This window comes from Daejeonella sp. (assembly GCF_046590655.1).
Lineage (GTDB): Bacteria > Bacteroidota > Bacteroidia > Sphingobacteriales > Sphingobacteriaceae > Daejeonella.
Genome location: NZ_JBKJUM010000089.1, coordinates 1 through 52,478, shown reverse-complemented (window position 1 = coordinate 52,478; position 52,478 = coordinate 1). Strand labels below are relative to the sequence as shown.

Sequence of the window (52,478 nt, the reverse complement as noted above, 5' to 3'; positions counted from 1 at the left end):
CAATGGTACTGCCGTAACAGGTGGGAGAGTAGGTCGGTGCCCAATTTTATAGAAAGCTCAGTACTTCATTGTACTGGGCTTTTTTTGTTATTGAGATTAGTAAAGGTCGGTGTCCATTCCGATAGCTATCGGGATTAAATAAGCCCCTTTCGAAAAATTAGTTTTTTTTTCTGTAAGAAGGATTTACTAAGGGAGGTGGATCGCAGTTCTCTTCTTAATATAACAATATTGTTATGCCGTATTTCCGCATTATTTATCACATTTGTCACTGAAATATTTTTGACTCTACTCAAAGAACTTTTATCTTTTATAAAGGTTATTAAGGGGTATATTATCAAATTTCGAAGCCAATAATCTTATTTTGGAGGACAATTTCCACCATTTTGCATATATTTGGATAATAAATAATTTATATGAATATCAATATAGGATCCCGTAAGGAAGTATTAAGGCATATCGAGAAGTATATGCTTGAAAAAATGCATGAATACCTTAAACCTATAGATACTAACTGGCAGCCATCTGACTTCTTGCCTGATTCAACACGGGATACATTCTATTCTGAGATCAAGGAACTTAGAGAGAATGCCAAAGATTTATCATATGATCTTGTTGCCGTGCTGATCGGTGATACAATTACTGAAGAAGCACTTCCCACATATGAATCATGGTTAAGCATGGTTGATGAGATTTCAAAAGATGAGCAAGGAGGATGGATGAAATGGGTTCGTCACTGGACCGCTGAAGAGAATCGCCATGGTGATCTGCTTAATAAATACCTTTACCTTTCCGGCCGGGTTGATATGCGCCAGATGGAAATTTCAACTCAGTATCTTATTGCTGACGGATTTGATATCGGTACAGGTCATGATCCTTACAGGAACTTCATTTATACAAGTTTTCAGGAACTTGCAACAAATATTTCTCACCGTCGGGTTGCATCATTTGCAAAGCAAGAGGGCGATACCCTACTTTCAAAAATGTGCGGTGTTATTGCATCCGATGAAGCACGACACGCAAAAGCATATAAGGATTTTATGATGCGCATCTTTGAAGTAGATCCAAGCGAAGCAATGATTGCTTTTGAAGATATGATGCGTAACAAGATTGTAATGCCCGCTCACTTTTTGCGTGAGATGGGATTGAAGGTTGGCCAGACTTTCGGGCACTTTACAGATGCTGCACAAAGATTAGGTGTGTACACGGCAATTGATTACGTAGACATCATGAAGCAGCTTATTGACGAATGGCAGATTGAAAAAATAAGTGGTCTGAATGAAGCTGGCGAAAAGGCAAGGGATTATGTTATGAACCTTCCCGACCGCTTATTACGGGTTGCTGATAGAATGAAAAATCCTACTTTAGAATATAAATTTAGTTGGATAGCTGGCTAAGAATCAGTACGAAGTGCCAAGTATCAAAAATAAAAAAGTCCCCTGAATTTTCGGGGGACTTTTCATTTGCTATAGTTCTTTTATACTGATGTTTTTAAAATAGGCCTTATTCCCGTGATCCTGCAAAGCTATTCGGCCTCTTTTTGCTGAACCATAATCGGGATAATCTTTCCATTTGCCAGTGTTCTTTTCATATTCCCATTTGGCATCCCAGGCAGTGAATTCTACGATCATATCTCCATTTAACCAGTGTTCTACATGGCCCTGGTCAAAAATAATTTTACTCGAGTTCCAATCACCAACAGCGTTTAGTTTTTTCTTTTCGCTGGGCGGGTTCATTGCGTAATCTCCACCAGTCAGTTGCCAGGGCTCAAGTTTGAATGGGTAACTGATATCATCAATCAATTGATATTCGGGGCCGGTTTCCCACGGTGCCTTATATTTAAGGTCTTCTATAACATGGTACATAACTCCGCTGTTTCCACCCTCATCAATTTTCCATTCCCAGCTGAGTTCGAAATTTTCATACTCCTTATCAGAAACAATATCCCCGCCAGTATCTCCTTCAGCGGCGCCCAGGCAAACCATTGCATCTTCTATAATTGTCCAGTTTCGTATTTCTCCTGGCTTGTTAAATGCGTGCCAGCCCGTCAGGCTCTTGCCGTCAAATAGACTTTCGCTTGTTCCCATTATTGTAGTAGTACTATTTTTTGTGTCAGCATGGCTTGTCCAAATGCGTTTTCGCTGTTAAAACACGATATAAAAGTCCAGACGGCTATAATTAGGCTGGCAGTCTGAGGAAAATTCTTCATTATTTTTTTTTGACAGGTTGCATTTTCTCTGGGTTCCATAGCATGGCGGTATCATTATTATAACTGTCGTTACATAATAAGGCCGGAGCGGCTGCCCGATAGCCGAATACCGCATCTTCAGCTACTTTGCCATTGTTTCGGATTGCGGAAAAGAAATTTTCCATGTGGTCGTATGGGCCGCCTTTGTAGCCTTTTTCGGCTGTAAAAGTAAATTCTTCCGGTGGCAGTATCCGTTTACGGCCATCAACAGGGGTTCCAGCTTTTTTCATTTGTTCGATAAAAAAAGGATCATCAGAAACTACCGGTTTATTTCGCTTAAGTGTAACGCTGTCCCAGCCAATATCCATTGAGCCTTCGCTTCCAACCAGCTTCAGAAAAGTACTCCCACTGGTACCATCGTTAAAATTGCATCTAAGCGAAAGATTAAATGCCGGGTGCGATTGTGCCTGCTCAGGGTAGTCGAAAATACCTAACATTACGTCAGGTACTTCGCGTCCATCTTTCCAGTAACGTAATCCACCTGAAGCGTAAATTTTTTCCGGCCCGTATGAATTTGTTATAAAATGCAGGCTGGAAAAAAGGTGAACAAATAGATCGCCTGCCATACCTGTTCCGTAATCACGGTAATTTCGCCATCTGAAGAATCGTGTAGCGTCAAATGGCCTTTTTGTGGTATTGGATACAAATGTTTCCCAGTCCACGGATTCTGGAGATGCATCCGTAGGTATCGGGTATTGCCAGGCTCCTGTAGGCGAATTCCTCGCCCAAAACCCCTCCGCAAAATTTAGCTGGCCTATCGCCCCATCTTTCAGTAGTTCTTTCGCTTTTCCATTTCCTAACGAGGATACTCCCTGGCTTCCAACCTGAAATATTTTACCTGTTTCTTTCTGGGCTTTGATAACGGCAGGACCTTCTTTGATATCATGAACCATCGGTTTTTCACAGTAAACGTGTTTTCCTGCACGCATTGCGTCAATGGATATTTGCTGGTGCCAGTGATCGGGTGTTCCTACAATTACAGCGTCAACATCGGCCCGGTTTAAAATTTCTTTGTAAATCCGCGTAGTAAAGATATCCTGACCCCAGCGTTTTTTTGCATTATCCAAACGTCCCTGATACAAATCGCACACAGCAACCAATTTTACGCCCGGAACTTGTAATGCAACAATGGTGTCTTGTGTGCCCATACCGCCCGCACCGATTAAAGCGATATTTACGTTATCGTTAGGCCCGGAGAATTGTCTTTTATGGATTGTGAATTCAACTGACTTGCCCTCGGATTCGGTTGCAAATACACCTGAACCCGCAGCAACAGTGACCGTGGTGACGCCAAGCGTCTTAAGAAAGCCTCTCCGAGAGGATTCTGAACTATTTTTCATATTTAAATTATTAGGCTATCAATTGGGTAAGAAAAGCATGAATTAGGGAAGCTCATTAATGACAATGTTTTTCCATCTCACTTTAATGCCGCCTCCACTGTGTATTTGTAAAGCAATTGCGCCATTTCCCGAACCGATCTTTGAGTCTTTTAGCGTAACCATTTGTTTGCCGTTTAACCAGGTAGTAACTTCGTCGCCTATCACCTGGATTTTGCCTTTGTTCCAACCATCAGGACTTAGTGCCTTTTCATCTTCCGGAGTGGGTTTTATTAGCCACCCTCTTCCATAAGATTCATAGATACCTCCGGTGCTGCTTCCGGGTGGAGCAACCTCAACTTGCCAACCAGTAATTTTAGTGCCGTCAATAGTTGAACGAATGAACACACCGCTGTTGCCATTTGCTTCCAGTTTGAACTGGTAGCTTAGAATAAAATTCTTGTAAGCTTTTTCGGTTGAAAGATAGCCATACTCTTTATCTGGACCGCTTTCACAAACAAGTGTTCCTTTTTCAACATACCACTTTTCCGTGCCATGGATTTTCCAGCCTGAAAGATCCCGGCCGTTAAATAATTTTTTTGGCTTCAGCGCGACAGCACCTGCTGAAATAAAGAATAAACAAAATACAATTAATACGTTTCTCATCATTTTAGAATTTGGTTTTACTAAAATATAGATTTATATAATTTAAATCCAAAAGATGAGAAGATTTGTTCTGTATACTCATAATAAAAACCTCCTAAATCATTGGAGGCTTTTTAAGATGTCCTTTTTACATATTCCTCCGGTACTGGCCACCTACTTGATACAGTGCATTTGAAATCTCACCCAGGCTGCAATATTTGCATACCTCCATTAAATTTTCGAAAATATTTTCACCCGCAAGGGCTTTCTCCTGTAGATTTTTTAAAAGTTGAACGGAGCGATCTGCATTACGCTTTTGGAAAGCTTCCAGAGCCTCGATTTGAAATTGCTTTTCTTCTTCAGTTGCTCTTATTACTTCTGAAGGGATGATTGTAGGGGAACCATTTTTATTAAGAAAGGTATTAACACCAACTATCGGAAACTCTCCGGAATGTTTGAGCGTCTCGTAGTATAGTGATTCTTCCTGGATCTTACTTCTCTGATACATCGTTTCCATTGCCCCTAAAACTCCTCCACGATCATTAATCCGCTTGAATTCTTCCAAAACAGCTTTTTCGACCAGGTATGTTAGTTCCTCAATAATAAAAGATCCCTGGAGGGGGTTTTCATTTTTAGCTAATCCTAATTCCCTGTTTATAATGAGTTGAATTGCCATTGCCCGGCGAACAGACTCTTCTGTCGGAGTGGTTATTGCCTCGTCATAAGCATTTGTGTGCAGTGAATTACAGTTATCATAGATCGCGTAAAGCGCTTGTAAGGTTGTTCGGATATCATTAAAATCGATTTCCTGCGCATGTAATGATCGACCGGAAGTTTGAATATGATATTTAAGCTTTTGAGATCTGTCATTCCCGTTATATTTATATTTTATCGCTTTTGCCCAAATTAATCTTGCTACGCGCCCGATAACTGAATATTCCGGATCTAATCCGTTCGAGAAAAAGAAAGACAGGTTCGGGGCAAAATCATCAATATGCATCCCCCGACTTAGGTAATATTCAACAAAGGTAAAACCGTTGCTAAGTGTAAAAGCTAATTGCGAAATCGGATTTGCCCCTGCTTCCGCTATATGATAGCCGGAAATGGAAACGGAATAAAAATTTCGGATTCGATTGTCAATAAAATATTTCTGTATGTCGCCCATCATCCGCAGTGCGAACTCCGTAGAAAATATACAGGTATTTTGTGCCTGATCTTCTTTCAGAATATCAGCCTGAACCGTGCCGCGCACGCTTGAAATTGCGTAAGCTTTAATTTTATCGTAAACTTCCTGCGGAAGAACCTGATCACCAGTAACTCCCAGCAACATTAACCCTAATCCATCGTTACCTGGTGGCAGCCCACTCTGATAGACAGGTCTGCTAATTCCTTTTAATTGATAAATCTCGTCGATTTTTGAATGTACTTCTTCCTCCAGTTTGTTTTTCTGAATATATCTCTCACACTGCTGGTCGATAGCTGCGTTCATAAAGAATCCAAGTAGCATTGGAGCCGGGCCGTTGATGGTCATCGACACCGATGTAGAAGCATGACAGAGATCAAATCCTGAGTATAGTTTTTTCGCATCGTCCAGTGTTGCAATGCTTACACCTGAATTACCGATTTTTCCGTAAATGTCAGGCCGTACGTGAGGGTCTTCGCCATAAAGAGTTACCGAATCAAAAGCCGTTGACAAACGATGGGCAGGCTGACCTAATGATACGTAATGAAATCGCTTATTAGTCCTCTCGGGTCCGCCCTCACCTGCAAACATTCTTGTAGGATCTTCACCCTCCCGTTTCAATGGGAATACTCCCGCGGCAAAAGGAAATTCACCTGGAACATTTTCTGTCAGTATCCAGCGCAGAACGTCGCCCCATGCCTCATACCTGGGAAGAGAAATTTTTGGAATTCTTAATTTAGAAAGCGATTCGGAATATAAGGCTTGACGTATCTCTTTATCACGTACCTTAAAGACAAATTCGTCAGCTTTGTAACGTCTAAGTGTTTCAGGCCATTCGTTCAATAATCTTTGACACTCTTTGTCCAGGCCTGTTTCGAGCGCGTTATACATCTCTTTCAGAACTGCACTTGTAGCTTTATCATTACTAAGATCTAGAACCCCTTTGACTTGAAAGAGCTGTTGAGCAATTTTGCATTGCTCGTTAACCCATATAGAGTATTCTTCATTCGCTTCGGCAATTTCGGCGAGATACCTAACACGATCAGGAGAGATTATATACTTTTTTTCTTGCAGACTTTCTAATGAATCGTCACCGACCGAATAATCGACTCCTGTTTTTTTATGAATGACCTTCATTAATTTAGCGAATAGAGTATTCATACCCGGGTCATTGAACTGGGAAGCCATGGTTCCGATGACTGGCAGGTCATTGTCGTCGGCTTCAAACAAATTATGGTTACGTTTAAATTGCTTACGAACATCACGGATCGCGTCTAGCGCCCCCCTTTTGTCAAACTTATTGATTGCCACAAGGTCGGCAAAATCAAGCATGTCGATCTTTTCCAGCTGCGTTGCCGCTCCGAATTCAGGCGTCATTACATATACAGACACATCCGAATGATCAGTTATCTCTGTATCAGACTGACCGATTCCTGATGTTTCGATAATGATAAGATCATAGCCTGCTGCTTTACAGATGTCTATTGATTCCTTAACATATTTGGAAAGTGCCAGATTAGCCTGCCGTGTAGCAAGTGAACGCATGTAAACACGCGCATTATTTATGGAATTCATCCGAATTCTATCGCCAAGTAATGCACCGCCTGTTTTACGTTTAGATGGATCAACGGAAATGATAGCGATGCTCTTGTCAGTTTCATTAAGAAAACGTCGTACCAACTCATCTAGCAAGGATGATTTTCCTGCGCCACCCGTGCCGGTAATGCCAACGACAGGAATATTTTTATCCTTGTTAAGAGCAGAGATCTCTTTTAAAAAGTTTGAAGTTTTTTCTGGATGATTTTCTGCCAATGTTATTGCGGAAGCCACTGCCTTGGAATCCTTTTTCTTTATTCCAGCAAGCTCGCCATTTAATTTATCGTGTGTAAGGAAATCGCATTTTTGAAGCATGTCATTGATCATGCCCTGCAATCCCATCTTTCTGCCATCATCCGGAGAATAGATTTGGGTTATTCCGTAATTTTTTAGCTCTTCGATCTCATAAGGCAATATTACACCTCCGCCACCTGCAAAAATCTTAATATGTTTTGCCCCTTTTTCCTGCAAAAGGTCATACATGTATTTCAGATATTCGACATGGCCACCCTGATATGATGTCATAGCAATTCCCTGTACGTCTTCCTGTATTGCACAATCAACTACCTCTTGCACAGAACGGTTATGACCCAGGTGGATTACCTCTGCTCCTGAAGATTGCAGAATTCGCCGCATAATATTTATAGTGGCGTCATGTCCGTCAAATAAAGCTGCAGCTGTTACAAAACGTAATTTATGTTTGGGTTTGTAAACTTCGGTCATTACCTTTTTTATGAAAAGTAAAGGTAAGAATAATTGGCTTTCAAGCCAGAATTTTGGAGGGTATTAAAAAGAAGAAGGGGAGTAAATCCCCATCTCCTTAAGCCCTGTATTAACCTTTTTTAGGGCCATGTTTTGAAGGAATTTTGGCCGCCCGCTTTTTGCCTTGTACATTCGGGTTTACATTACCCTTGTTTACGGTAGCTTGTTTATTATCAGTCTGATACGACATTTGTCCGCCGCTGTTGGAGATCCCCCTCTTTTTTTGTTCTTCTTTACCAGACTTAAACGCCTGGTTGGATTTGGATGAGCCTTGCTGATCCTCGTTCGATTTATTGTTAGAAGGTGTGTTCATCTTTTCTTTCTTTGGTTAAATTAAAGATCATTCCTAATAATGAAACGTGGTAAACAAGCAATTGTTTGTTTCATAACCAGTCTTTCTTTTTGAAATATAACAGTGTAAGGACGGACGAAAGCACCATTAAAAAGACTGCTAAAAAATAACCTAAGTCCCATTCCAGTTCAGGCATCACCTTGAAATTCATACCGTAAATGCTTGCGATGAGTGTTGGCGGCATGAAGGCTACGGTGGCAACTCCGGAGAAGGCTTATGTCACCTTCTTTTGCCAATCGTTGGTCTTTTTTATAATATATACGGAGCATCAGGATCAGTGGCTAATATTGAATTCGTATCTTTGCACCTGCAAAAATAGAATTTTGGGAACACCTTTAGACTACGGCCATAAGAATTATAATCACTACGGCGCATACCTTAAGAATAAGTATGATGGGCAACGTGTGTATAAGATTATTGCTGATGCCGGTTTTACCTGCCCAAATCGTGATGGAAGCAAAGGTTATGGGGGCTGCACTTATTGCAACGTCGATTCATTCACACCAGAGCTTTCCCGAAAGCTACCTACTATTAAAGAACAGATTGAGCAGGGAATGGAACGTGCTTTTAAGAATTACAAAGCAGAAAAATTTATCATTTATTTCCAACCCAACACGAACACTTACGCACCTGCCCACTATTTGAAAATGCTTTATGATGAAGCCTTGAGCATTAATACTGAGAGCATTGTTGGCCTGTCTGTGGGCACCCGACCAGATTGTATCGATTTTGAAAAGCTGGCATTACTTGAAAGCTACACCGATCGTTTTGATGTTGATCTTGAAATGGGCATGGAATCTATTTATGATGACACACTCTCCAGAATCAACCGCGGCTGTACACATCAGGAATTCATCAATGCATTGCAGCTAGCTGGTAATAGTAAAATTGATATTTGCGTTCATACTATTTTCGGATTTCCATGGGAGACCCACGAAATGATGCTAAAGTACGCTGATGAAATTAACCGGTTCCCTCAAATCAAATTTGTAAAACTCCATCATCTTCATATCGTTAAAGGTTCTATAATGGGCAGCCGTTACGCTAAAGAACCATTTAAGACATTTACGATCGACGAATACACCAATTTTATTGCTGAATTTATCCCTCTTCTACGTCCGGATATTGTATTACAAAGATTATTCGGCCTTGCAGACTTTGATTTGCTGATTGCGCCTAACTGGGGCATGAAAAAGTCTCAGATCCAGAGCTATATTGACAAACGATTGGAACACATGGCTGTGATTCAAGGAGAGAATTATACTCCAGTTCCTGTTATAGCTATTTAACTTTCGAATTGTAACTGTTATCCTGCTACATCTACTGGATGACCACTGAATTCATGTCCATCTATATCGATAGATATTTATCATTTACCGTCCGGTATTTATTAATGCTTGTTTTTAATCTTGATGTGTTATTGCAACCTATCATAAGCTATCCCTCGATGTTATGCCGATAGTTTTTAAAAAATATTCAGAATTATGAGTTAATTATAGTTTTAAATAAGATAATTTCGTTAAATTCTTAAAATAGCGCTAATAAGGCTTGAAAACTTTTAACTATTGATCATTATTAAATGATATTGTAAGTATTATGCTAAAAAATGAATTTTTTACATGAAAAAACTATAATTATTCAAAATAATTTATAGTTTTGTTAATAATATAAGTTGTTTTTCTATTGTTAATACTTAATTTATAAAAAATGAGTAAAATTCAAATAAGACAGGTAGCCCCATTTGTAATTCTATCTGCGGTTGCCATCGCTTCGCTTTTTGCGACATCCTTGCCTAATTTCGATGATGGAGGAAAATATAGTGGAGCGGATATTGCCTGGGTATTGGTAGCCACAGCGCTTGTTTTTTTAATGACACCAGGTTTAGCCTTTTTTTATGGAGGGATGGTGCATCGCAAAAATGTAATCTCCACGATGATCAAAAGTGTGGTTGCCGCCGGAGTTGTGAGTATTTTGTGGGTTACCGTTGGATTTAGTTTAGCTTTTGGAGAAACCCAGGGAGGATTTATTGGAAACCCATTAACCTTCTTATTTTTCAAAGATGTAAATTCTGGTGCCCCATGGAGCCTAGCTCCTACAATTCCCTTAACCTTGTTCGCTTTGTTTCAGCTTATGTTTGCAATTATCACGCCCGGACTGGTTGTAGGTGCTGTTGCTGAGCGTATTCGTTTCACTTCATACATACTTTTTATCTGTCTATTCAGCTTGTTGGTTTACGCTCCACTGGCCCATTGGACCTGGCATCCGGAAGGGTTCCTTTTCAAAATGGGAGTATTTGATTTTGCCGGAGGTACGGTCGTTCATATATCAGCTGGAATGGCGGCATTGGCTGGCGCATTAGTGTTAAAACGTAGACGGGTGCATATGGAACATCAGGAAATCCCTCCAGCAAACATCCCATATGTATTAATAGGTACAGGTTTATTATGGTTTGGCTGGTTTGGATTTAATGCAGGTTCTGCTCTTGGCGCTAATGCATTGGCTGTATCTGCTTTCGCGACTACCAATATTGCTGCTGCCGCCGCAGGTTTGTCCTGGATGTTTTTCGATGTACTAAGAGGTAAAAAGCCTTCAGTATTAGGATTTTGTATAGGTGCTGTCGTGGGATTGGTTGCAATAACTCCAGGTGCAGGTCTGGTGGCAATTCCGCAAAGTATTTTCATTGGAGTTGTAAGTGCTATCATTTCAAACCTAGCAGTTTATTGGAAATCGAAAACCAGTTTGGATGATACCTTAGATGTATTTCCATGTCATGGTGTTGGGGGTATTGTAGGTATGTTGTTAACCGGTCTGTTGGCGACCAAAACAGTCAATGCAGCAGGTGCTGATGGATGGTTCTATGGAGATGCTGCTTTCTTTTTCACTCAGCTAAAAGGAGTGGCCATTGTTGTTGCGTTTAGTTTTACTGTCTCATATGCAATTTTTAAGTTAATTAACCTGATACAACCGATCCGCGTGAGTACTGAAGAAGAAGAAGAAGGTCTTGACGCAAGTCAGCATAATGAGAAGTATAGCCAGGGAACACTAATTGTAAGTGATAATGGTTCAGTATACGAAAGAGATGCAGATAGAGTTAAACAGATAATCTGATTTTCACCCACTAATTTTACGACTTTAAATAATCCTGGCTATTGGCCGGGATTTTTTATTTTAAGTGGAGGTGTTCTCACCAGTTATGTCAGCAATTTCCAAGTCACCGGATATAATTTTTTCTTGTAGATTTTCCGTTTTTAGCCTCCGAGCTCCTCATGTTAATCTTAACATTTCAGTGGAAATGAAATGGTATAATAAGTAATGTTTCTTCTTGTCAGAAATTAAGCTCTTAATTCTATTTAATATTTGAAAATCGAAGGATGTTTAGCTTATTTATTCTTATTTCTTCATAAAATATCCGATTATCTGGCAATCACGATTGATATACTGCTAGATTTTACCCAGATATCTATAAAATATCCCAACTTTTTTATATCATTTCCATATATACCCTAAAATAGTGGATATATTTATAATAAATTAATAAAATTATCTTATTATTGATTAAAAAGGAAGAATATATATTCAAAATTGATAATTAATTGATATATTTAGGAAGTATTGTATATAAAGACTTATAATTTGTATTTATTGATGCTTATTTTACTTTTTAACTTAAAATTTGAATATTACTGCATGTTTATCCTGAAAATTATCAATTTTAAGGACCATTTATTAAAAAAAACCTTAAATAAAAATTATTTTAAGAGAATTTATGTTACAATGCTCTTTCAATTAAAAATTTAACTGATTGAGTTCTCATTTGCCGCATTTATTTCTAATGAATCATAAGAATGTATTTGCGATGAAAATGTATTAATGCGTGAAAGAATAGAATCTTTTTTCCATACATGAAACCGTAACAGTAGTTAGTAAAAGAGGTGTGATCTTGATCATGATAGATCTAAGAAGCTGATAAAAGGCTTGACTATCATCTCGGGATGCTTTTGTAACGGGATTTAGCTATGGATCTTTTTATAAACCTTTAAACCCAAACAAACATGAAAACATTTTACAAATTAATTTTAATCTTTTTAGTAACGCTGACGGTATCATCTGTGTCTTTTGCACAGGATGGGCCACAAAATACTCCTTTACAAATATCCGGATCCGGGGATCTTTACTATAAATACGACTTTTCAAATTTTAAAACTCTAAGCGGAAGCTCAAATATACCAACTAGCTTCGCTACAGACCATAATTCGGTTTCACTAGGAATGTTGAATGTAATTCTTAAGAAATCTGCTGGAAAAACGTCTTTTGTAGGAGATATTTCATTTGGTCCACGCGGTCAGTATCAATCTATACCAACAGGTGATGTTGGGAATACAAGCAATAGCTTTCATATCCAAAATCTTTACGCTACATATAAGTTTAATGATGCATTTTCAATGACCGCAGGTTATATGGGGACTTTCGTGGGCTATGAAGTGATCTCTCCAGTGGCCAATTTTAATTACTCAACATCTTATCTGTTTACGAACGGACCTTTTCAGAATGCAGGTATTAAAGCCAATTTCGCCTTTTCAGACAAAGTTGGGTTGATGGTTGGATTATTTAACGATTGGAATACTTTTCAAGATATCAATGGGGTATCACATGTAGGTGCCCAATTATCTGTAATTCCTGCCGAAGGTTGGACTGCATATTTCAATGTTCTTTCCGGAAGAGGCGGAGGCGGTGCGGCTACCTACGGATCTGGAACTATTCTCGACTTAACCACTACCTACCAGCTAGCTGAGGGTTTCAGGCTGGGATTAAATCTCGCAGATTATTCATTGCCCGAGGATAATGGGGGTTACAGCGGTCTTGCACTTTATCCTCAATTTACTTTATCAAGCAGATTCGGATTAGGTGCTAGAGGGGAATATTTTAAATTTAAAGATGCAGGAGGAGTGGAAGGGAGCGCTATTTCAAGCCTTACGTTAACCGGGAATATTAAGACGGGTTCCCTGACAATTATTCCGGAATTAAGATTTGATAATAATGATTCTTCACCCTTTTTTAATAATAATGTGAATGCGGCCAGGTCAGCATCTCAATTTTTGATAGCTGCCGTTTATGCCTTTTAAATATTGATATTTACTGGGAGTGCTGGTTGAAAAAACAGCGCTCCTTTTTTATTGTACAATTTTATTTGCGCAAGCTGAACTAGCGAAAGCTTCCGGTTTGGCTTTGAAAACGAAACCCATACTTAATATATAACCCATTGCTTCATGCAATGCCTGATTGGATTTGAAATTGGGATTAGTGTTTATATCAGCATGTACTTCGAGGTCTACGTCATACAGATCCAGTAAGTCGCAAAGAGAATATGCACATTCAATTGATTTCTGGACTTCTGAAATCATCCGTTCTTTAATGCTCATCTTTTGGGAAGATCGTTCCTGATGGATGAACATAAAACCGCCTTTTTGTTCACGTAGAAAGACAATAACTGTAGCAAAATCTATAATTGAGCCTTTAACCTGGGAGTCGGTGCCAATGCATACTTTAAGTTTGTTGCCAAGATTGTACTCCCTCTCAATGGCATGTTCAACCTCTTCAAGAATGGGGTTCTGAATTATTTCTCCGTTAAATTTTTTCCAGGTCATAAATTTTGATTATTTTAAAATTTACTAAACAAGTGTAAAACAGGATTTTATCTATGAATAAATATAAATCTTTAAAAGCCAAATGACCTTTTACTAGGATTATTTATTTGTTAACATTTCAACAGGATTGGATAACCAACGACAGTTTTTTTCGTATAATATAATATGAACAAGTTGAAAAGTATAGTGTCCGGGCTGCTATTGCTATTTGTAATTAGCTCCGGATGTAAAAAAGCATCAGAGACGCCCGAAGTTGGTTTAACGTCTAAGGATTTTCAAAATGTTTCGTATGGCACGCATATTCGGAATTCACTGGACATTTATCTTCCTGAACGAAGGGATTCAAAAACTCCTGTTGTTTTGCTTGTACATGGCGGATCATGGTTTGAAGGTGATAAGTCAGCATTTACAGATTTTGCGAAATACTGGAGGAATAAGGGTTATGCAGCTGCCACTATGAATTATCGTTATACTAATACTCCGGAAAAAAATATTCATCCGGCACAGGTCAATGATATTGCAAAAGCTATCGAGTTTATTGCGTCAAAAGCTGGGGAGTGGAAAATCTCCTCTGATAAATTTGCGCTTCAGGGTGCAAGTGCTGGCGGACATTTGTCGCTTTTGTATACTTACAAATACGACACGGGCAATAAGGTAATGGCTGTAATTTCAATGGCCGGCCCGACAGACTTTACACCTACAAGTACTGTGAGTCCACTTCAAGCTCAGGTGGTGCAGTTGTTAATCGGCAGTAGTTATCAGTTTAGCCCTGCTGCATATGCCGAGGCAAGCCCAATTAGTCATGTAAAAGCTAATTCGAAACCAACCCTTTTATTTCACGGCAAACTAGATGTAGTTGTTCCGTACCAGCAAGCTGTTGATTTAAAAAATCGCCTCGCTCAAGTTGGAAGTGTGCATAAACTGGTGTCTTATGAAGACACAGGACACGAGGTTATTAACGTGAATTACATGGCAAGTTTTTTGGCAGAGTGCGACAACTGGTTTAAACTCTACCTTAAATGATCTGATTTTTTTTGAAACTAATCAAATTAAATTTTGTAGTCATTATATACCAATTCAAAATGATCATGGCAAGTAATCTTTCAAATGAACTCTTGCAGTTGCAAAAAAGCCGTTGCGGATATAAGTATGCCGAAATGGTAGACGACTACATGAGAGATATGCCTTCAAAAGTAGGCAAGACTTTAAACCGTCCCATGGATTCGATTAATAAAAACTTCTCTATTGTCAATCGCTATCGTGGAAAAATGCTTTATAACCTTGAGAGAAGATTTTATATTTCCTGGAGAAAGTTGCAAAGGTATACAGGATCTTGAGTTCCTGTATACTTTTATCTGACCAATTTTTTATACCGGATCCTATGTGGTGTAATATCACCGGTGCGTTTTTTCCGGCTCTCTTCGTATTCTGAATAATTACCTTCAAAATAATACACTTCTGAATTTCCTTCAAAAGCCAGAATGTGTGTGCATACTCTATCGAGAAACCAGCGGTCGTGGGAAATGATTACTGCACACCCTCCAAAATTCTCTAGCCCTTCTTCCAATGCCCGTAAAGTATTTACATCAATATCATTCGTAGGCTCATCCAGAAGAAGCACATTAGCGCTTTTTTTCAGGGTAATAGCCAGGTGAACCCGGTTTTTTTCGCCTCCGGAAAGTATTCCAACTTTTTTCTGCTGATCTGCCCCGTTAAAATTAAATTTAGAAACATAAGCCCGTGAATTTAATGGCCTGTTGCCCAAGAGAATAGTTTCATTTCCGTCAGTTATATTTTCCCATACAGATTTGTCTTGATCTAGATCATCATGCATTTGATCAACATACCCGAGGGCAACTGTTGGCCCTACTTTAAATGACCCTGCATCTGCTTTTTCCTGCCCGGTTATTAGCCTAAACAAAGTTGTCTTTCCAGCACCATTCGGGCCAATAATACCCACGATGCCAGCAGGCGGAAGTGAGAAGTTTAAATTTTCAAATAGTATTTTGTCCCCATATGTTTTGCTCACACCCTGAGCTTCGATCACAACATTTCCCAGCCTTGGGCCCGGAGGGATGAAAAGCTCCAGTTTATCTTCGCGCTCTTTTGTATCTTCTGATGCTAATTTTTCATAATTGGAGAGGCGGGCTTTCGACTTTGCATGACGGGCTTTTGGCGCCATGCGCACCCATTCCAACTCACGTTCGAGTGTTTTCTGGCGCTTACTTTCTGTTTTTTCTTCTGATTCGAGTCTTTTTGATTTTTGTTCAAGCCACGACGAGTAATTTCCCTTCCACGGGATACCTTCTCCGCGATCAAGTTCAAGAATCCAGCCCGCGACGTTATCAAGGAAATACCTGTCGTGAGTAACCGCAATGACAGTTCCTTTATACTGTTTGAGATGCTGTTCCAGCCAGTCGATACTTTCAGCATCCAGGTGATTTGTCGGCTCATCTAGTAACAGCACGTCCGGCTCCTGTAGTAAAAGACGGCATAATGCGACACGTCTGCGCTCCCCTCCTGACAAAGTGGCAATTTTTGCTTCAGGTTCCGGACAACGTAATGCATCCATGGCCCGCTCCAGCTTGGTATCGAGTTCCCAGGCATTACTTGCGTCTATCTGATCCTGCAATTCACCTTGTCTCGCCAAGAGTTTATCCATCTCAATCGCATTCTCATAGACCTCAGGCAAACCGAATTTCTCATTAATTTCTTCGTACTCTTTAAGTATGGCAGTTGTCGCCGCAACACCTTCTTCAACTACCTCACGCACAGTCTTTTCATTATCAAGAACAGGCTCTTGTGCAAGGTAGCCAACAGTAAAGCCCGGGGCAAAAACTACTTCTCCCTGATATGATTTATCCAATCCTGCAATGATCTTTAGGACGGATGATTTTCCCGAACCGTTCAAACCGATTACGCCGATCTTAGCTCCGTAAAAGAAAGAAAGGTAAATGTTCTTTAAAACTTGTTTTTGCGGCGGGTAGACCTTATTTACCCCAGCCATTGAAAATATTATTTTCTCGTCTGACATATGTGTTTTACAATGAGCCTCAAATATCGTATTTTAGTCAGAGAGATGTCAACTTTATTATCTCAGAATGACCTAAAACCTTTTCAATGTAAATGGCGTAATTGTTGATAACTTGTTACAATTGCCCGAAGTATATTAAACCAATAATTTAATAGCTTAGGACGTTAAACATACAGAAAGGTATTACAATGGAAGCTAAATTTTCCCCACGTGTCAAAGACGTTATATCATATAGCCGGGAGGAAGCCCTTCGCTTAGGGCATGATTATATCGGAACAGAACATTTATTGCTTGGTCTTATCCGGGAAGGAGATGGCATGGCCATAAAAATTCTTAAGGGCGCCGGCGTTGATACTGCACGGCTCAGAAAGTCCGTTGAAGATTCCGTTAAGGGAACATCCAGCACTACGGTTAACCTAGGTAATATACCTCTTACTAAACAAGCAGAAAAAGTACTAAAGATCACCTACCTGGAGGCAAAAATATTTAAAAGTGACGTTATCGGTACTGAGCACCTATTACTATCAATTTTAAGAGATGAGGATAATATTGCATCTCAAATTCTGCAGCAATACAATGTAAACTATGACATTTTTAAGGCTGAGGTAGAAAATAATAAAGATGGTTTCAAGGATGAAGCAGCAGGAGGTTCTCCTGCCGGGGATGATGATTTCAGAGAAGAGGATAGTTTCAGCCAGCCTAAAAAGGTTTCTGACATAAAATCCAAAACACCAGTCCTTGACAATTTTGGACGTGATTTAACGCGCGCAGCCGAAGATGGCAAGCTAGATCCTATAGTAGGGAGGGAAAAGGAAATTGAACGTGTATCACAGATTTTATCCCGTCGTAAAAAGAACAACCCAATTCTAATCGGTGAACCGGGTGTAGGTAAATCTGCAATTGCGGAAGGCCTTGCATTGAGGATTATCCAACGGAAAGTATCGAGAGTACTATTCAATAAAAGGGTGGTAACTCTGGATCTTGCGTCACTTGTTGCCGGGACAAAATACCGCGGACAGTTCGAGGAACGGATGAAGGCAGTCATGAATGAACTGGAGAAATCTCCGGATGTGATTCTGTTTATCGATGAGATCCATACTATTGTTGGAGCAGGTGGTGCTTCCGGTTCTTTGGATGCATCTAACATGTTTAAGCCCGCATTAGCCCGTGGAGAGATCCAATGTATTGGTGCTACTACGCTGGATGAGTATCGTCAGTTTATCGAAAAAGATGGTGCTTTAGATCGCCGTTTCCAAAAAGTAATGGTTGAGCCGGCTACACCTGTAGAAACTGTTGAAATTCTTAACCGGATTAAGGAGAAATATGAAGAGCATCACGGAGTTACTTATACAGACGAGGCAATTAATGCTTGTGTAAGCTTAACCTCAAGATATATTACTGACCGCTTTCTTCCTGATAAAGCAATCGATGCCCTTGATGAATCAGGATCGAGAGTTCACCTAACCAATATTCATGTTCCGCAAAATATCATCGATGTGGAGCAGAAGATCGAAGAGATTAAAGTTGAAAAAAATAAGGTTGTAAGAAGCCAGAAGTATGAAGAAGCTGCGAAACTGAGGGATACAGAGAAGAACCTTCTGGAAGAACTCGAAAAAGCGAAAAGTGAATGGGAAGCCGAAACGAAAACGAAAAGATATACTGTAACTGAAGATAATGTTGCAGAGGTGGTTTCGATGATGACCGGCATCCCGGTTCAGCGCGTAGGGCAGGCCGACAGTATGAAATTACTGGGAATGTTTGATGCTATTAATACCCGTGTTATCGGTCAGGAAGATGCTGTTAAGAAATTGACTAAAGCTATACAACGTACCCGGGCCGGATTGAAGGATCCAAAAAAACCAATCGGTTCATTTATATTCCTTGGGCCAACAGGTGTAGGTAAAACTGAGCTTGCGAAAGAACTTGCGCGTTTTATGTTCGATACTGAAGATGCATTGATCCAGGTTGACATGAGTGAATACATGGAGAAATTTGCTGTGTCACGCTTAGTTGGAGCGCCTCCGGGATATGTGGGTTATGAAGAGGGGGGGCAATTAACTGAAAAGGTTAGAAGAAAGCCATACGCGGTTGTGTTACTAGATGAGATTGAAAAAGCTCACCCGGACGTGTTTAACATTTTATTGCAGGTTTTAGATGAAGGACAACTTACCGACAGTCTTGGACGAAAAGTTGATTTCAGGAACACAATCATTATCATGACCTCGAATATTGGTGCACGCCAATTGAAAGATTTTGGACAGGGTGTTGGATTCAGCACTGTGGCAAAATCATCACAGGCAGATACATTCTCCAGGGGAGTAATTGAAAATGCCTTGAAACGTGCGTTCGCGCCAGAGTTCCTGAATCGTGTAGATGATGTGGTTGTATTTAATTCACTGACTAAGGAAGATATCTTTAAAATCATCGATATCGAGCTGAAAGCGTTATTCGAAAGAATTCAGAGTCTTGGATACGAGATTAAACTTACGGATGCTGCGAAAGAATTTATCGCTGAGAAAGGTTATGATTCTAATTTTGGAGCCCGTCCTTTGAAACGAGCTATTCAAAAGCATCTTGAAGATCCAATTGCTGAAGAAATCCTTAAAGGAGAACTAGTTGAGGGAGATACAATGGAAGTGGATTATGATAAGGAAAAGGATGAAATAAGGATAATTGGTAAGTCTAAGACTACCAAGCGTAAAAAGGAAGAAAAGAAAGAGGATTAAGCTGAGGTAAGATTTGAATTACAGCGGGTACTGGTACAACCATTACCCGCTTTTTTATGTCTGGAAATTATAGGCGCGTTTCTTAAAACATATACCATTATGAATTATTTCAAATTTTTCCGGCTTTATCATATTACGAATTAATTTGGATGGTCAGGAATGTCCTTATTCTGCGTTATTATCAACTCCTAACCTGTGCATCACGTCATCACTTACACCGGTTGACGAATACCCACCATCATGGAAAAGGTTTTGCATGGTAACCATCCTCGTCAGGTCTGAGAAGAGGGTAATGCAATAATCTGCGCATGATTCTGCATCAGCATTACCGAGCGGCGCAATCGCGTTGGCAAAGTCATAGAAATCGCCGAAACCTTTTATTCCGGTACCGGCGGTAGTTTTTGTCGGAGATTGAGAAACTGTATTAATACGCACTTTTTTCTCAAGTCCGTAGTGATAACCAAAACTGCGCGCAATTGATTCCAGCATGGCTTTGATGTCAGCCATATCAGTGTAGAACGGATAGGTACGCTGTGCGGCCATGTATGTAAGCGCTACAACGCTTCCCCATTCATTTATCGCGTCAAGCTTTTTAGCCACGCTTAACATTTTATGTAAGGACAACGCAGAAACATCGATGCCCTTATTGAAATAGTCATAATTAAGTTCGGTATAGGGAATTTTTTTACGGATGTTCACACTCATACCAATAGAGTGAAGCACAAAATCTACTTTACCACCGAGAATCTCCTGAGATTTAGTAAATAAATTGGTTAGCTCTTCTACGCTTGTTGCGTCTGCGGGTATAATCTGGGATCCGGTTGCCTCTGCGAGTGCATTGATCTCACCCATGCGCATAGCAATTGGAGCATTCGTCAGTACAAATTTTGCGCCTTCAGCGTGCGCCTTTTCTGCTACTTTCCAGGCAATTGAATTCTGATCCAATGCTCCCGAAATGATACCTGTTTTACCTTTCAGTAGGTTATACATATACTTATATTTTGGTTAATTCTAAAATGGGTAAAGTTATTATTAATCTCTAATACTAATCTCAATTTAATTAAGCAGTTCCCTGGCATTAAGAATTGCAGATTCTCCAGGATTATTGCCGCTTAACATTTTTGCCAGCTCCATTACTCTTTCTTCCGACCCGATCTGACGGATATTAGTATGCGTAACATCCGATTGTTCATCCTTATAAACTGTATAATGGGCATTTCCCCTTGCTGCAATCTGGGGAAGATGTGTTATCGCGATGACCTGCATGTTCTCGGAAAGCTTTTCCATGATATTGCCTACTTTCAATGCAACCTCCCCTGAGATACCGGTATCTATCTCATCAAAAATGATCGTCGGCAACGAAGTGTGAACTGCTATGAGCGATTTGATACTCAGCATAAGTCGTGAAAGCTCCCCGCCAGATGCAACCTTGTTTATAGGCAGTGGAACCTGGCCTTTGTTGGCAGTAAAGAGGAATTTAATCTGATCCGTCCCATTAAAATCAAACTTACCTTCCTCCATGCGATCATTTGATATTTGCAGCATAGCGTTGGGCATCCCAACCTCATGAAGCGTAGCTTTTACCGTTTGCTCAACACGCGGAATACTCGCAATACGTGACTGGTGTAATTGTTCCGAGAAATCCAGTAGTTTTGCGCGGATACTATCAAGCTCATATCTGAGTTTTTCAATGTCCTCATCGGCAAACATTATACCAGATAGCTTCTCAGACAGCTGATCTCTCAAATTTAATAACTCCAAACTTGTGCTTACCCGATGTTTTTTCTGCAATGAATATAAAAAATCCAGTCTTTGATTGATCGCTTCCAGTCTTGGTTCATCAACTGAGCTGTGTTGTTCGATGCACTCAATTTCTGTAAGTATGTCTTTCACCTCAATTAAACTGCTGTTCAATCTTTCATGCAGGTCTTTAATCTCGGGATTATATCTTTCGGCATTTCCCAGGCTTACTGCAGCTTCCTTAAGCCTTATGATCACTGCCGACTCTTGTTCTCCCAGGAGACTCATTGCCGACAGCAAGCTTCGTTTGATTTCTTCCGAATGGGTAAGAACATCCTGTTCCTGCTCAAGCTGTACCTGTTCGTCTTCTGAGAGATTTGCCTTTTCCAATTCATCGAATTGAAACTGGAAATAATCAAGATCCGATTTCGACTGCTCACTTTGGCTGATAAGCTCTTTTAATCTCGATTGGGCTTGACGATAACTTTTATATGCTGTTTTATATTCATCGAGAATTACTCGGTTATCGGCAATCGTATCTATGACGAGCAGCTGAAAATCTTCGTCATTAATTTCCAGAGTTGCATGTTGGGAGTGTATATCTATCAGCTTCTCGCCGAGTTTTTTTAGAGTGGTGAGATTAACTGGTGTGTCATTGATAAATGCACGAGATTTGCCATCGGAAGATATTTCTCTTCTCAAAACTGTCTCGAGTTCGTAGTCCAGATCATTATCTTCGAAGAAGTCGTTTAGATGAAAGCCATTAACCAGGAAAGTCCCTTCAATGACACATTTTTTCTGCTGACTGAAGAAATATTTACCTTCTGCCCGCTGGCCGAGAATTAGGGACAGTGCACCGAGGATAATGGATTTTCCCGCCCCTGTTTCACCGGTAAGTATGTTTAGTTCTTTGGAAAATGAAATATCCAAATCATCAATTAATGCATAATTACTAATAGCCAGTCGCTTAAGCATAGTTTGAAAAAATGGTTTTGGCTAAATTAAGTTAATAGGTATAAAAGGAGAATGTTTGTCAATACGTTTTAGCGTGGCCGTTTCAGGATCTCATATTTAAGACTATTTGCAGGATCGACAGCGGAAAGGATGATAAAAGCCTTTAGTTTTTCCTGAGGCTCAGCATCACTTAGTATATTAATGAGTTCATCTGATTTTGCAGTAAAAAATACCTGATTTAAAACGGCGCCTTGCTTTTGTCTGTCTATCTTTTGAAGCTGGGGCAAAGCAGCATAGATAGCTTTTCTTGCTTTAGACTGATTTTCTGCCATTACATCAAGTCCATCCCTGTGATAATCATACATGCTTTCGCGGATAGGGTTGTATGACTTATTAGTAAGATTTTCTACCAGCCAAAAGCGGTTTCTTAGATCTTCGTGAGCTTTCCAACCGCCGTTTGGTGCATTTTGTGCATTATTAAGTACTGTGAGAGCTTTTTGAAAATATGGTGTTCCTCCAAATCTGGAAAACGTATCATAATCCATTCCGGTGATGATGTAGGCATAAAATGCTAAGAGAGAGGTCAGGTTTGTCAGGTAATTCTGTTCAGAAAAGTCCAGTGCCTGGCCTTCAGAATAAGAGAAAGTGAAATCCTTGTCGCTCAGGTTTAGAACAGTACTATTGTAATTACTGTTAAATATTGGCCGGCTTGATTGGATCTGAGCTTCAGCTTTAAAATTGCTGGATGAACCATCCCATTCGGTGATAGTTATTACAAAATTGCAATCAATCCTCTCCTGGGGCTTTAAGGCGTCTGATGTCCATCTTCTGCCGTTCAGGAAGTCTTTGATACTTACTTCCAGAACATCAAGAATCCGTTTGTTGGAGTTTGGGATTTGTGGCGCCAGAATCTGTACGCGCGCATTCAAATCCTGAGAATACAAAGCTGTTGAAACTAGTAAAAAAGAGAAAAGCAGTATATACTTCATGATAGTAAATCTAATACTTTTTTACAGATGTCGAGAGCAACATCCTGCTTAGATTTAAGAGGGAAGGATTGTCGAGAAAGTTTACTGTCGATGATCGTGATTTTATTCTGGTCATTCTTAAAACCGGCCCCTTCATCCCGTAAAGAATTAAGTACTATAAAATCAAGGTTCTTCTTTTGGAGTTTTCCAATAGCGTTTTCTACTTCGTTATTCGTTTCAAGGGCAAACCCGACAAGGACTTGTCCAGGTTTCTTCGCTTTACCCAGAGTCGCTAAAATGTCAACAGTTTTTACAAGGTTAAGAGTCAAATCCGTATCCTCTTTTTTAATTTTCATCTCAAACACTTCTGCCGGTCTGTAGTCAGCAACTGCTGCACTCAAAATGGATATCGAAGAATCCTGAAAATGAGTCAGTGCTGCATTTAGCATTTCCTCCGCGGAGGTAATATCGATCCGTTTTATGTTATTATCAGATAACTTTAAGGAAGTCGGTCCGGTTATCAGTGTAACCCTTGCACCCAGTTCAGCAAGGGCTTCAGCAATGGCAAAACCCATCTTTCCGGAAGAGTGATTTCCTATAAAACGAACGGGATCAATTGCTTCGTAGGTTGGCCCGGCAGTAACGAGAGCATTTTTACCTCTCAAGGGAAGTTTTTTTTTTAGTTCTCTGGATACAAATTCTATTATTTCCTCGGGTTCTGCCATTCTTCCCTCGCCAATAAGTCCGCTGGCAAGTTCTCCATAAGCAGGCTGTATCAGGATGTTCCCAAAAGAAGTAAGAGAATTGACGTTTTTTTCCGTCGCCGGATGTTTCCACATGTCGAGATCCATTGCCGGAGCAAAAAACACCGGACACTTTGCGGAGAGATAAGCAGCAGAAAGCAGGTTGTCACATAATCCGTTGGCAAGTTTTGCTAGTGTATTACCGCTTGCGGGCGCAATGATCATCAGATCTGCCCATAGGCCAAGTTCTACATGGTTATTCCAAACCCCGGATTCACGATCGAAATAGTTTACAAGGACCGGGTTTTTTGATAGGGTAGAAAGAGTTAGCGGGGTAATGAAATTTGTAGCCTCGCTGGTCATTATAATCTTGACGTTTGCACCAGCTTTAACCAGTAGCCTGGTTAAGGTTGCCGACTTGTAGCTCGCTATACTGCCACAAACGCCAAGTAAAATATTCTTATTCGTAAGCATAGGCAAGTTTCTACCAATATGAATTCATGCATTTGGCATAGCTCGAAGGCTATATGCTTAGTGCAATCTTATTGCTCTTTAGAAGGATTTCTGTAATAAATTTTATCGTGTAAGAATTCGTCAACAGCGATCAACGATGGCTTAGGCATACGCTCATAGTGTTTAGAAATTTCGATCTGCTCACGATTTTCAAAAACTTCTTCTAAATTATCATTTGACGAAGCAAATTCAGCCAACTTACCGTGAAGCTCTTCTTTCAAATTGTTAGAGATCTGGTTAGCACGTTTGCTGATGATAACAATCGACTCATAAATATTATCAGTTACTTTATCTAATTCGCGAACATCACGTGTAACTGTACTATTCGGGATAGCTGGTTTAATATTACTCATTTGAATTGGTTTTAATTTCTTGTTCTTTTTTATCTTTTGGAACCTGCGATTCCTTAATTTTTGCTGTTTGGGCTTCCATGAGGGCTGTTTCAGTGGCAATTAACTTTCTCACGTCGAGTATTGATTTTGCACTGCTCTTCTTTATCTGTTCGATTTCCTTTAAATATTTACTCGAAGGGTAATTTACTACAAATTCATCGGCAAGTTTGATACTCTCATTATAACGATCTTCCTGCTTCAATTCCAGGCTAGCTCCCGCATACATAGCTTGTGCTCTAACAGTAAGGAACTGCATTTCTTCAGCATATTTTGTGTCTGGGAAATCTCGCTCAGAATTTCTTAGTGCAATAACTGCAGATTTATAGTCGCCAATATCAAGAAACAATCTAGCATTCTCATAGGATTTCTGCTCAAGCTTTGCCCGTAAGTTGGCAATTAACTTGCTCGATTCTGGAACACGCTCGCTTTTAGGGTACAGGTTTATGAATAATTGTAAAGCATCCATTGCTTTTATAGTGTTGTCCTGATCTAAAGAATAGGTAGGAGATTCGAGGTAGAAGCAATAAGCTGCCATGAACCGGCATTCTTCTGCTTTAGGACTGGAAGCGTAGGTGTCGGCAAAGGTTTTAAAATGATATCTGGCAGTGGTGTAATCTTTTAATTTATAATGTGTGTAAGCGTAATAGTAGGAAAGATCTTCAGCTTCTGCAGTTCCGCGATATTTAGTAACAAGGTCCTCGAACAGAGGTAAAGCTTTATTGTAATCCTTATTATCATAGAACTTTATAGCTTCCCTGTATTTTTTTGCAGTGTCATTGCTCGCACGCAGCTTCTCATATTTGCTTTTACAGCCTGCAAAGCCAATGATAACTAGTAGTAATATGCTTAGGGATATGTTAAGCTTGTTTTTAAACATTCTGCAAAGATAAGTTAAATCAGGTAAAACATCAATTATATCCCATACAATCTCATGATAGGAAATTATTAATTATGATTTGCTGTTACCGGCCAATATTGCTCCAGCTTGTGCCGGAGAAAAGTTACACTACGCTCTAACTGGTCCATGCCGTCAACTCCGTCTTCAATGCTTATCCAATTATCAAACCCCACCCTTTTTAATTCAGAAAAAATTGCGTCATAATCATTTAAACCTTTACCTATTTCACCATGGCTGAGTCTCTTTGCATATCCTGCAGTGCCATTTTCCTCTTTTCTTAAATCTTCAAGCGTACCTTCTTTAAGATATCGATCACTGGCATGCATAGTTAGCACACGATGGGATACACGTTTAAGAAGCTCAAGGGGGTCTTCTCCCGCTAAAAAAGCATTGCTGGGATCATAATTAACTCCAAAACAGGGGTGATCCAAACTTTCAACAAGCTTACAGAATACATCCATTTTTTGGGCAAATTCCGGATACTCCCAGAAATCATCTTTATAATGATTTTCAAGTATGAGGTTAATTTTTCGTTCCTGGGCATATGGCAAACAGGCGGCTATACAATCCGCTGCTAATTTCACTCCTTCATCCATTGAAAGTCCTGGACGCCTCTGACCAGACAATACCCGGCAATACGAACCTCCCAATGCAAAGGTCATATCAATCCACCTCTTTTGCTTTTCTATCTCCCTTTGTCTGAAGACCCGATCGGGATGCGTAAAATCGGGAGAACAACACATCATGGGGATCACTTTTCCGTGATCTTCCACCTGCTGGCGAAATCCTGGCCAGTTTTTTTCATTGGCCATCTCCAGGAAGCCTGCATACCACTCTAAGCCCTCAACGTTCAGTTTTACTGCCAATGATATCCATTCTGCAAGACACATGCTTCCGTCTTTACAAAGGGCATGCATGAATGCTTTGGGGAATACGGCTAGTTGGGGCATAGGAAGATTATTTGGATGCTTTAATAGTTGATGTGTCTTTCGGGGGGTTACGTCCAATAAAAGGATGTTGTTCCAGGTCTACCACCTGGCCACTAATAGGACCGCTTTCATCGGCAAGCCAGTAAACCGCTGCTGCGGCAATTTCTGAGGGACGTAAAATTCTGCCGGCAGGTGCATAAACGGAGGGAATGTCTTCATACCAATTTTCTGCCAGGCCATGCTCTTTTTTTCTTTGCATTTCTGTCTCAGTCAGTACCCAGCCCGGATTTATTTGATTTATCCTCACACCATTTTCCCGGTGTAACGTATCGCCAAGATTTCGTGTCATTGTCATTAACGCCCCTTTAGAAACACTGTAGGCAAAAAGATTTGGTTCGCCACTCCATGCATTTACCGAACCTATATTGAGTACACAACCATGCTGTTGGGTTAAATAGGGCAGCGCAGCTTTAATTAATTCAAATGGTGCTATGGTGTTCACATTTAAAATCCTCTGAATAAAAGCTCTGTCAGTTGTATGAATATTAGAGGAAGAAACCATCGCAGCATTGTTAACAACAGCATCCAGCTTTCCAAACGATTGAATTGCAAGATTAACAAGGCGACCCGGAGCCCCTTCATTGCTGATATCTTCAATGTGAAGCCGGGCATTATCTTTTCCTATTTCATCAACTACTGCTTTGCCCCAGCCTTCTTCCAGGCCATGAATAACCACCCGGGCACCTTCTGCTACACAACGTAATGCTATGGCTTTACCAATACCGGTTGTGCTACCGGTAATAATGATTACTTTATTTTGCAATCGCATAAATTATACTGGCTTGAGTATACTTTTTACAACTTCTCCCTTGTGCATTTTCTCAAATGCTTCGTTCCATTGGGTAATAGGCCAAATCCCACCAATTATTGGTTTAACATCCAGCATACCATTAGCAAGGAGAGCGATTACTTTTTCCCAAATGGGCCAATTGTGACTGAAACTCCCCTGGAGGGTAATATTTTTTTGAACCAAGGGATCAAGGGAAAACCCAAGTGGCTGGGGACCCCAGCCTACCTTGGTAATCTGTCCGTTAGGCCGTACCAGATCCATTGCTATTTTAAGCGTTAAACTGGAACCGGCCGCGTCAATAACAAAATCAGCTCCTAAGCCATCCGTGCGCCTTGACCAGGCTGTTGCATCACCAATAATTACTTCACATCCATATTTCTTTGCGATTTCGAGTCTGTGACGATCTCCTTCCAGTCCAACAACTGCTACTTCAGCTCCGCATAGCTTTGCCATTGCGGCGCAAAGGATGCCTATTGTGCCAGGACCGAGAACGATAACCCGATCTCCGGGTTTGATCCTGGAATTGCCAACCACAGCATTATAAGCAACACTGCAGGGTTCTGTGAGACATGCTTCTTCAAATGGAAGATGGTCAGGAATTCGATGAAGACACCTTGCAGGAACCTTTACAAACCGGGTCATAGCACCATTAACCCCATACCCAAAACCTTTTCTATTTGGATCGAGGTTATACAATCCTGTTCGGGATAAGGCATTATTTGGATCAATAACCGCAGCTGTTTCACTCACCACCCTATCCCCAAGCTTCCATTCCTTCACTCGCTTTCCCAGTTCGACAATATTTCCTCCAAATTCATGGCCCAGAACGACAGGATAATTTACCTGCCAGCTATGATCTGCTGTCCACTGGTGTAAATCACTTCCGCAGACACCCACACTTGCCACTTCCAGCAATACATCTTCCTCTCCTATGTCGGGTTTGGATATTTCCCTGATTTCAACAGAGCCTTTTTCGGATGAATAATTAATAACTGCCGCAGATTTAACGCCTGATGTCATTTGCATTTAAATTATGATCTTATTAAAAATTAAGGTTGCGTTTATAATCGACATCCCCATAGGCATGTATTTTAGCGCAGATCAAACGAAGGGATTCTTCCAGATTACCATCAGCAGTCTTAAATGCATCAGCATCTATCGTTAAAGGTGCTCCCAAAACTACTAATGGCGCTCCGTATTCGGGACACCTGACAGCCTGTTCTAAAGTTAATCCGCCTACCGCCTGGACAGGCACATTTACAGCCCTTACCACTTCACGAAGCTGATCCATAGGACTGGGCATGCGCTTCCCTTGAGCAGCTATGCCTCGTCGTTCATCGTAACCAATATGATGGATAACATAATCGCAGCCTAAGTCTTCAAGCCATTTTGCTGCTTCAACCATATCAGGACAGCCAAGATTATCACCCATTACCTTGATTCCAAAGTCATGACCCGCCTTGACCACACATTTTATAGTTTCCTCATGTGCTCTTGCCATAACCACCACATGAGTGGCACCGGCCTTCGCCATCATTTCTGCTTCGAGATATCCACCATCCATCGTTTTGAGGTCGGCCACGATAGGGGTATTTGGAAAGGCTTTACGCAATTGCTTCACGCCATTCAGACCTTCCGCCAAGATCAGCGGGGTTCCTGCTTCCAGCCAGTCAACACCGGCACGCATGGCCAGTGCGGCAGTTTCGAGCGCCTCGTCAATGTTGGTGAGGTCCAGGGAAATTTGAACTATGGGTAACATGTGATTTTTATAAGTTTATATAGTCTGAACGAAAGAAGTGGATCAATAAAACAACATAATTAAGTTTTTCAAATTCCCAGACTCCAACCTTCACGGTATTCTCTTTTTACAAATTTATTGACTTCATCATAATTGGTTACCCGCATATTCTGATAATCCCATAATAATTTCATATTACTAACGGGATACTCAAACCCTCTTCCGGAAGCTCGAGGTTTAGGAATATCCGCTCCCCGGATAGCCAGGTTTGCCATTAATATAGCTTCAGTCAAGGGACCTGCTAAATCAAATGGAGAACTAAGTTCTTTTTTACCATATCCTGCAATGGCACCTTCAACCCACTGGGCATAATGGCCATCGGCGCCCCCCGGAACTCGGGCAAATGTTTGTTTCACTTTAACTTCCTGATTACGGGAAAGCGGTAAAAGACGAGGGTTGGCAGCATATTCACTTGCCATCATTTTCCCGTTAGTGCCAACGAATAAAATTCCGCTATTACCATCTCCAAACAGCTCATCGGCGCCAAGTTCTTCAGGACGTTCCGGCTTAATTCCTCCATCCATCCAGTGCATTGTCACCTTTCCTTTGGTTTTATTTGTTTTAGGAAAGGTTAAGGTTGCATGACTGGATGCAGGTGGGCTATCGGGGTATACACCGCGTTTGCCAAAATCCTCAAACACACTACTAACACTTGCCTGTACATCTAATGCATACTTTAGATTCAATACGCTGAAAGGCGCTTCCATTAAATGGCAGCCCAAATCTCCCAGGGCTCCGGTGCCATAATCCCACCAACCTCTCCAACTTCCCGGAATTAGCTTCTCTACGTAATCTTTATAAGGTGCAGTACCGAGCCACAGATCCCAATCAAGTCCTTTTGGGATTGCCGGCTTGTCTGTAGGCCATGGAATACCCTGGGGCCAGATAGGCCGGTTAGTCCATATATATACTGAATGGACATCACCTATAACTCCGGCATCATACCATTCGCGTAGCTGCCTTACACCATCTCCTGAGGCGCCCTGATTACCCATTTGAGTCACAACCTTATAGCGCTGAGCAGCCTCAGTTAATTTACGAGCTTCATATATATCATGTGTCATTGGCTTTTGCACATAAACATGCTTACCCATTTGCATTGCTGCCATGGAAACAACGGCGTGGGTATGATCCGGAGTTGATACTGAAACTGCATCGAAGTTTTTCCCTTCTTTTTCAAACATCTCCCTCCAATCCTTATAATATTTGGCTTTCGGAAAATTCTTTACTGTATTTGCAGATCTCCGATCATCGACATCACATAAATATGCAATATCGGCTTTCCCGCTCTTATAGAAATAGTCAATATCCGACTGACCTTTGCCACCAACACCTACACCGGCGATAATAAGTCTGTCGCTGGGGGCTAGAAAGCCTTTCCCTCCCAATACATGACGAGGTACAATCATGAAGGTTGCGGCTGTAATAGCAGAGTTTTTAATGAAACTCCTTCTGGAAGTATCAGACTTTTTCTGGTTTACTGATTTTTTTGTCATATTTTATTAAAACTTCTAAGCATTTTTATTTTCGCCCACCCTCATTCCTGCCGGCTGTATGGCGTAATGACTGGGTAAACAAAGGTAATTTCTTACACCTCCTGCAGATTATATTGAGCCAATACATCAACAGGTACGTCTTCCCCCTTTCCGGGAGCATTGCCCAGATAACCCATATCCTTTATTCCTATTTTGCAGGTATAAATCCGGATGCCGTGAGGTTGCACATACTAGTAAAAAAAACCACGCCTTGCTGCATTCCGGATTTAGCCTTTAACGGATAGGCAATCTCCTGCACTATTTCCAGTTGTTGAACATTAAAGGGATTGGTAGGACTATATCATCAAATATTAACGTTAATTCAGCTATGCTTAAGCTAAAAATAGTAGTTTATTCCAGAAGATACCAGGAATACAAAAAGATTTTTCAGGGATATCCTGAGATGATACAAAGCATAGGTAAGCTGATTCTCTACCGTGCGTTTGGAAATATCCAGTCTTTCTGCTATTTCATCATTAGAAAGCTGATCCATCCGGCTTAAAGTAAAGATCTCTTTGCAGCGTTTTGGCAGATCCTCAAGATGCCTCTCTATTTTTTCTTCCATTTCATGATAACGGATATTCAATTCCCCTTCATTTGCGGTAATAGAATTACCAGGATCCAAATTATCCATATATTCAGCAGAATTCTGTTTAACCTTCTTCATATGACGGTAAACATGGTAACGGGCTGATGCCGTAACATAACCTTTAAAAAATTCTATTTGAATTTTACTCCGTCTTAACCATAAGTTTAAATAGATATCATGTACAATTTCAGAGGCTACTTCCCTATCCCTCGATATAGAAAATACAATAGTATATAGGTTTTGCCAATAACGGTCAAACAGAAGCTTAAAAGCGTTGGGATCCCCATCCTTCAAAGCCTCAACTAATGTTTCGTCAGATGATAATCTGTCAATCATATAACATTTCTCAATTCAGCCTATTATTCTACTTAAAATTACTATTAATATTATTATTAAAGGAAACTGAACTTTTAATTTACAATGGAGATGTTTATACCACCCCTTTTATCCATTTTTTACCTGCTAAAAATTTTATTTAGTTTTTTTTAATATTTCATGTGTGTTGACTAAGAAAAATGACTCTTTAATGCAAAGACTTAGAATGACAAGAGAAGAATATAGTATACTTTACGAAAAGTACGTTTCCGGGAAATGTACTTATGAAGAACAAAAGGTCCTGGAAGACTATCAGGATACTTTTGAGCGGGGCGAACAGGAATGGGATCAAACCGGGATGGGTGACCAGGAAGTAATTAAACAAGCTATTTACAATGAACTAAGTGCCAGTATTAGCAATCACACAAGAAGCAGGACAATCCGGCTCAGAAACTGGTCAGCAGCAGCGGCAATAACCCTTATTCTGATCTCAGCAGGATTATACCTGAATTCGCATAAAGAGAATCAGTTTGCTGTAAATCCAAAGCTTCTTCGTTTTAAAAACGATATTCTTCCCGGTAACCATAAAGCCATTTTAACATTAGAAAATGGCTCACAGATTAACCTCGATGATGCAAAGAATGGGTTTCTGGCCACTGAAAATAATACTGACATAAAAAAAGTGCTTGCGGGTCAATTAGAATATAGTGCTGGTACGAATCAGGCCGTAACTCAGGTAAAATACAATACCCTGACCACTCCCATGGGCGGACAATACCTTCTTATTTTACCCGATGGGAGCCGGGTTTGGCTGAATGCAGGATCTTCACTTCACTTCCCCACAGCTTTCGCTGGTAAAGAACGAAGGGTTGATCTGAAAGGTGAGGCTTATTTCGAAGTTGCCAAAAATAAAGCTATGCCTTTTAAAGTATTCACAAATGACATGGAAGTCAAGGTACTGGGAACGCATTTTAACGTGATGGCCTATGATGACGAGAAAAGTATGAACACTACCCTGCTCGAGGGCTCAGTACAAGTATTAAAAGGATCGGGAAAAGTATATCTGAAACCCGGAGAAGAGGCAGTATTAGATAAAACCAGTGGGAATATGAATGTTTCGACTGCTGATATTGAACAGGCAGTGGCCTGGAAGAACGGTTACTTTATTTTCAGCGATGAAAACATAGAAAGCATCATGCGGAAAGTATCCAGGTGGTATAATGTTGATGTAACTTTTAAAGGTAGCATGAACAATAAAGACTTTGTGGGTACCATCTCACGTAATAAAAATGTATCAGAATTACTTCGGATGCTGGAATTAACCGGCGCTGTTCACTTTAGCATTGAAGGAAGGAGGATAACCGTTATGCCGTAATAATTACCTCCCATTTAATTGCAAAAAAACCAGAAGCGTTCGTGGCGCTCCTGGAGAAATTTGGCAGTAAAAGAAATCGTGTAAACAATTATCTAATTAAACCAAAACTACAAATGTATGAAACTTTACATGCTATTCAAATGCAAAAATCCTTGCATTTCATTAAAAGTCATTAGAGTGATGAAACTTACTGTTATTTTATTGCTTACGTTCCTTTTACAAGTTAATGCCGCAGGTTATGCCCAGCGGATCAGCCTGTCTGTCAGGAACGCTTCGTTGGAAAAAACATTCAGGGAGATCAAAAAGCAGATCGGCTATACTTTTATTTACAATACTCAAATGCTGCACTCAGCTAAGCCTGTGACTATCAACGTAAATAACTCTACACTTGAAGAAGTACTTACATTGTGTTTCACGGATCAGCCCTTAACCTATACCATTACTGAAAATACGGTTATAGTCATGAGAAGACCTGAAAAACCACAAATGGAATTGAAACCCGAGAGTAAGGCGATAACAATTACAGGCAAGGTTACATCCGCTAAAGGAGATCCACTGATAGGTGTGAGTGTAAGACTTAAAGGCACTACAACCGGTACCAGTACTGACCTTAATGGAAATTATTCTATTATCGGTCCTGATGAAGGGGGAACATTGGTCTTTAGCTACATTGGTTACGTTACCTCAGAGATTCCAACTAATGGCCGTACAACTATTGATATAACGCTGGCGGAAGATGCTATGGCATTAGGTGAGGTGGTTGTAACAGCCCTGGGTATCACCAGAGAGAAACGTTCTTTAGGTTACGCTATAGCTAATATAAAGGGCGAAGAACTCACGAACGGTGGCAGTTCAAATCTGGTAAAATCACTTGATGGCAGAATGAGTGGTGTTAATTTTACGCAGGCCAGTACAGACCCGGCAGGGTCTGTTTTTATTACGATCCGGGGCGCAACCAGCTTAAGCCTTCCAAATTCTACTGCGAATAGTCAGCCTCTGTATATAGTTGATGGTATCCAAATGGGAAAAACAGGTATTACCAATAAGAACGGTGTCGATTTTGGCAATTTGCTATCGCAACTGAACCCGGAAGATATTGAAAGTATTTCGGTGCTTAAGGGTGCAAGTGCAGGTGCGTTATATGGTTCACAAGCGGGTAATGGTGTTGTCATGATCACGACTAAATCTGGTAAAGGCGCTAAAAAAGGTATTGGGGTATCTTTTAACACATCACTGGTTATAGATAAGGGATATAAGTTCTTTGAATCCCAAACCGAATATGGTGCTGGTATCAGAAGTACATTTTATACTGAGGGTGTAGGTTATGATTGGGGCCCAAAACTGGATGGATCTTTTAATATTAACAGGTGGAATGCCCTTACACAGGCAAATGAAAATGTTCCTTTTTTGGCCACAAAAGAAAATCGCCTGCAGCAGTTTATGCAGAACGGGGCAACAAATAATTATAATGCTAGTGTGACAGGTAATTCCGACATGGGTTCATTTCGTTTCTCTGTGGGAAAGATGACCAACATCGGTGTAATGCCCAATAACGCAACAGACAGGGTAACCTTAAACCTGAATGCGAACTACAATATAACTAAAAAAATGAAGCTAACAGTTAATAGCAATTATGTTTCTCAATATTCGCCTAACAAATCATCTTCAAACAATGATGTAGTTGAATTGCTGACCATGCAATATTTGGCCCATTTTCAACCTATTAAGGAAATGAAGAATATATGGCTGAAGGGATATGAAGGGGTCAGGCAAAATACAGCTCAGTACCAAGCCAATGGAGATCCTGCTACCAACAATCCTTATATGTACGCTTACGGTGAGATCAATACTTACCGGAAAGATAACTTATTTGGAAGGGCTGAGCTGGAATGGAGTTTGTCAAGCCCTTTGAAATTATTGGTAAGATCCGGCATGGACTATAATGGCGATAATTATGAATACAAATTATCGAAGGGTTTTACAAACGTGAATCAAAGGAACGGCAGGTATTCCATACAAACGGAGAGCACCTATTTTATGAACTCCGATATCATGCTGAACTGGAACAAAGACTTTAAGAAAATTTCTACAACTGCTATCGTCGGATATAATTATATATACAGTAATTCATATAATTCTAATGCCCATGCAGATCAATTGGTACGCGCCAACGATTTTAGTCTGGGCAATGCGGTTGCGGGTACTTTAACAGCAAATAACTCATGGGGTACCGGTAAAAATCAAAGTGGATATGCTTCTACACAGATAGGATACGACCACCAGGTTTATCTTGATCTTGCCGGAAGATACGATCAGGCCGGTATCCTGGAAGAAGATAAGAATAATTACTTTTACCCTTCTGCAGCACTCAGCTGGATTACTTCAGAGACGTTCAAGCTGCCTTCCTTTATTAACCTGTTTAAACTTAGGGGCAGTATAGCCCAGGTAGGTCATGGTATTGGCAGGCCCAGAAGTAACAACACATTCGGATTTAATCCTCTAGACTACGGCAATGTAAAAATATTAAATATAGGAGGGCAACTGGTTGACCCGAGTATCAGATCGGAGGTTACCAATACTTATGAGGGAGGCTTTGATCTGGTACTTGCCAAAAATCGTGTTTCTGCTGATTTTACTATGTTCAATAAAACGCACAAAAACCAGCAGGACTTTATACCAACTTCTCCCGGCACAGGCTATTCAGGTATGTTGTCTAATGTAGGAACTGTACAGGCAAAAGGAGTTGAGATAGGCTTGACAGTGGTACCCGTTAAAACGAAGAATTTGAATTGGGACATATCTGCCTTTTATACCAAAACCGAAGCATTTATCACTAACCTGTCAAAGACCTATATCCCCAATGGATATACTTTTTATGGTAATGGCCCGAACGTGACCATCAGAATGGCTGAAGGCGATCGGATCGGAACCATGTGGGAAAGCAGAGTGTTTGAAAGAATGCCTTCAACCAGTAAGTATGCCGGAATGCTCATGTTAGATAATACCGGAAACTGGAAGTTTTCTACACAGGAGAAAGACAGAAAACCAATCGGTAATTATAACCCGGATTATATTCTGGGATTAAATTCATCTGTCCGCTATAAGGCATTCAGATTGTCTGCGTTGGCCAGCCTGCGTGTAGGCGGACAATACGTTTCAAATGTAACCAGGCGTAACGTGACTAACGGACAATCGTTACTGACGATCGGAGATAAAGTAAATGGCCCAAATGAATATACCGTAGGTGGACGGGATGCAGCTTCCGGGGGGCTGCCATGGCCCGCCTGGCAAAGTATGAAGTATCCGAATATGGCGGCCTTGGTTAGAAATTATGCAAATTATGGGAAATATGCAGAGGATGCCTCCTACGCTAAAGGTGTTTGGTTAAAGCCCGGCGGCGATCCTAAAAACGATAACGATTATATCGTGAATGGTGCTGATCCACTGGCAACATTCTATTACTTGCCAGGACTGGTTTTAGGTGCCCAATACTGGAACTTCGGACAGACACTGATTAGGGATGCCACGAACTTAAAAGTAAAAGAAGTGGTACTTGAATATGTAATTCCTTCGAAGGTTTTGGAACGTTATAAAATTCAAAATCTGACTATGGGTTTGGTAGCAAGAAATATCTTTCAATGGAACAAAAGTGGAGAGAAAGGAGATCCTGAAGCAGCTTTCGAAGGAATTGGAGTGAATCAGGGAGTCATTGGGAAGGCTTTGCCAATGATAGGTTCTTATGGATTCAATTTATCAGTTAACTTTTAATTTTATCTTAATATTTCATAGATATGAAAAAGTTCTTAATCATCTTAATATACCCAATATTCATTCTTTCATCCTGTCAAAAATCAACTTTCAGAGATGATGAATTATTGGCGAGGCGCGATGCGCTGGAATCAGCAGAGCCGAATCTGCTATTATCTTCTGTGATACAAAAAACCGCTTTCCTTTATCAAAATAAAGGGGGACTTGGTGCGAAAAATCTGGCTACTACCGTTCAATACATGCAGGGTAACAGGAGCAGTGATGATAACACATACCTGAATTTCAGATTTCCAAGAACAGAGCTATATGAATATACCGGGGTGATCAGATTGATCAATGTGTCAGTATCTGACGTAAATAAAAAAGGATTGAAAACACACGAAGGCATATTCAGGATATTTCAATCACTGCTTTGGTCAACTGTTACCGATCTGTATGGAGATATTTACTATACAGAGGGCCTTCGCGGGCAAGATGGTATCCTTTTCCCAAAATTCGATGAGCAAAAAGATATTTACCCTGCTTTGATTCAGAATTTGAAAGATGCGGCACAGTTAATCGCGGATGGAAAAGAACCGCTGGACAAAGTTAGTGATGTAATGTATGCCGGTGATAAGACCAGGTGGATCAGACTAGCTAATTCATTGCGTCTGAGGTTATTGTTAAGGGTAAGTAGTAAACTTTCTAACGCAGCGGAAATCCAGGCGGTGGCATCCCTGCCCTTGATAAGCGATGTTCCGGAGAATGCCGCTATTTCATATATTGATGGTGCCAGATCAATGGCTTCGCCAATGGGAAGAGTCAATTTAGACCCAATCGGAGATTTTCTCCTCTTCAGGCCCAGTAAGACTTTAGTGGATACCTTAAAGGCATTGAATGATGGGCGTTTGACAAGATGGGTGGCTCCAATGGAAAGACCATGGGCCAATACCCGTGATTCTGTCAATCTCAATAGCGGTAGAAGAACGGTTATTGTAAAAGGATATTCCTATAATTACCAGTGGGAGTTTCTTGACAGAAATAATCCCAAAATTATACCGGTACTGCCTGCAATCATTGATGCAATGACCATTTATGCTGGGTATCCATCCGGAAGTTCTGTCCAGGTACTTAATTCAAATGGCAGTTATGAGTTCCCTGATACAAAATGGAACTATAAGATATCCCTGTTCTCTAAATTGTTCAATGAAAATGCAAACCCACTGATTAGGGCAACTGTAATGCAGGCCGATGAGGTACAGTTTCTTCTGGCTGAAGCAGCAGTAAAAGGATTGATTACAGGGAATGCTGAAACTTTTTATAAGAAAGGAGTTGAAATGGCATTGAAGCGATGGGGAGAGCCACTCCCTGCTAACTATTTCAACAATCCTTTAGCAGCTTTCCCCGCTGGTAGAAATCAGCAACTGGCGATAATTGGTCTTCAAAAATGGCTGGGATTATTTATGATGGGCGTTGAGTCTTATGCTGATTATAGAAGAACCAGAGTGCCCTATATGGAAAAGAATGGTGTACTTGATCCTTCTGTGAACCTCTTTCCGCTTCGTTACAGGTATCCGGAATCGGAGTTTCAGAACAATTCAGGAAATTACCAATCGGCAATAGGAAAATTGGATAAGGGTGACACTGAGTTCTCCAAAATGTGGCTGCTGAAATAACTTGTTTATTAAACGCAAAAAAATAATAGCAATGAATAGATTTTCATATAGAATTGGTTTCTTTTTTCTATCCTTCGTTTTTCTTTTATCCATCGCGCAGGCGCAAACAGTTATTACCCCTGCAACAGCATTGGATCATTATCTGCACAATGACGATAAGTCATTTCACTGGGAGATCAAAGAATCTTATAATATCGGCGATGTAACGGTATACAGCTTACTGCTCACCTCACAGAAATGGCGGGAGCATACCTGGACACATCAGCTAAGTATATTGGTACCTAAGGAAATTAAATATGATGGCGCACTGTTGTTTATCACCGGTGGGAGTATTAATAAAGAAAGCCTGCCTAATTGGAGTGGAAAAGGAGATGGGTTGACAGAAACCTTCGGTGCAGTAGCACAGCAGAACAATGCTATTGTTGCAGTTTTAAAACAGACACCGAATCAGCCTCTCTATAATGATCTGACAGAGGATGCTTTGATCTCCTTTACGCTGCATAATTTTAAAAAAGACGGAGACTATACATGGCCATTACTTTTTCCAATGGTTAAAAGTGCAAAACGTGCCATGGATGCCGTTCAGGAATTCACGAAGCAAAAACTGAATCAGGCTATCACCCGTTTTGTGGTATCCGGTGCTTCAAAACGTGGCTGGACCACCTGGCTTACCGGGGCCAGCGATAGCCGTGTATCGGCCATAGCCCCAATGGTAATTGATATGCTGAACATGCCTGTAAGCATGAACTACCAGGTGAAGGTGTGGAATGATTATAGTATCCAGATAGAAGATTACGTTAAGCTTGGTATCGTTCAAAACATGGGGACGGAAAGTGGCGCTGCCATCACCACCATGATAGACCCCTATTCCTACAGGAAAAAACTGACGATGCCCAAAATGATCTTTATGGGCACAAACGATGAATACTGGCCCATCGATAATATCAAGAACTACTATGATAGTATTCCCGGTCAGAATCTGTTACATTATATACCCAATGTTGGGCATGGTATGGGCGACAAGAAAGAGGCCATGACAAACCTGAGTGCATTTTTCGGGATGACACTTACAAAAAGTATTTACCCGGTATGTACGTGGAAAACCACAGAGAAGAGAAAAGGCGTGAAACTTTCTGTTAATGCAACTGCAGATAAACTTACGGATGTGATCATCTGGTCGACAGACTCAAAGGACATGGACTTTCGTAATGATAAGTGGGAATCGAAGAGCCTTGGCATAAAAAATAAGTCTAAAGTTATAGCAATACAGGCGTTTCCTGCAACTGGTTACCGTGCTTTTTATCTGAACTTAAAATACAAAAACGATAATGGTGCTGAGTATACAGAGAGTACCAGGGTATTTATGACAGATAATAAAAAAATACTTTAGTCAAACCAAATTGTAATGATATTTTATAAAAAATACATCCTCGTTTTGGGGATTACCTGTTTTGTTTCACAAGTGCAGGCACAGACAGCGGTATCAAAGCCTGAAACTAAAAGTGAAGCTTCGAAAGAAACCCCACTACCCTTGTATCGTCGGCTACTGAATATATCTTATAGCCAGGACGATAAGGAGAATATTCTGGATGCATATATACCCACCAAATATGATAATGCCAGAGTAATTGTTTACCTGCACGGCAGTGGATGGACTGGTGGAGATAAAGATGAATTTCCGGAAATGTTAATTGATGAGCTGGTTGGAAAGCGTAAATACATCGTTGTGTCAGCTAATTACCGGTTGATCAAAGATGGAAAGAACAGGTTCCCTGCCCAGATGGAAGATGTAAGCAAGATATTTTCCTTTTTATCTGCCAATGCAGCTAAATATCGTTTTAACGGAAATGAGTTTGCTTTAATGGGAGGAAGTGCAGGCGGTCATTTGGCAATGTTATATGCCTATGGGTATGATTCCGCTAAACAGGTTAAAACGGTTGTTGATTTTTGGGGGCCAACAGACCTGGCTGATAAAGCGGTACGGGAAGAGAACAAGGATGCGGATGCTAAAGTGATTAATTTATTGGGAGAGTCTGATCCAAAAGCACAGATATGCCTTGATGCAAGCCCTTATTATCGGGTTACAAAAGAAACCGGCGTTCCTACTATTCTATTTCATGGTGGTCAGGATCCGCTAGTAGCTGTTAGCCAGGCCGATAAAATGTATAAGAAGCTGTTATCGCTGAATATACCGGCACAATATGAATACTATCCAAATGAAAAACATGGTATGCGTGGTGCAGCCGGAGTTGATGTGTTTGTTAAAACATTAGCGTGGCTGAATAAATATTTTCCGGCTTTTTATTAATAGAATATATGAAAAAAATTGGAATTGTTTTGGGTATTACCTTGCTGAGCATGTTTCTGATTTTCTTCTTTAGTACTTCTTATGTTGAAAGAATTTCCTTTTATCACGAGGATTATTATCAAAAAACCACAGCACGAATCGATAGCGTTAAATCAGCAATGGTAAGAGAGAACGATTCCTTGCAAGCTGGTTTTGCAAAGGTAAGTATCACACCGGGGCTGCAAAATTTTGAAGATAATCTTTCGGAAGGGAAATTTATTCAGGTTCCACTTGCTGGTTTTGGCGCACGTAAAGGGAAAGCTGCCACAGGTGTTCACGATAGTATTTTTGTTAAAGCAGTTGCCTTAAAGGTAAATAATCAAACGCTGGCCATAGTATGTGCTGATTTGTTAATTATGCCTCCAAATATTATAGATTCAGTTACCGCCATATTATCTAAAGAGGGTATTCAGCGCGGGCAGTTATTTTTTTCTGCAACCCATACTCATTCAAGTCTTGGCGGTTGGGGTAGTGGCTTTATTGGTGAACAGTTTGCAGGAAAAGAAAGTAAAAATATTGAAAAATGGCTTGTAAAACAAATCAAGAAGGCTGTTACCTCAGCAATTGCAGATTTAAGTCCTGCCCGCATTGGATCCGGAAGTTTTGATGCTGCTTCATACACAAGGAATCGGCTTATTGGTGATTTAGGTACAAAAAATGATGAATTCAATTACATTGTAGTTGAACAAATCGGACGAAAAAAAGCAATAATTGGCTCATTTTCAGCTCATGCAACAACAATTGGAGCAGATAATATGGAGTTTAGCGCCGATTATCCGGGTTATTGGGCACGGAAAATTGAGAAAACATCGGCTGATTATGCACTGTTTGCTGCCGGCTCAGTTGGAAGTCAGAGCCCGGTCGGGAAAGGAAACGGATTTGACAAATCAAAATTTATTGGGGAATCCCTGGCGGATAGCGTGAATATGCACCTGGCCCGTGTGGTTTTAGATGACAAAGTAACTTTGTCTGCTATCTCTTTAAAAGTGCAATTACCAGAATACCATATCCGGTTAACAACAAAAATCAACCTTTCAACCTATCTAAGTAAAAAATTGATGCCGCTGCCTGAAAGTGTTTATCTGCAAGCTTTAAGAATCGGGAACCTGGTATGGTTTACTACTCCATGTGATTTTAGTGGCGAATACGCTCTTCAAATAAAAAATGCTCTGGCAGCAAAAGGTTTTAAAGCGAACGTCACCAGTTTCAATGGTAGTTATGTTGGCTATATTATTCCAGGCCGGTATTTTTATCTCGATGAATACGAATCGAAACTAATGGGTTGGTTTGGCCCCAACATGGGTGATTATACCATGGATCTAATCCGAAAGATTTCAGATATCATAACTCAAACTGAAAAAATTCAATAAGCACTTGAAATGGTTAAAAAAATATTAAAATACCTGTTTTTTTCTATTTCAGGATTTATCCTGGTCGCACTTTTAGTATTATTTGCTCCCGCAATTTGGTATCGTTGGGTCACCTATCCCCGTTTTGAAAAGCAGGTGAATGAGTTTCAGAAACTACGAAAGGAGCCAGCCGCCCTGACAAAACTTAATACTTATCGTGGAATCCTTCATGCGCATAGTTATTGGTCACACGACAGTGAAGGAACTTTATATGACATTATTCCGGCAGCAAAATACGCCGGTATTGACTTTATATTCCTGACTGATCATCCACGCGGCAATATCGATACGCTTCCACGCGGATACAAGGGATATTACGAGGGGGTTTTGATCGAACCGGGCAGCGAGAAACAGGGACTTCTCACCTGGCCATTAAATTCTACGATCATTGATTGGAATATTGATAAAGATATTGTTGTAAAAAATATTGTTTCCAGGGGTGGAATAATCTTTTATGCACATTCCGAAGAGCCGCATAATTGGGCTAATCAATATTATCAGGGTATGGAAATATACAATATTCATACGGATACCAAAGACGAATCGCTGTTTCCACATATTATTAACTTTGTGGTTAATGGTAACAAATATCGTCATTGGGCCTTACGTGAAATGTTTGATGAACAAACTTCCATTCTGGCTCTTTGGGATTCATTGAATATTAAAAGAAAAACCGTAGGATTTTCTGCTGTCGATGCACATGAAAACCAGAACATCCGGGCAAGATATTTAAAAGATGGTCGGATTGAATGGCTTGGCACTAATGCCAACGTCATCGATACCATGGAGGTGAAGTTCTGGAACAAGTGGCTTTTTCAAAAACCCGATGAAAACGGCTGGGTTTTCAAATGGATGATCGATAGTTATAGGACTAGTTTCAATCATATCACCAACTATTTACTTGCAGACACTTTATCGACAACATCACTGGCTGATCACCTGAAAAAGGGACACCTATATACTGCATTTAAAAGCCTTGGCGATGCCAGGGGATTCATGTATTATTCTATGAATGATAGAGATAGTATAAGTGGTATTCTCGGCGATTCAATTAAAATAGATCAGGTAAAGACACTTAATGTAGTTTCTCCCCTGCCCGGTCAGTTCAAGTTGATACATGATGGTAAGACTGTCCATGTTTCTTCAGATGAAAATTATCAATACTCTTGGTCAGAACCTATACAAAAGGGGGCCTACCGGATCGAAATGCATATAAAATTGAAAGGAGAATTTATCCCCTGGCTTTATTCAAATCCAATATATGTCTATTAATTTTTATTCAAGAAATCAATCATGTTATGAAGATTAAATTACTCACATTAGTATTCTTTCTTTTAATTCCGGGGTTTAACCTCAACGCACAAACGTTTAAAGCAGGCTCTGCCTTAAGGGTTATTACTCCAGAAAAATTGATACCCATTTCCGGCGGAATAGGAACACCGGAAATGCCGACAGGTAAAAAAGGCGATCTTTTTGTTCGTGCCATTGTGCTGGAAAAAGGTGCGACAAGAGTAGCCATTGTAAGTGTCGATAATCTTGGATGGCCTGCCTATCTTGGCGACCGGTCGCGCAAGTTAATCAAAGGTATTTCTCCCGGGAATGTGCTGATTGGCGCCACACATGCCCATAGCGCCCCCGATGCCTATGGTTTTACGGATGAGAAAGGAAATACAGGGGCCGACCTTAAATACCTCGACTGGTGTGTTACCCAAATAGCTGATGCTGTTAACGAAGCTGTTGCAAAACTGGAACCTGCCTCCCTTAAAACAGCTGTTGGTGAAGCAAAGGGAAAAATTGCCTATAATTATTATGCAGAGAAATTATATGATCCACGTTGCGGTATTATTCAGGCAATCGCAATTTCAGGCAAAAATAGAGGGAAACCAATTGCTACCCTTGTCAATTACGCTATTCATCCTGAAATTCTTGGTACCGCCCGTAAATTAATCAGCCCCGATTTATGCGGTCCGCTTTATGACAGGATTGAATCAAAAGTCGGCGGAATGGCAATTTTCATGAATAGTGCGCAGGGTGGAATGATTACCGCCGACAATAGACGGGAGAATGGTACGCAGGCCAACGACTGGGATGAGTGTATCCGAATTGGTAACCTGCTGGCTGATGAAGCTTTACGGATTGTTGAGCCAGCGCCTGTACAGGAAAATCCCGATATTTATTGTGCTTCAAGAGAGATCAGGTTTCCTATCGATTCAGAACTAATGCGTTATGTATTCAAGCATTCACCTTTGGCAGCTAAAAACGGTAATAATGATGATTTCTATACTGTATCAACACGCCTGAACCTTCTGAATATTGGTAAAGCCCAGGTTATAACAATTCCCGGAGAAGCATTGCCCAATATCGGTTTCTATGTGAAAAGGAACATGAAGAGCGAGCAATCCTTTCTTTTCGGCCTTACAAATGATGCATTTGGTTATATATTGACCAGGGAAGATTTTGGCAGTTTTGAGCGTTATAATTACATCAGCCGTACATCGCTTGGCGAAAAGACCGGCAATATTTATGTGGAAGAGGCTTTAAAGTTTATCAATGAAAGCCCTGCTCCTGTGAAGTAATGTCACATGTAATAAGTTTGTTCCGGGAAGCGGCATAATAAAATTAGTTTTTAAAACTTTCCTGAAAAAAATAAACAGGAAAATCACTTTAACTGTACTTAATATTTCTTTAGGTTATTAAAATAGTCTTATGAGAATAAATATAAGTCTTTTATCATTATCCCTTTTAGTTATACTAACAGGATGTTCCCTTAATGAAAGGGACAACAAGAATCAAGCTTTTGCACAGGTTGATTCATTGACCATCGAAAATATTTTCCCACTCCAATCGCAACATTGCCACGGATCATCTATAGTCGAGCTTCCCAATAAAGATATGCTTGTTGCCTGGTTTCAGGGTAGCGGAGAACGTACTGCCGATGATGTGGTCATCAAGGGATCACGTTACAATCACAAAACACGCCAGTGGGGAGAACCATTCATTCTGGCAGATGTCCCTGATTTTCCTGATATAAACCCAGTTCTTTTTATCGATGGCAAATCAAGACTTTGGCTGGTTTGGTATACGGTTATGGCCTACAAGTGGGAATCTTCTGTCCTGAAATACCGGATAAGTGATAATTATATGCAAGATTCAGGCACCCCGGAATGGAGCTGGCAGGATATGATCCACATTAAACCTGATGGACACTCTCCTGATGGTATTGGAAAAAACGATCAGTATGTTAAAACACTCATAAGAAAATATGACGACTATTACCAACATCTGGTGTCATCCGGCTATTTTAAAAATAAGGATGCCGGAGTAATAACAAAAGAAATGTGGGACAATGCTCGTAACCACTCTCTCGATAATGCCAGGGGAGTTAACCTTATGAGTAATGGTACAGACATTAATGATAAGGGTGAAAAAATAAAAACTCAACTGGGCTATCCACTAATGCGGAGAATAGGCTGGCAAAGCCGTAATAAGCCTCTTATCATCGGAAACCGGATGTTATTACCGCTTTATTCTGACGGGTTTGATTTTTCCATGATTGCGATTTCCGACAATTGGGGGAAAACATGGCAGTTCAGTGAACCAATAATTGGTGCCGGTGCTGTTCAACCTGCCCTTGCTTTGGGCAAAGATAGTTCCATTGTTGCCTTAATGCGCGACAATGGCCCCCCTCCGCAGCGATTAATGAAAAGCATTTCACAAGACCGTGGCAAAACATGGAGTATTGTGGAAGACTCGGATATTCCCAATCCGGGAACCGCCGCTGATGTTATCGTTCTAAAAAGCGGTAACTGGATTATTGTCCATAATGATATTGATGAGGGAAGGCATCGCCTTTCCATCTGGCTTTCAAAAGATGAAGGAAAGACATGGACACACAGGAAAATACTGATTAACGGGCGGCCTGGAAGTGCAATTAGAGGTCACTACCCGGCTATTATACAGGGATCTGACGAGACAATACATATCTCATTTACAAATCAGATTGCTGGTATTGAAGGTCAGCCTGAAGTAAAAAATATTGCTCATGCAAGCTTCTCTGAAAAGTGGCTCATTGAGTAAGCAGATAAAGATTTATTTCCCGGCTTTTTAAATAAAAAAAATATGTGTTTACAAAAAACTATCGTAGCTGCCTTTCTTTCCTGTTTAGCGTTTGTTGCCATGGGGCAGCAAACAACAGCGCCACTTCCAGTATCAAAGAACGGTTTTGTGGTAATTGCTCATCGGGGTAGTCACCTGGTTAAACCAGAAAATACATTGCCAGCAATTGAGGAGGCTATTAAGGCAGGTGCTGATTATGTAGAGATTGACCTGCGGACCACTAAAGGTGGTCACCTTGTCTTGTGTCATGATGAGACAGTAGACCGCACCACAAATGGTAAGGGACGTGTTCAAGATCTAACCTGGGAAGAGGTTTCTAAACTCGCAGTTGCGAGTAAGGACGGGAAAGAATACCGCATTCCCGAATTTAGGGAAGTATTAAAAATTTGTAAGGATCGGATTAATATCTACCTGGATTTTAAAGAAGCAGATGTAGCGGAAACCTACCGGCAGATAAAGGATGAAGGAATGGAAAAACAGGTAGTGGTTTACCTGAACAAAGTAGAGCAATATACTGCCTGGAGAAAAAATGTCCCAGCTATGCCACTCATGGCCAGCCTGCCCGAATCGGTACGGACCAGGGAAGATCTAACGATGTTGCTCGACAAAATGCAGCTGGAGGTACTGGACAATGTGAAGGATACTGCTATGTTAACGGTTGCCCGTGAAAATGGTATCAACGTTTGGCTGGATGTACAGGGCCGAGATGAAAACCCAGCAAAATGGAGCGAGGCCATGCGTAAGGGCATACAAGGCGTACAAACAGATCACCCGGAAGCGTTGGTCAAATATCTTGAACAAAACAACCTGCGTAATGGGGCCACGGTATCAAAAGTTCGCGCTCAGGTTAAGGCCATTCCCACTTATCGTACCCTTTTGGATGTTCCATATAGTTTAGCGAGTTCTGAAAATGTGATGGATGTTTACTTTCCGCAGATATACGATAGTGCTAAAGTTATTTTATATATACATGGAGGAGGCTGGACTTCTGGCGATAAAGGAGAATTCCCTAAAACCCTTATTGAAGAGTTGGTGGGGAAACGAAAATATATACTGGTGTCTATGAATTATCGGCTGATCAAAGACGGTAAGAATAGGTTCCCGGCACAAATGGATGATGTAACAAATGCTATAAAATTTCTGAGCGGGGCAGCTAAAAAATTTCATTTCAATGAAAACGAATTTGCACTGATGGGAGGCAGCGCAGGAGGCCACATGGCCATGTTATATGCGTATGGATATGATGTAAATAAACAGGTAAAAACGGTTATTGATCTTTGGGGACCTACGGATTTAACTGATAAATCTGTCAGAACACCTAACTCAGATGCCGACCGTATTTCAACAAATTTATTAGGAGATGCTAATGCTCAGGCAAAGATCAGTTTTGAAGCAAGCCCTTATTACCGGGTCACTAAAGAGTCAGCTGTACCTACTATTTTCTTTCATGGAGAGGCCGATCCGCTGGTACATGTATCCCAGGCAGAAAAAATGTATAAAAAATTAGTATCTCTTAATGTGCCGGCACAATATGAGGTATATCCCGGAGAAAAACACGGCATTGGAGGAGCGATACGGTTGGATGTATATACTAAAACAATTGCATGGATAGAAAAATATTTTCCCGCAAAATAATCCTGTAACATAGTCTGAACCAATATAGCTGATCATTATTAAAAGCGCATAAAAATGAAAAAATTTTGTTCCATACTATTATTATTGTCATTTCTTGGTTTTGCATATCATAGTTCAGCTGCTGCTGATCCGGATATTCCTTTTAAACAAGCTGTATCGGTGAAATATAAAATTCCCGCGATACTGAAAGGAGCCGAATTAAAAAAGCTGGTTATTGACTATAATGATGTTGTTTATGTACTTAGCGATAAAGGGCTATATAGGGTAAACAACCAGGAACTGGTTAAGGATCTTCGTTATACGCCCTTGTCAGGAAAAAATCCACTCGATGTTGCTGTTCAGGATGGCGCCGGTCATTTATATTATTTGTATGAAGATAAAGTGCTGACCAACGGTTATGCCGGTGTTCCTTATACTATCCTTCCCAAAGGCAAATACAATAAGTTTGCAGTTGCAGCAGATGGTTCAATGCTGTTAGCAGGTGATCAGTCAATTGGATTCATCAGAGAAAATAAGTTGTCTGAGATCGCACTGCCACAAAATGAACAGATACGGAATGTTTATATACATGATGGCATTTTTTATGCTTTGAGCAATCAGGTATTGTACCGGCTTACAGGAGATCATTTGTTGACATTATATAAAAGCAATGACATCAAAACAGTCGCTTTCCATAAAAATGAAATCATTGTTGGAACCGCAAACGGATATTATGGCATTCATAATACCAGTGGTAATCTCACATTTTCTTTACAGAATAAAGTGCCTGTACCAAACATCAATTCTTTGATGGTTGCAGGTGGTAATCTATGGGCAGGTACGGACGGCGGCGCTTTTATGAAGGAAGCGGCAGGTACATACCGGTATTATGCATCTAAAAGATGGTTAAATGACGACCATGTAACTGCCCTGGCAGCAGATAGTAAAGGAAATATGTATTGTCTTACGTTAACAGGGCTAAATAAAATCGGATTTCTGACACAAACCTTATCTCAAAAAACCGCCTATTATCAGGATAAAATCAGGCAGCGTCATATTCGTTATGGTCTTATTTCAGAAGTGTTTTTTGAAAAGCCGGGCGATATTGAAGCTGCAGAGATGAAGGATACGGATAATGATGGATTATGGACCTCCTTTTATCTCGGGAGCCAGGCTTTCCGCTATGCGGTAACCAAAGAAAAAAATGCTAAACGCTATGCCTGGGAATCTTTTGAAGCATTTGAACGATTACTCTCCGTTAATCCTTTAAAAGGATTCCCTTCAAGAACATTTGAACGTACAGAGTTTCGAAATTCAGATCCGGAAGCATGGAGAAAGTCGCAGGATCCGGAATGGGAATGGAAAGGCACAACCAGCAGTGATGAGTTTGTAGGGCATATTTTTGTCGCTGCCCTTATGAGCCAATTTGTTGCTGAAACAGACGGAGAGAAAAAAAGGGTGGCAGATTTTGTCGATAAGATCCTCACCCATATCATTGAGAACAACTATTATTTTGTTGATGCGGATGGCAAACCGACCCGTTGGGGAAGGTGGAATCCGGAATACATTAACGGGTATCCGGAATCTATCATCGACAGGAAACTGGGTAGTACAACTATTATTGCAGGACTGCAATTGGGGTATGCGTTAACAGGGAAAACGTTATATAAAACGGAGGCCTTCCGGCTGATGAATCAGCATGCTTATCTAAAAAATATTTTAATTAATTTTAATAAAATACAGGTAACACCTGGTTACACGCATATGGGGGCTACGATGGGCGATAGTTGGAATCACTCGGACGATGAAATGGCTTTCCTTACTTACTGGGTGCTTTACCATTATGCTTTAAATGATACCCTGAAAAAACAGTTTGCAGGCGCTATCAGAGATCATTGGACGATAGAATTACCAGAACGGAATGCTTTATGGAACCTTATTGTCAAAGGAACTGCGGATGTTTATGATAAGGAATCTACTTTATGGTATTTGCATGAATTTCCGATGGATCTGATTAGCTGGACCATTAAAAACTCGCATCGGAAAGATCTTGTTTTTCTTCCCAGGAATCTACGTGAGCAACATACTAAAAAATTACTTCCTTCGGGAGAGCAGCCTATGCACCGGCATAATGCCAATCCTTTTGACCTTGATGGAGGTGATGGCGGACACTCCGAGCTTGCCGGCGATGAGTATCTCCTGCCTTATTGGATGGCCCGGTACCTAAATGTGATAAAATAACCTGTTCCTGAACATGACTACAAAGCTTTTTATATTGATTTAAAGAATAAGAATCCTAATGGCGGATTATATACCGTTCTTTAGTATCTGTACAAAAACTCTCAAGATTAAGTAAAACTTAAGAAAATAAACATGAATTATAAAACAGTATTCCCCGTAATCCTTTTCGCTTTTTCATTAAACTCCTATTCACAGAGCCTGTCAGTAAAGTTAGGGTATAATGCAAACGATCGCATTTTAATTATCAATAATGACGATGCCGGAATGAGCCATTCTTCAAACACAGGCACATTTGAAGGTTTTGAAAAAGGAGTAATCACTTCGTCAACCATCATGGTGCCCTGCCCCTGGTTTTCCGAAATCGCTGAATATGCCAAAGCGAACCCAAACAGAGATTTCGGAATACATTTAACTTTAACATCCGAATGGAAATATTATAGATGGACAGGAATTGCCCCTAAAGAAAGCGTAAAAGGATTATATGACCCAAATGGTTATTTATGGAGGAGCGTAGAAGACGTTTATAAACATGCTACCCCTAAAGAAGCACTTATAGAAGGCCGGGCTCAAATTCAAAGGGCTTTGGATGCTGGAATTAAGATTACTCATATTGACTCTCATATGGGTACTTATCAATTAAATCCGGAGTATATGAAAATTTATTTTCAATTAGCCAGCGAATTCAACCTTCCACTACGTATGGCATCTCAAAAAACCATGGAGAAATTTGGTTTTGGGAATTTGAGAAAAGAATATGCTGAAAAAGGCCTGGTATTTACCGATTATTTCATCTATGATGAACTTCAGAATTACAAGGAGGTAAAATCATTTTGGACGGATATTATCAAGAACTTAAAACCGGGTGTAACTGAGCTATATATTCATGCTTCAACGATGAGTGATGAGCTAAAATCTATTACTTATAGTTCAAAAACCAGAGCCGAAGAAGCACAACTTTTTACTGATGATAAGGAATTTAAGGAGCTGTTAGAAAAGGAAAACATTAAGCTCATCAGTTACAGGCCCTTACTTAATTTACAAAGAAAAACTCCTCTAACTAATTAAATTATGGAATCATCAGTACTCACTGCTTTATTAATGCCAATAGCCTTGGGAGTTATTATGTTAGGTCTGGGTTTATCCCTGCAAATTGCTGATTTTAAAAGAGTTGTGTTATATCCAAAAGCAGTGGTTGTGGGTTTATGTTGTCAGTTAATCCTGCTTCCAGCCATTTGTTTTGGATTAACTCTGTCTTTTGGTTTAACACCCGAATTGGCAGTTGGCTTAATGCTGCTTGCAGCTTCTCCGGGCGGGCCTACCGCAAACCTATATAGTCATCTTTTTAATGGGGACGTAGCATTAAACATTACTTTAACAGCAGTTAACAGTGTATTAGCACTTTTTACTCTTCCGTTAATCGTAAATATGTCTATTCACTATTTTATGAAATCAGGGCAAATTGTTCCGATGGAATTTCAAAAAGTATTAGAAATCTTTCTTATAGTCTTAATTCCGGTTTCTATTGGAATGTTCATGAAATCAAGATTACCTCATATTACCAATAAAATCGAAAAAACGGTTAAGATTCTATCTGCCATATTTTTGGTTTTAATTATTGTGGCAGTTATTCTAAAAGAGAAAGAAAATATAGGTTCCTATTTTAAACAGGCTGGTTTATCTTCTCTGACATTTAATATTATAAGTTTGGTTCTTGCATTCTCATTAGCCAAATTATTTAAAATAGAACATCGGCAATCTATCGCTATCGCTATGGAAGCAGGCATTCATAATGGGACATTAGCTATTTATATTGCTCTCTCAATTATTGGGAATAGCATAATCAGCATTCCAGCAGTAATTTATAGTATTATAATGTTTTTCACAGCTGCCATCTTTGGATTCATTATTAATTCCTCTAAGAATGCATCCACCCCTGGTTCATTTAGGGTTTGGTGAAAAACTCTTAGCTTAAGATAGTATTGGTGTATTGCCTGGATATGTTTGGTGCAGTTCGGGGCTTTTTTGCTCGAATTTCAATCAAGCCCCCTGATCCGCTGGGAACTTCGCATGAGACGTAACACGTAGAACATAGCACGTAAAACGCAGAACGTATAATTTTTTCCTGCTTCTTTTCCAGCGACTTAGAATACAAACAAAAATTAAAAGCCGTTATATCTTGCAGGGGAAAGTGAATAGTGTTACCTTTGCAACCCGCAACGAAGGAG

Annotated in this window: 39 protein-coding genes and 1 pseudogene; 20 read left to right on the top strand and 20 right to left on the bottom strand. The window is 40.3% G+C overall.

Annotated features, from left to right (window positions below; translation table 11 throughout):
- Positions 1–413 precede the first annotated feature (413 nt).
- A complete protein-coding gene (locus ACLL8Z_RS08525; RefSeq protein ID WP_411274349.1) occupies positions 414–1,394 on the top strand; it encodes an acyl-ACP desaturase in 981 nt (326 codons plus the stop codon).
- 69 nt (positions 1,395–1,463) lie between these two features.
- On the opposite strand, the gene ACLL8Z_RS08520 is transcribed toward ACLL8Z_RS08525, so the two are convergent.
- From ACLL8Z_RS08520 to ACLL8Z_RS08495, 6 genes and pseudogenes are all read right to left on the bottom strand, one after another.
- Entirely contained in the window at positions 1,464–2,084 is a 621-nt protein-coding gene (locus tag ACLL8Z_RS08520; protein ID WP_411274348.1) for a DUF1080 domain-containing protein, read from the bottom strand.
- A 121-nt stretch (positions 2,085–2,205) separates the two neighbouring features.
- A complete protein-coding gene (locus ACLL8Z_RS08515) occupies positions 2,206–3,585 on the bottom strand; it encodes a Gfo/Idh/MocA family protein (RefSeq protein ID WP_411274347.1) in 1,380 nt (459 codons plus the stop codon).
- Positions 3,586–3,627: 42 nt separating this feature from the next.
- The gene (locus ACLL8Z_RS08510) at positions 3,628–4,230 is read right to left on the bottom strand and encodes a DUF1080 domain-containing protein (RefSeq protein WP_411274346.1); all 603 of its coding nucleotides are present in this window, start codon (positions 4,228–4,230) and stop codon (positions 3,628–3,630) included.
- A gap of 124 nt (positions 4,231–4,354) precedes the next feature.
- Positions 4,355–7,708, bottom strand: a complete 3,354-nt coding sequence (locus ACLL8Z_RS08505; RefSeq protein ID WP_411274345.1) for a methylmalonyl-CoA mutase family protein — start codon at positions 7,706–7,708, stop codon at positions 4,355–4,357.
- Positions 7,709–7,817: 109 nt separating this feature from the next.
- Positions 7,818–8,060, bottom strand: a complete 243-nt coding sequence (locus tag ACLL8Z_RS08500; RefSeq protein ID WP_411274344.1) for a hypothetical protein — start codon at positions 8,058–8,060, stop codon at positions 7,818–7,820.
- 70 nt (positions 8,061–8,130) lie between these two features.
- A pseudogene (locus ACLL8Z_RS08495) lies at positions 8,131–8,289 on the bottom strand (CorA family divalent cation transporter); the annotation flags it as partial.
- 133 nt (positions 8,290–8,422) lie between these two features.
- Here ACLL8Z_RS08495 and ACLL8Z_RS08490 point away from each other — a divergent pair.
- From ACLL8Z_RS08490 to ACLL8Z_RS08480, 3 genes are all read left to right on the top strand, one after another.
- Positions 8,423–9,388, top strand: coding sequence for a TIGR01212 family radical SAM protein (locus ACLL8Z_RS08490; protein WP_411274343.1), 966 nt, complete (start codon positions 8,423–8,425; stop codon positions 9,386–9,388).
- A 418-nt stretch (positions 9,389–9,806) separates the two neighbouring features.
- Positions 9,807–11,207, top strand: coding sequence for an ammonium transporter (locus tag ACLL8Z_RS08485; protein ID WP_411274342.1), 1,401 nt, complete (start codon positions 9,807–9,809; stop codon positions 11,205–11,207).
- A 944-nt stretch (positions 11,208–12,151) separates the two neighbouring features.
- Positions 12,152–13,222, top strand: a complete 1,071-nt coding sequence (locus ACLL8Z_RS08480) for a porin (protein WP_411274341.1) — start codon at positions 12,152–12,154, stop codon at positions 13,220–13,222.
- Between the two features lie 48 nt (positions 13,223–13,270).
- Here the strand turns inward: ACLL8Z_RS08480 and ACLL8Z_RS08475 are convergent, their stop codons facing one another.
- Complete coding sequence (locus ACLL8Z_RS08475) at positions 13,271–13,744, bottom strand: ribonuclease H-like YkuK family protein (protein ID WP_411274340.1); 474 nt, start codon at positions 13,742–13,744, stop codon at positions 13,271–13,273.
- A 165-nt stretch (positions 13,745–13,909) separates the two neighbouring features.
- Here ACLL8Z_RS08475 and ACLL8Z_RS08470 point away from each other — a divergent pair, with 165 nt between their 5' ends.
- On the top strand, positions 13,910–14,767 hold the full coding sequence (locus ACLL8Z_RS08470; RefSeq protein WP_411274339.1) for a prolyl oligopeptidase family serine peptidase: 858 nt from the start codon (positions 13,910–13,912) through the stop codon (positions 14,765–14,767).
- Positions 14,768–14,832: 65 nt separating this feature from the next.
- The gene (locus tag ACLL8Z_RS08465; protein WP_411274338.1) at positions 14,833–15,081 is read left to right on the top strand and encodes a hypothetical protein; all 249 of its coding nucleotides are present in this window, start codon (positions 14,833–14,835) and stop codon (positions 15,079–15,081) included.
- Between the two features lie 14 nt (positions 15,082–15,095).
- Here ACLL8Z_RS08465 and ettA read toward each other — a convergent pair whose 3' ends face one another.
- Entirely contained in the window at positions 15,096–16,778 is a 1,683-nt protein-coding gene (gene ettA, locus ACLL8Z_RS08460) for an energy-dependent translational throttle protein EttA (protein WP_411274337.1), read from the bottom strand.
- Between the two features lie 188 nt (positions 16,779–16,966).
- On the opposite strand from ettA, the gene ACLL8Z_RS08455 reads away from it, so the two are divergent.
- The gene (locus ACLL8Z_RS08455; RefSeq protein ID WP_411274336.1) at positions 16,967–19,504 is read left to right on the top strand and encodes an ATP-dependent Clp protease ATP-binding subunit; all 2,538 of its coding nucleotides are present in this window, start codon (positions 16,967–16,969) and stop codon (positions 19,502–19,504) included.
- Between the two features lie 165 nt (positions 19,505–19,669).
- Here the strand turns inward: ACLL8Z_RS08455 and ACLL8Z_RS08450 are convergent, their stop codons facing one another.
- From ACLL8Z_RS08450 to ACLL8Z_RS08395, 12 genes are all read right to left on the bottom strand, one after another.
- Complete coding sequence (locus tag ACLL8Z_RS08450) at positions 19,670–20,494, bottom strand: enoyl-ACP reductase (RefSeq protein ID WP_411274335.1); 825 nt, start codon at positions 20,492–20,494, stop codon at positions 19,670–19,672.
- A 66-nt stretch (positions 20,495–20,560) separates the two neighbouring features.
- Positions 20,561–22,219: a DNA repair protein RecN gene (recN, locus tag ACLL8Z_RS08445; protein ID WP_411274334.1), complete on the bottom strand. Its 1,659-nt coding sequence runs from the start codon at positions 22,217–22,219 to the stop codon at positions 20,561–20,563.
- 68 nt (positions 22,220–22,287) lie between these two features.
- On the bottom strand, positions 22,288–23,187 hold the full coding sequence (locus tag ACLL8Z_RS08440; RefSeq protein ID WP_411274333.1) for a DUF4835 family protein: 900 nt from the start codon (positions 23,185–23,187) through the stop codon (positions 22,288–22,290).
- Positions 23,184–24,383, bottom strand: coding sequence for a bifunctional phosphopantothenoylcysteine decarboxylase/phosphopantothenate--cysteine ligase CoaBC (gene coaBC / locus ACLL8Z_RS08435; protein WP_411274332.1), 1,200 nt, complete (start codon positions 24,381–24,383; stop codon positions 23,184–23,186). Before coaBC ends, ACLL8Z_RS08440 begins: the two co-directional genes overlap by 4 nt.
- A 68-nt stretch (positions 24,384–24,451) precedes the next feature.
- Positions 24,452–24,775: a DNA-directed RNA polymerase subunit omega gene (locus ACLL8Z_RS08430; protein ID WP_411274331.1), complete on the bottom strand. Its 324-nt coding sequence runs from the start codon at positions 24,773–24,775 to the stop codon at positions 24,452–24,454.
- Positions 24,768–25,691 carry an outer membrane protein assembly factor BamD gene (locus ACLL8Z_RS08425; protein WP_411274330.1) on the bottom strand — a complete coding sequence of 308 codons (924 nt, stop codon included), beginning with the start codon at positions 25,689–25,691 and terminating at the stop codon, positions 24,768–24,770. Before ACLL8Z_RS08425 ends, ACLL8Z_RS08430 begins: the two co-directional genes overlap by 8 nt.
- A 68-nt stretch (positions 25,692–25,759) precedes the next feature.
- A complete protein-coding gene (locus tag ACLL8Z_RS08420) occupies positions 25,760–26,662 on the bottom strand; it encodes a sugar phosphate isomerase/epimerase family protein (protein ID WP_411274329.1) in 903 nt (300 codons plus the stop codon).
- A 7-nt stretch (positions 26,663–26,669) separates the two neighbouring features.
- Positions 26,670–27,464, bottom strand: a complete 795-nt coding sequence (locus ACLL8Z_RS08415) for an SDR family NAD(P)-dependent oxidoreductase (protein WP_411274328.1) — start codon at positions 27,462–27,464, stop codon at positions 26,670–26,672.
- Between the two features lie 9 nt (positions 27,465–27,473).
- On the bottom strand, positions 27,474–28,517 hold the full coding sequence (locus ACLL8Z_RS08410) for a zinc-binding dehydrogenase (RefSeq protein ID WP_411274327.1): 1,044 nt from the start codon (positions 28,515–28,517) through the stop codon (positions 27,474–27,476).
- Positions 28,518–28,533: 16 nt separating this feature from the next.
- On the bottom strand, positions 28,534–29,250 hold the full coding sequence (locus ACLL8Z_RS08405; RefSeq protein WP_411274326.1) for an orotidine 5'-phosphate decarboxylase / HUMPS family protein: 717 nt from the start codon (positions 29,248–29,250) through the stop codon (positions 28,534–28,536).
- Between the two features lie 68 nt (positions 29,251–29,318).
- Complete coding sequence (locus ACLL8Z_RS08400; RefSeq protein ID WP_411274325.1) at positions 29,319–30,785, bottom strand: Gfo/Idh/MocA family protein; 1,467 nt, start codon at positions 30,783–30,785, stop codon at positions 29,319–29,321.
- A 376-nt stretch (positions 30,786–31,161) separates the two neighbouring features.
- The gene (locus tag ACLL8Z_RS08395; protein ID WP_411274324.1) at positions 31,162–31,749 is read right to left on the bottom strand and encodes an RNA polymerase sigma factor; all 588 of its coding nucleotides are present in this window, start codon (positions 31,747–31,749) and stop codon (positions 31,162–31,164) included.
- 190 nt (positions 31,750–31,939) lie between these two features.
- Here ACLL8Z_RS08395 and ACLL8Z_RS08390 point away from each other — a divergent pair, with 190 nt between their 5' ends.
- From ACLL8Z_RS08390 to ACLL8Z_RS08330, 13 genes are all read left to right on the top strand, one after another.
- Positions 31,940–33,103, top strand: coding sequence for a FecR family protein (locus tag ACLL8Z_RS08390; RefSeq protein ID WP_411274323.1), 1,164 nt, complete (start codon positions 31,940–31,942; stop codon positions 33,101–33,103).
- Between the two features lie 180 nt (positions 33,104–33,283).
- A complete protein-coding gene (locus tag ACLL8Z_RS08385; protein WP_411274322.1) occupies positions 33,284–36,871 on the top strand; it encodes a SusC/RagA family TonB-linked outer membrane protein in 3,588 nt (1,195 codons plus the stop codon).
- Positions 36,872–36,894: 23 nt separating this feature from the next.
- Entirely contained in the window at positions 36,895–38,526 is a 1,632-nt protein-coding gene (locus ACLL8Z_RS08380) for a SusD/RagB family nutrient-binding outer membrane lipoprotein (protein ID WP_411274321.1), read from the top strand.
- Between the two features lie 31 nt (positions 38,527–38,557).
- A complete protein-coding gene (locus ACLL8Z_RS08375) occupies positions 38,558–39,916 on the top strand; it encodes a PhoPQ-activated pathogenicity-related family protein (RefSeq protein WP_411274320.1) in 1,359 nt (452 codons plus the stop codon).
- A gap of 15 nt (positions 39,917–39,931) precedes the next feature.
- The gene (locus tag ACLL8Z_RS08370; RefSeq protein ID WP_411274319.1) at positions 39,932–40,834 is read left to right on the top strand and encodes an alpha/beta hydrolase fold domain-containing protein; all 903 of its coding nucleotides are present in this window, start codon (positions 39,932–39,934) and stop codon (positions 40,832–40,834) included.
- Between the two features lie 8 nt (positions 40,835–40,842).
- A complete protein-coding gene (locus ACLL8Z_RS08365) occupies positions 40,843–42,243 on the top strand; it encodes a neutral/alkaline non-lysosomal ceramidase N-terminal domain-containing protein (RefSeq protein WP_411274318.1) in 1,401 nt (466 codons plus the stop codon).
- 9 nt (positions 42,244–42,252) lie between these two features.
- Positions 42,253–43,554, top strand: a complete 1,302-nt coding sequence (locus ACLL8Z_RS08360) for a hypothetical protein (protein ID WP_411274317.1) — start codon at positions 42,253–42,255, stop codon at positions 43,552–43,554.
- A 26-nt stretch (positions 43,555–43,580) separates the two neighbouring features.
- Positions 43,581–44,858, top strand: a complete 1,278-nt coding sequence (locus tag ACLL8Z_RS08355; RefSeq protein ID WP_411274316.1) for a hypothetical protein — start codon at positions 43,581–43,583, stop codon at positions 44,856–44,858.
- 130 nt (positions 44,859–44,988) lie between these two features.
- Complete coding sequence (locus ACLL8Z_RS08350) at positions 44,989–46,359, top strand: exo-alpha-sialidase (RefSeq protein ID WP_411274315.1); 1,371 nt, start codon at positions 44,989–44,991, stop codon at positions 46,357–46,359.
- A gap of 42 nt (positions 46,360–46,401) precedes the next feature.
- On the top strand, positions 46,402–48,033 hold the full coding sequence (locus tag ACLL8Z_RS08345) for a glycerophosphodiester phosphodiesterase family protein (RefSeq protein WP_411274314.1): 1,632 nt from the start codon (positions 46,402–46,404) through the stop codon (positions 48,031–48,033).
- A 54-nt stretch (positions 48,034–48,087) separates the two neighbouring features.
- The gene (locus ACLL8Z_RS08340) at positions 48,088–50,253 is read left to right on the top strand and encodes a hypothetical protein (RefSeq protein WP_411274313.1); all 2,166 of its coding nucleotides are present in this window, start codon (positions 48,088–48,090) and stop codon (positions 50,251–50,253) included.
- Between the two features lie 132 nt (positions 50,254–50,385).
- Complete coding sequence (locus ACLL8Z_RS08335; RefSeq protein WP_411274312.1) at positions 50,386–51,318, top strand: polysaccharide deacetylase family protein; 933 nt, start codon at positions 50,386–50,388, stop codon at positions 51,316–51,318.
- A gap of 3 nt (positions 51,319–51,321) precedes the next feature.
- Positions 51,322–52,209: a bile acid:sodium symporter family protein gene (locus ACLL8Z_RS08330; protein WP_411274311.1), complete on the top strand. Its 888-nt coding sequence runs from the start codon at positions 51,322–51,324 to the stop codon at positions 52,207–52,209.
- Positions 52,210–52,478: the final 269 nt, after the last annotated feature.

What these genes read in the sequence shown, in the direction of transcription:
- ACLL8Z_RS08525 (WP_411274349.1), top strand. Translation starts at nt 414, where the DNA reads ATGAATATCAATATAGGATCCCGTAAGGAAGTATTAAGGCATATCGAG.
- ACLL8Z_RS08520 (WP_411274348.1), bottom strand. Translation starts at nt 2,084, where the DNA reads ATGGGAACAAGCGAAAGTCTATTTGACGGCAAGAGCCTGACGGGCTGG.
- ACLL8Z_RS08515 (WP_411274347.1), bottom strand. Translation starts at nt 3,585, where the DNA reads ATGAAAAATAGTTCAGAATCCTCTCGGAGAGGCTTTCTTAAGACGCTT.
- ACLL8Z_RS08510 (WP_411274346.1), bottom strand. Translation starts at nt 4,230, where the DNA reads ATGATGAGAAACGTATTAATTGTATTTTGTTTATTCTTTATTTCAGCA.
- ACLL8Z_RS08505 (WP_411274345.1), bottom strand. Translation starts at nt 7,708, where the DNA reads ATGACCGAAGTTTACAAACCCAAACATAAATTACGTTTTGTAACAGCT.
- ACLL8Z_RS08500 (WP_411274344.1), bottom strand. Translation starts at nt 8,060, where the DNA reads ATGAACACACCTTCTAACAATAAATCGAACGAGGATCAGCAAGGCTCA.
- ACLL8Z_RS08485 (WP_411274342.1), top strand. Translation starts at nt 9,807, where the DNA reads ATGAGTAAAATTCAAATAAGACAGGTAGCCCCATTTGTAATTCTATCT.
- ACLL8Z_RS08480 (WP_411274341.1), top strand. Translation starts at nt 12,152, where the DNA reads ATGAAAACATTTTACAAATTAATTTTAATCTTTTTAGTAACGCTGACG.
- ACLL8Z_RS08475 (WP_411274340.1), bottom strand. Translation starts at nt 13,744, where the DNA reads ATGACCTGGAAAAAATTTAACGGAGAAATAATTCAGAACCCCATTCTT.
- ACLL8Z_RS08470 (WP_411274339.1), top strand. Translation starts at nt 13,910, where the DNA reads ATGAACAAGTTGAAAAGTATAGTGTCCGGGCTGCTATTGCTATTTGTA.
- ACLL8Z_RS08465 (WP_411274338.1), top strand. Translation starts at nt 14,833, where the DNA reads ATGGCAAGTAATCTTTCAAATGAACTCTTGCAGTTGCAAAAAAGCCGT.
- ettA (WP_411274337.1), bottom strand. Translation starts at nt 16,778, where the DNA reads ATGTCAGACGAGAAAATAATATTTTCAATGGCTGGGGTAAATAAGGTC.
- ACLL8Z_RS08455 (WP_411274336.1), top strand. Translation starts at nt 16,967, where the DNA reads ATGGAAGCTAAATTTTCCCCACGTGTCAAAGACGTTATATCATATAGC.
- ACLL8Z_RS08450 (WP_411274335.1), bottom strand. Translation starts at nt 20,494, where the DNA reads ATGTATAACCTACTGAAAGGTAAAACAGGTATCATTTCGGGAGCATTG.
- recN (WP_411274334.1), bottom strand. Translation starts at nt 22,219, where the DNA reads ATGCTTAAGCGACTGGCTATTAGTAATTATGCATTAATTGATGATTTG.
- ACLL8Z_RS08440 (WP_411274333.1), bottom strand. Translation starts at nt 23,187, where the DNA reads ATGAAGTATATACTGCTTTTCTCTTTTTTACTAGTTTCAACAGCTTTG.
- coaBC (WP_411274332.1), bottom strand. Translation starts at nt 24,383, where the DNA reads ATGCTTACGAATAAGAATATTTTACTTGGCGTTTGTGGCAGTATAGCG.
- ACLL8Z_RS08430 (WP_411274331.1), bottom strand. Translation starts at nt 24,775, where the DNA reads ATGAGTAATATTAAACCAGCTATCCCGAATAGTACAGTTACACGTGAT.
- ACLL8Z_RS08425 (WP_411274330.1), bottom strand. Translation starts at nt 25,691, where the DNA reads ATGTTTAAAAACAAGCTTAACATATCCCTAAGCATATTACTACTAGTT.
- ACLL8Z_RS08420 (WP_411274329.1), bottom strand. Translation starts at nt 26,662, where the DNA reads ATGCCCCAACTAGCCGTATTCCCCAAAGCATTCATGCATGCCCTTTGT.
- ACLL8Z_RS08410 (WP_411274327.1), bottom strand. Translation starts at nt 28,517, where the DNA reads ATGCAAATGACATCAGGCGTTAAATCTGCGGCAGTTATTAATTATTCA.
- ACLL8Z_RS08405 (WP_411274326.1), bottom strand. Translation starts at nt 29,250, where the DNA reads ATGTTACCCATAGTTCAAATTTCCCTGGACCTCACCAACATTGACGAG.
- ACLL8Z_RS08400 (WP_411274325.1), bottom strand. Translation starts at nt 30,785, where the DNA reads ATGACAAAAAAATCAGTAAACCAGAAAAAGTCTGATACTTCCAGAAGG.
- ACLL8Z_RS08395 (WP_411274324.1), bottom strand. Translation starts at nt 31,749, where the DNA reads ATGATTGACAGATTATCATCTGACGAAACATTAGTTGAGGCTTTGAAG.
- ACLL8Z_RS08390 (WP_411274323.1), top strand. Translation starts at nt 31,940, where the DNA reads ATGCAAAGACTTAGAATGACAAGAGAAGAATATAGTATACTTTACGAA.
- ACLL8Z_RS08385 (WP_411274322.1), top strand. Translation starts at nt 33,284, where the DNA reads ATGAAACTTACTGTTATTTTATTGCTTACGTTCCTTTTACAAGTTAAT.
- ACLL8Z_RS08380 (WP_411274321.1), top strand. Translation starts at nt 36,895, where the DNA reads ATGAAAAAGTTCTTAATCATCTTAATATACCCAATATTCATTCTTTCA.
- ACLL8Z_RS08375 (WP_411274320.1), top strand. Translation starts at nt 38,558, where the DNA reads ATGAATAGATTTTCATATAGAATTGGTTTCTTTTTTCTATCCTTCGTT.
- ACLL8Z_RS08370 (WP_411274319.1), top strand. Translation starts at nt 39,932, where the DNA reads ATGATATTTTATAAAAAATACATCCTCGTTTTGGGGATTACCTGTTTT.
- ACLL8Z_RS08365 (WP_411274318.1), top strand. Translation starts at nt 40,843, where the DNA reads ATGAAAAAAATTGGAATTGTTTTGGGTATTACCTTGCTGAGCATGTTT.
- ACLL8Z_RS08360 (WP_411274317.1), top strand. Translation starts at nt 42,253, where the DNA reads ATGGTTAAAAAAATATTAAAATACCTGTTTTTTTCTATTTCAGGATTT.
- ACLL8Z_RS08355 (WP_411274316.1), top strand. Translation starts at nt 43,581, where the DNA reads ATGAAGATTAAATTACTCACATTAGTATTCTTTCTTTTAATTCCGGGG.
- ACLL8Z_RS08350 (WP_411274315.1), top strand. Translation starts at nt 44,989, where the DNA reads ATGAGAATAAATATAAGTCTTTTATCATTATCCCTTTTAGTTATACTA.
- ACLL8Z_RS08345 (WP_411274314.1), top strand. Translation starts at nt 46,402, where the DNA reads ATGTGTTTACAAAAAACTATCGTAGCTGCCTTTCTTTCCTGTTTAGCG.
- ACLL8Z_RS08340 (WP_411274313.1), top strand. Translation starts at nt 48,088, where the DNA reads ATGAAAAAATTTTGTTCCATACTATTATTATTGTCATTTCTTGGTTTT.
- ACLL8Z_RS08335 (WP_411274312.1), top strand. Translation starts at nt 50,386, where the DNA reads ATGAATTATAAAACAGTATTCCCCGTAATCCTTTTCGCTTTTTCATTA.
- ACLL8Z_RS08330 (WP_411274311.1), top strand. Translation starts at nt 51,322, where the DNA reads ATGGAATCATCAGTACTCACTGCTTTATTAATGCCAATAGCCTTGGGA.